Consider the following 56507-nt stretch of genomic DNA (forward strand, 5'->3'; position numbering starts at 1 on the left):
TGGTCCTGAACCTGGACAACTGCATTGGTTGCCACACCTGCTCGGTGACCTGCAAGAACGTCTGGACCAGCCGCCCCGGCGTCGAGTACGCCTGGTTCAACAACGTCGAAACCAAGCCCGGTATTGGTTATCCCAAGGAATGGGAAAACCAGGACAAGTGGAACGGTGGCTGGGTCCGCAAGGGCAACGGCAAGATCGAGCCGCGGCAAGGTGGCAAGCTCAGCCTGCTGATGAAGATCTTCGCCAACCCGAACCTGCCGCAGATCGACGACTACTACGAGCCTTTCACCTTCGACTACGATCACCTGCAATCGGCGCCGAAGTCCAAGGCACCGCCCACGGCCCGCCCACGCAGCCTGATCACCGGCAAGCGCATGGAGAAGATCGAGTGGGGCCCCAACTGGGAGGAAATCCTGGGTGGCGAGTTCAGCAAGCGCAGCAAGGACAAGAACTTCGACGATATCCAGAAGGATATCTACGGCCAGTTCGAAAACACCTTCATGATGTACTTGCCTCGCCTGTGCGAGCACTGCCTGAACCCCGCTTGCGTGGCATCGTGCCCATCGGGCTCGATCTACAAGCGCGAAGAAGACGGCATCGTGCTGATCGACCAGGACAAGTGCCGCGGCTGGCGCATGTGCGTTTCCGGCTGCCCTTACAAGAAGATCTATTACAACTGGCAGTCCGGCAAGGCCGAGAAGTGCATCTTCTGCTACCCGCGCATTGAAGCGGGCCAGCCGACGGTGTGCTCCGAGACCTGTGTGGGCCGCATCCGTTATCTGGGCGTGCTGCTGTATGACGCTGATCAGATCCAGGCTGCCGCCAGCGTGGAGCATGACCGCGATCTGTACCAGGCGCAGCTTGATCTGTTCCTGGACCCCAACGATCCCAAGGTGATCGAGCAGGCCCGCAAGGACGGCATCCCTGAAGCCTGGCTGGTGGCTGCCCGCAACAGCCCGGTCTACAAGATGGCCGTGGACTGGAAGGTCGCGCTGCCACTGCATCCCGAGTACCGCACGCTGCCCATGGTCTGGTACGTGCCGCCGCTGTCGCCCATTCAGGCTGCCGCCAATACCGGCAACCTGGGCATCAATGGCGAAATCCCGGATGTCAACCAGTTGCGCATCCCGGTCAAGTACCTGGCCAACCTGCTGACTGCCGGCGACACCATGCCCGTGACCCGCGCGCTGGAGCGCATGCTGGCCATGCGTGGCTATATGCGGGGCAAGCACGTGGACGGCGTCGAGAACAAGCGTGTGCTGGATCAGGTCGGCCTGGACAAGCACACGGTGGAAGACATGTACCACGTGATGGCGATTGCCAACTACGAAGACCGCTTCGTGATCCCGTCGGCACACCGCGAGTACGCGGAAAACACCTTTGACATGAAGGGCGGCTGCGGCTTCACCTTCGGCAACGGGTGTTCGGATGGCGCCACCGATGGCAGCCTGTTTGGCGCGAAGAAGAAGCGCACCATTCCCATCAAGTCGGAGATCTGAGCATGAGCGCCATCACCAAATGGAAGGCTGGCGTCACGCCGGTCTACAGCCTGCGGGCCCTGGCCCGTCTGCTGAGCTATCCGGATGCCGCGTTGCGTGACTCGGTGCCGGATCTGCAGCAAGTGCTCGTCGGCGAGGCAGCGGTCAATGATGGCCGTTTGCGCGGCCTGAGCATGCTGCTGGGGTCCCTGGTCGATCAGGACGTCATGGAAGTGGAAGAGGCCTATGTCGAGCTGTTCGACCGTGGTCGTGCCACTTCGCTGCATTTGTTCGAGCATGTGCACGGCGATTCCCGTGATCGCGGTCCGGCCATGATCGATCTGGTCAAGACTTACGAGCAGGCCGGCATGCTGCTGGACCCAGACAAGGTCGGCGGCGAGTTGCCTGACTATCTGCCCGTGGTGCTGGAGTTCATCTCCACCTTGCCGGCGGCGCAGATGCGCGACTTCATCGGTGAAATCGCCCACATTCTCAATGCCGTTCACACGGCGCTGATCAAGCGCAGGAGCTTGTATGCGCATGTGCTGGCGGCCGTCCTGGAGATCGGTCAGCAAGCGGTCGAGGCCGTGGCCCTGCCCGAGGAAGAGGACATGGACGCCAGCTGGGCAGAGCCCGAGGCCTTTGCAGGTTGCAGCTCCAAAGGCCAGCAAAGCCCGAACCAGCCCCAACCCATCCAGATCGTGCGCCGTAGCGCATCGACCACCCAACGAGGAGCATCAGCATGAGCCTCTCTCATCAATTTGTTTTTGGCATCTATCCCTATATCTGTGGCGCGCTCTTCCTGCTTGGTAGCCTGATCAGATTCGACCGCGACCAGTACACCTGGCGCAGCGAGTCCAGCCAGATGCTGGCCACCGGTACCCTGAGGGTAGGCTCCAACCTGTTCCACCTGGGCATCATCGGCCTGTTCTTTGGCCACTTCTTCGGCATGCTGACGCCGCCCGAGATCATCCACGCCCTGGGCGTGACGGCCTCTCAAAAGCAGATGCTGGCCGTGATCGCCGGCGGCACGCTGGGCGGCATCGGCCTGATCGGCTTGTTGCTGCTGATCCACCGCCGCCTGAGCAACGAGCGCGTGCGCGCCACCTCGCGTGGCCGTGACTTCCTCGTGCTGTTCTGGATTCTGGCGACACTGCTGCTGGGCTTGTCCACCGTGCCCTTGTCTCTTGAGCACAGCGATGGCGGCACCATGCTCAAGTTGATGTCCTGGGCCCAGCATCTGGTGACCTTCCGTGGCGATGCAGCGGGCTTTATCACCGATGTGTCCATGGTCTTCAAGGTGCACATGTTCATGGGCATGAGCCTGTTCGCCATCTTCCCCTTCACCCGTCTGGTGCATGCGTGGAGTGGTTTTGCCTCGGTGGGTTACCTGGTCCGCCCATGGCAGGTGGTGCGCAGCCGCAAGATCGGCCTGTAAGGAGACACGCATGCAAGTTGCTGAACTCACCATGCCCGCAGCACTGCGCGTGGGCGACGTGGTCCTGGCGGATGCGTCCGAGTTGCTGACCGATACCGATCGCCGCCAGCGCGCCAGCCTGGAGTTGCTGCGTCAGGCTTCGATCGAAGCCGGCTTGCTGGCCGAGGACGACCCGGCTCCGGAAGCGGGCGTCATCAGCGAAGCCGCTGCCGAAGCCATCGACCAGTACCTGCTGCAACAACTGCGCGTGCCTGAGCCTGATGAGGCGGCCTGCCGCCGTCACCACGCCGCGCACGCCGCGCAGTACGCCATCGGTGAGCGCGTTCAGGCCCGACACATTCTGTTTGCCGTGACGCCCGGCGTGGACGTGCAGGCCTTGCGCCTGCGCGCCGAGCAGGCCTTGCTGGAAGTGCGCGCCGATCCCAACCGCTTTGGCGAGACGGCCCGCCAGTTGTCCAACTGCCCCAGCAGCGCGCAAGGTGGCGATCTGGGTTGGCTCAACGCGCCCGATTGCGCGCCGGAGTTCGCCAAGGAGCTCTTCGGCCAGACTGAGGGCACGGCCAATGTCGGTGTCTTGCCCCGCCTGGTGCACAGCCGCTTTGGCCTGCATGTGGTGGAAGTGCTGGCGCGGGACCCAGGTCAAGCCCAAGCCTATGAGGCCGTGAGCGAAGCCGTGGCGCAATCCCTTCGTCAACAAGCCTGGATCACGGCCTTGCGCCAGACCATGCGCGTGCTGGCCTCGCGCTGGGAAGTGCAGGGTGTCGATCTGGACGCAGCGGACTCCCCACTGGTACAGTAAACGTCCATGGACGACCACTTATTGGAGCGCCTGCGGCGCTTCCATAACGACTACTTCCCGGACTACAAGGACAAGTTCCAGCGCTTGGTGGAACAAGGCCAGCACCCGACCATCCTGTTCGTCGGGTGCTCTGACTCCCGGCTCGTGCCCTATATGTTGACGGGCACCGGGCCCGGCGAGTTGTTCATCGTGCGCAATGTGGGGGCCCTGGTGCCGCCTTACAACGGCCTGCATGGCCTGCATGGCACGGCTGCCGCCATTGAGTACGCGGTGCTCAATCTGCATGTGAGCCACATCATCGTGTGCGGCCATTCTCATTGCGGTGCCATGAAGGCGCTGTATGAAGAGATCTCGCCCGAGGCCAAGAACCTGCAGGCCTGGCTAGACCTGGCCCGCGAGGCGGCCTTGCCGGTGCAGGTATCCGAAGAGGCTTTGCGCCGTACCGAGCAGCGCTCCGTCGTGCTGCAACTGGAGCGCCTGATGGACTACCCCATGGTGCGCCAGCGCGTCGAGCGGCGCCAGATCTCGCTGCACGGTTGGCACTACGTGATCGAAGAGGGCGAGGTCTACGTTTTTGACGTCAAGTCTGGCCGCTTTGTGCCAGCCTCGCACGCGGAGCACAGTGGAACGGGGCCGTACCATGATGTCGATCCAGACAATGGGTCCATCTTCAATGAGGTGGATGCCTCTTGGTACCCGGGGGGCAACTCCTGACAAATGGTTTTGTCAGGTCTTCCCACCCAGCCCCGCAGCGATGCCCTCGACGCGGGGCTTTTTGTTGCCCGAACGCACCGCATCGTCCGAAAGAACGATGCCAATTACCCCAGTAGATCTGTTGGGCATATTTGCGCCTCATCAAATCCATGCTTGGCGCGGGTGCTCAGAATGAATTCAGGTTCATGCGATCACGAGGAGCAACATGATGGGTTCGCGCAGACTGAATGTGGTGTCCTACCTGGGCAGTCAGCCCTTGTTCAAGGACATGTCCGCGCCAGAGTTGGCGCGCATTGCCGCGGCTTCCACCGTCAGGCGTTTGTCGCGGGGTGAGGAGTTGTTTCACGCCGGGCAGTCCTGCGAGGGGCTGTATCTGGTCATTGACGGCTTGATCAAGCTGTTTGCCAAGGTCCCCAGCGGGCACGAAAAGGTGATGGAGGTCATCGGGGCGGGGGGCTGTGTGTCGGAGTCGCTGATGTTCAGCGATGGGGCGCACAGCGTGAACGCCAGCGTGCTGTTCGATGTGCAGTTGCTGGTAGTGCCCAAGGATGTGCTGGTCCATGAGATCGAGCACAACGCGGGACTGGCCATGCGCATGCTCACGGGGCTGTCTCGGCGCATGAATGGCCTGGTCAAGGACATCGAGGCGGTGACCCTGCATTCCGGTGTCAAGCGGGTGGTGGACTACCTGCTGCATTCGCCCGTGGTGGGTGAGGCGCACAACACAGAGCAGGATGTGACCGTCTCGCTGCCGGCCAGCAAGGGCACGATTGCGTCCTTGTTGTCGGTCACGCCCGAGCACTTTTCGCGCATCCTGCATGACCTGCAGGCCAATGGCCTGATCTCGGTCGAGCGTCGGCACATCCACATCCTGGACGCGCAGCGCCTGGCCAGCTACGCCTGAGGCATCCGTCAGAAGAACGATACGGGGCTTGTGGCTGTGGTCAAAGCCCCGTTTCTTGAACCGCTTCAAGGAAAACAAGCTTTTCGAGCCCTAGTCTCAGGCTGTCCCTTGACAAGAAGGAGAATGGTATGACCCAGGGCAAGCAGGGCGGCTTCACCAAGCAGGCCGCCCGCAATATCTTTTATGGCGGCACCGTGTTCTTTGTGCTGCTGTTTGCGGCCATTATTTTTGACTCGGAGCGCAAGATACCGCAGCGCTCCAACGCGCAGAACATCACCGAGTCGGTCGTGCGTGGCAAACACATCTGGGAAACGCGCAACTGCATCGGCTGCCACACCTTGCTGGGCGAGGGTGCCTACTTCGCGCCGGAGTTGGGCAATGTCTACAAGCGCCGTGGCCCTGAATTCATCAAGGCCTGGATCAAGGGGCAGCCCACTGGCGCGCCCGGCCGCAGGCAAATGCCGCAGTTCGACCTCAATGACCAACAACTCGATGACATGGTTGAGTTCCTCAAGTGGACCAGCGAAATCAATACCGAGAAGTGGCCCCCCAACATCGAAGGTTGACCGACGCGGAGCAACATCATGATCAAGACACTCAAGTACCAATCGCAGTCGGTCGCGACCTATTACTTCGTGGCCGCCTTGCTGCTGTTCGTGGGGCAGATCGTTTTCGGTCTGGCCATGGGCCTGCAATACATCATCGGGGACTTCCTGTTCCCGGCCATTCCCTTCAACGTGGCCCGCATGGTCCACACCAACTTGCTGATCGTGTGGCTGCTGTTTGGCTTCATGGGCTCGGCCTATTACCTGGTGCCGGAAGAGGCTGAGACCGAGCTCTACAGCCCCAAGCTGGCGCTGGTCCTGTTCTGGGTCTTCCTGGTGGCCGGGGCGCTGACCGTCCTGGGTTACCTGATGGTGCCCTATGCCAAGCTGGCAGAACTGACGGGCAACGACCTGCTCAACACCATGGGGCGAGAGTTCCTGGAGCAGCCTTTGCCAACCAAGGTGGGCATCGTCGTGGTGGCCCTGGGCTTCTTGTTCAACATCACCATGACCTTGCTCAAAGGGCGCAAGACCAGCATCTCGCTGGTGCTGCACCTGGGGCTGTGGGGCCTGGCCATCATGTTCCTGTTCAGCTTCGTCAACCCGCACAACCTGGTGCGCGACAAGATGTACTGGTGGTTCGTGGTGCACTTGTGGGTGGAGGGTGTGTGGGAGTTGATCCTGGGCGCGCTGCTGGCCTTCGTGCTGATCAAGACCACCGGGGTGGACCGCGAAGTGATCGACAAGTGGCTGTATGTGATCATCGCTTTCGCGCTGATGACCGGCATCCTGGGTACAGGCCACCACTTCTACTTCATCGGTCTGCCTGGCTATTGGCAGTGGATTGGTTCGATCTTCTCGGCCATGGAGCCCATTCCCTTCTTCATGATGACGGTGTTCGCCTTCAACATGGTGCAGCGCCGTCGCCGTGAACACCCCAACCAGGCTGCTGTGCTTTGGGCGGTGGGCACCTCGGTGATGGGCTTCCTGGGGGCAGGGCTGTGGGGCTTCATCCACACGCTGTCGGCTGTGAACTTCTATACCCATGGCACGCAGATCACGGCGGCCCACGGCCACCTGGCCTTCTATGGCGCTTATGTGCTGGTGGTCATCACCATGATCAGCTACGCCATGCCGACGCTGCGTGGCCGCGTGGCCAACAGCGCCAGGGCCCAGAGTGTCGAGATGTGGTCCTTCTGGATCATGACCATCAGCATGGGTGTCATGGTGCTGGCGCTCACCGGTGCGGGTATCTTGCAGGTTTGGCTGCAACGCATGGCCGCCAACCCGGCATCCTTCATGGCCACCCAGGATCAGTTGAACTTCTTCTACTGGACCCGCCTGGGTGGTGGCGTGGGCTTCCTGCTGGGCCTGGTGACCTACCTGTTGAGCTTCTTCATCGGTGGTGAAGAGCCCGTGGTGGCGTCCGGTGGCGGCGATGCCCGCGCCGTGCCAGCTCAACGTGCCTGAACAGGCCAACCCGTCTGCTTTCAGAGATCAGCATGGACATGCTCAGTGCCAGGCAACTGGCGGGCGCACCCGGTGGTGTGCCCCACTACATCCCTCAGGCGCAGGAATGCGCGCTGTTCGAGCACGCCTGGCGCTGCCAGCTGCCTTTGCTGATCAAGGGGCCGACGGGTTGTGGCAAAACCCGTTTTGTTGAACACATGGCTGCCCGTCTGGGGCGGTCGCTTATTACCGTGTCCTGCCACGATGACCTGAGTGCGGCCGATCTCGTTGGCCGGCACCTCATCGGGCAGGGCAATACCGTCTGGCAGGATGGCCCTTTGGCGCGCGCTGTGCGCGAAGGTGCCATCTGCTATCTGGACGAAGTGGTCGAGGCCCGCAAGGACACGACCGTGGTCATGCACCCGCTGGCCGATGACCGGCGCGTGCTGCCCATTGAGCGGACGGGCGAGTTGCTGATCGCTCCGCCTGAATTCATGCTGGTGGTGTCCTACAACCCCGGCTACCAGAACCTGCTCAAGGCGCTCAAGCCCAGTACGCGTCAGCGCTTCGTGGCCTTGTCGTTCGGCTACCCGCAAAGCGCGGTCGAGCAGGACATCGTGCGCAGCGAATCGGGCGTCAATGCCGATGTGGCTGCCGGCCTGGTCAGGCTGGCGCAGGCCCTGCGGCGTGTGACGGACCATGATCTGGAAGAAACCGCGAGCACGCGTTTGCTGGTCATGGCCGCTCGCCTGATCTCCGCCGGCATGGACGTCGAGATGGCCTGCCGCGCAGCCGTGGTTGACGCGCTGACCGATGACACCGATACCGCGGCAGCCCTGATGGAGATTGTCCGTGGCGTCTTTGACAGCCCCTGAGCTGCAAAGCAGGCGGCTGCGTTGGCAGGTGGGCTTTTTTGCTTTTTTCCTGCTGGCCCCGGTGCTCAACCTGTTTCGGTTTGACCTGACACAGACCCAGTTGTGGGTGCTGGGCTTCAAGTGGTCACTGGGCATTGACGCACTGATGAGGGGTGAGATCTCGGCCACGCAAGCAGGGCTCAGCCTGCTGTGGCGCGGTCTCTTGCCCATCGTGCTGATCGTGGGGGCGTTTTTCACTGTGGCGTGGCGCTATGGGCGTCTGTACTGCGGCTGGTTGTGCCCGCACTTTTCTGCGGTGGAGTTGCTCAACAAGGCGCTGCACCGCGCGATCGGCAAGTTCAGCCTGTGGGACAAGCATGTGACCCGACGGCGCAACAGCGTGGGCGCGTTCATCCAGCCCCGCAAGGCCTGGTGGCCGGTGTTTCTCGCCCTCAGCCTGGCGCTGGGCTTCACCTGGGCGATCACCTTGCTGAGCTACCTCTTGCCGCCGCGGCAGATCTGGTCGCACCTGCTGCATGGTGGGTTGACACCGGGCGAGGCCCGCTTTCTGTGGATCGGCACCGCCGTCTTCACGGCCGAGTTCGTGTTGGCCCGGCACTTGTTCTGCCGGTTCGGCTGCGCGGTGGGCCTGTTCCAGAGCCTGGTCTGGATGGCCAACCCCAAAGGCATGGTGGTGTCCTTCCGGCGCGAACGGGCGCGCGAGTGCCGAAGCTGCGACGCGCCACTGGGCTCGGCCTGCGACAACGCCTGCCCCATGCGCCTGCACCCGCGCGACATCAAGCGCATGATGTTTTCATGCGTGCAGTGCGGCCAATGCCTGAGCCAGTGTGATCGCTCCCAAGGTGCTCAGGATCGCAGCCCGGTGCTGAATTGGGCCGTGGGGGTGGATGCCGTGCGCGAAACCTTGAGGCAGAAGAAGGCCGAACAGGCTGCACAGGTCAAACAGGCCACCAAGGAGGTGTGCTGATGGAAGAGTGGGTTGGCCAATGGTGGCACCGCATCGTCACGCGGCTGGCAGATCGCCAGTATCCGCAGGCGGCCGTGCGCCTGGAGGACATGAGCGGGCAACTGGCTGTGGTCTTTCGGGCCATGGGTGGCTTGCCGCAATGGCGCCTGGCATCGGCCGCTGAGCGGCGGCATGCCGGGCCGCGTGGCCTGATGCAGAAGCTCGCGGGCAATGGCGAGCGTTTTGCAACGCCCACGCTGGATGCCGAGACCCTGGCCCTGCCGCCGGTTCTGGCCATCTTCGAGCAGACTGAGCTCAATCGGGCGCTGTACCTGTGGCTGGCAGGGCAAGGCGCCATGCGTTTGCAGCTGGCGGCGTGTGAAGACCCCTGTGAAGAGCCCGCCAGAACGGGGTGGATCCAGGGCAATCTGCTGGCCACGTCGGCGCTGTTGGCCCAGTATCCTGGCTGGCGGGCGCGCTATCACCGCCTGGTCGAGCAGCACCTGGCGCAACGTCCCTACCCCGATGGCTTGAAGGGGCGCCAGGCCGTTTGCGAGCGTGCTGTGCAATCGGCGCTCAGGCAATCTATCGGGCTGTCTACCGGGCAGCCGCTTGTTGGTGAGGGCGCCAGCAACGCCCCTGTGGACGCCGACCCCGCCGTGCGCTCAGAGGAAGTCGCACCCGTCTGCCTGTGGGTGGATGTGTCGCTGGCTCAGGCGGCCATGCAGGCGCGCGCTCGCGAGGAGCAAGCCAGAGACGGCCAGGGCGAGCAAGCGCCCAAGCCCACCGACGGAGCCCGGCGGCGCGCCAAGCAGACGACCGAGTCGCATGAACGGCATGCCTTGATGATGTTCTTCCGCGCGGAGTCCTTGCTGTCGTGGACGGAGTTCGTGCGCGTCAACCGCCAGACCGATGACGACCCTGTCGAAGACGCCAAACAAATTGCCAATGACATGGACACCTTGTCCGTGGCGCCTGGTGGGCAGACGCTGGCCTCGCGTGTGCGTTTCGATCTGGACTTGCCCAGCGCCGCAGCGGATGACCAGGTGATCGCCCAAGGCATCTTGCTGCCTGAGTGGGACCACCGCAAGGCCAGCCTCCTGCCGGACCATTGCGCCGTGCAATTGCTCATGCCCACGGTGGTGGCGCCATGGCAAGTGCCTGCGAGCTTGCGCACAATGGCCTCGCGCATGCGCCGGCGCTTGGAGAGCCTGCGTGCCATGCCGCGTTGGCAGGGCGGGCACACCAGCGGCGAGCGGCTGGACATGGATGCCTGGGTGCGCTGGCAGGCCGAGTCTCGTTCAGATGGGGGCGACTTGGCCACCTTGAGCGAGCCTCGCGTGTTCGCCCGCCCACAGCGCAGCGAGCGCAGCCTGGCCACCTTGCTGCTGGCCGACCTGTCCTTGTCCACCGATGCGTGGGCGTCGCAGGATGCGCGTGTCATCGACGTGATCCGTGATGCGCTCTATGTGTTCGGGCAGGCCATGGAAGGGCTGGGCGACCCGTTCGAGATGCTGGGCTTCAGTTCCGTCAAGCGCCACAACGTGCGGGTGCATGCGCTCAAGCGTTTCAACGAGCCCTGGGGCCCGGCCACGCGTGACAGGGTGGGGGCCATCAAGCCTGGTTACTACACCCGCATGGGCGCAGCGGTTCGCTTCGCCACCAGGCAACTGTCCCTGAGGACCGAAAAGCAAAGGCTGCTGCTGCTGCTCACGGACGGCAAGCCCAATGACCTGGACCACTACGAAGGCCGCTTTGGCCTGGAGGACACCCGCCATGCCGTGCAGGCGGCGCGGGCGGCAGGGCTGCATCCGTTTTGCATCACCATCGATGAGCAGGCGGCCGACTACTTGCCGTATCTGTTTGGTCAGCAGGGCTATGCGCTGGTTCACAAGCCTCAAGACCTGATCGCGCGGCTCACGCAGATCGTGGGCCAGTTGTCCAGGTAAGCCGCGGGATCGTTCGGGTGATCCCCTGAACAAGGGGCAATGCGCTTGATCGTCTGAGGGAAATCACTGCGGGGTGCTTTAACGCTGTTCGTTAGCATTCCCCTGGAGGCGGCATGGTCATGGGTGACCGCCCTTTGCAGTACGACCACCGAAGAGAACCGGATGAAGACGTCCCTCGCTGAACACACCGCACAGGCCAGCGCACAAAGAGAAGCGCTTTACGACCAGATCGAAGCCGAGTTCCAGGCCATCAGGCAGCGCTACCGCGATCAACTCGGCCCGCAGGATGTGGCCTACATCAAGGGCTTGCGCCGCACCTCGCGGTGGTCGGAGTTAGTGGGGCGCGGCCTGCTGTGGGTCAGCCATGACCCCATCACCTTTGCCCTGGGCGTGGCCTTCACCTGGCTGCACCGCAATCTGGAGTCCATCGAGATCGGCCACAACGTGCTGCATGGTCAGTACGACTACTTCCCAGAGATCCCGCAGTTCCACTCGCACAACTTCAAATGGAAGGCCCCGGTGGATGAAGAGGGCTGGCGCCGGGAGCACAACGGGCAGCACCATGTGCACACCAATGTCTACGAGATGGACCCGGACCTCAATCACGGCATCCTGCGCATGAACGACAAGCAGCCCTGGAACAGCTACCACCGCTGGCAGTTGCCCATGTACCTGCTCATCGCCTACCCGATCGTGCTGTACGGCTTCAACCAGCAGAACCTGGGTTTTCGGCAGGACTACCGTGCGCGCAAGTTCCCGCTGGGCAATGAAGGTTATGCGCCGGTGTTCCCTGGTGGTGAAGCGGCCTCTCTCAAGCGTCGCCACTGGCTGTCGGTCGGGCGGGTGCTGTTCAAGGAGTACCTGCTGTTGCCGCTGCTGGCGCTGGCCACGGGCTACTCCTTCTTCAATGTGATGCTGGGCAACATGCTGGTGGATGGGCTGAACAACTACTGGGTCAGCCTGACCATCCAGGCCACCCACCTGACCGAGCCTTTGCAGCCTGACGATGCGCTGGCGCACAAGGGGCGCTGGTATCTGTCGCAACTGGACTCGACGGTGAACTTCAAGGGCAGCCGCCGCATGAGCATCCTGTGGGGGCACTTGAACTACCAGATCGAGCATCACCTCTTTCCGGACGTGCCCTCCCGTCACTACCCGGACATGGCCAGGGAGGTCAAACAGGTGTGCGCCAAGTACGGCCTGGCCTACAAGTGCAACCCAAGCTGGGGCGTGGCCATCCGCAACTACCTGGGCGCCATGTGGCGCTACTCGTTCCCGCCCAAGGCGGCCGTGGCGGACAGGCAGGCCGCCTGATCGATGTCGGTGCGTGCCCACTTGCTGCGTGGCAGGAGGTATTCACGCAACTTGCGGTCTGATCGGCGGATGTGCAGGGACAACCAGTCGCGCAGCAGCGATGAGAGCTGGGCCGCCGTCGCGATGCTGCCCATCTCGTAGCGGCTTTGCAATGCCGCCAGATCGGCCATGAACTGGCGGTGAAGCTGCTGGTGGCCGGCCAGATGCGGGAAGTGCACGCAGGCCATGACCTGCTCCTCTCGCTGGAAGTGCTCCTGGGTGTAGGCCGTCAGGGCCTGGAGCAGGCGGCCAACGACCTCCTGGCCGCAGCCCTGGCTGGTGGCCGTGTGCAAGGTGTTGACCAATTCGATCAGATGCCGGTGATCCTGGTCGATCAGACCTTGGTCGATCACGAGGTCATCGGCCCATTCGAAATACGCCATGTCGGCTCCTCATGCTGCTTTAAGCAGTCGGGCATCTTCCAGTTTGAAGACGTTCACGGACTCAACCAGCGATCTGGCCTGATGTTCCAGAGACTGGGCCGCTGCTGCAGCCTGCTCGACCAAGGCGGCATTGCCTTGCGTGACCTGGTCCATCTGTCCCATGGCCTGGCTGATCTGGCTGATGCCGGCGGACTGATCCTGAGCGGCCTCGGTGAGGTCACCCATGATGTCGGCCACGCGGCGCACGCTGACCACGATCTCGTCCATGGTGCTGCCGGCCTGCTCGACCAGGCGGCAACCTTGCTGCACATTGCCCACCGATGTCTCGATCAGGGACTTGATCTCTTTGGCGGCCTCTGCCGAGCGGCCCGCCAGGCTGCGGACCTCGGAAGCCACCACGGCGAAGCCGCGCCCTTGTTCGCCGGCCCGTGCGGCCTCGACCGCGGCGTTGAGCGCCAGGATGTTGGTCTGGAAGGCAATGCCATCGATCAGTCCAATGATGTCGGCGATCTTGCTGGACGAGTCGTTGATGGCCTCCATGGTGTGCACCACCTGTGAGACGACCCCTCCGCCCTTGAGCGCCACATCGGCCGCCGACGAGGCAATCTGGTTGGCGTAGCGCCCGCTTTCCATGTTCTGCTGCACGGTGGCGGTGAGTTGCTCCAGCGAGGCGGCAATCTCCTGCAGCGAGCTGGCTTGCTCTTCTGTGCGTTGGGAGAGGTCCAGGTTGCCGCTGGCGATCTCGCTGGTGGCCGTGGAGATGGTGTCAGAGCCCTGGCGCACATGGCTGACGATCTGGGTGAGGCTGCCATTCATGTCCTGCAGGGCGCGCAGCAAGCGGGCCAGCTCATCGTGCCCCTGCACGTCGACCTGCGAGCTCAGGTCGCCTGCAGCCACGCGCTGTGCGAGGTCAACGGCCTGGTTCAAGGGCCGCGTGATGGAGCGCGAGATCATGCGGGCCGCCACGATGCCGGTCAGCACGCCCAAGACGGCCAGCGTGTACATCAGGGTCTGCGCCTTTTGGATGCGGGCCTGGGCCTCGGCATTGCCATCGGTGACGATCTGTTTTTGCAGTTCGCTCAGCGCGGCGATGGGGGCCTGCAAGTCATCAATGGCCGCCAGCGTTTCGGAGTTCATCACCGCGGTGGCCTGATCGCGCTGGCCATCGGCCACCAGCTTGCGGACCTTCGTGAACGAAGCCACGAAGTGCTGGCGCTTGCCTTTGATGTCTGCGAGCAGGGCGCGGCCCTTGGGCAGGTAGACCAGGTGGTCCAGGGTGGCCATGGCCTCGTCGATCAGGCGCTTGTTCTGGTCAATCGACTGGTTGATCTTGCTGATCTGGCCGGCATCGTTCGTGATGAGCAAGGCCATGGTCAGCCTCGCGTTGGTACGCGTGGTGGCATTGATCAAGTTGGCAGCTTCCGCTTTGCGCCAGTCCTGCTCGATGATGCGTTCGTTGATGCGGCTGATGCCGTTGAACTGATGTGCGGCAATCAAGGTTGCCAGGGCCAGCATGGCCAGCAGAAGGCCAAAACCAAGGGCAAGTCGCTGCCCGATGCTCAAAGAAACGCGTTTCACTTGTGTGCCTCGTTGGGTCATGTTCTGCGGGGCGAGCCCCTGATGCGCGCCGTGTCGGTGCGCCATGGCAGGCATGATCGGTGCGATGGCTGACCCCAATGAGGGTAGGGGCAGGGCGTACGTCACACTTGAGGCGAGGCCTGGCCTTGAACTTGATCTGCCTCAACTTGCCGTTCGCCCGCGCAACGGCATGGGCCGCTGCCGCCGCAGCCACCACCCGTTGAGGCGTGGTTCGCTTGTGCATGCAAGTCGTTCATCGATTGGGCCTGTGCTTTCACCTGCTGGAGCAGGGCCTCGGCCTGCGCCTTGTCGAAGTCGGCGTGGTAGGCCTTGTTCACCCCTTGCTGACCCAACTGCAGGTGCGCCGTGGCCTTGACCTGGTGCTGTGCCAGCGAGGCTTTCACGCAGCTCAGCGCACAGCCGTCAATCGCCAGGATCGGCCGGCCCTGCTGCACGGCGTCTTGCAGCTTGCGCACCAGGCTGGGCACACGGCCACCGACACCGGCAATGCAGGACATCTCGGCATCGCCCTCTCTGTCCAGCCTGACCGCCAGATGGTTGGCCAACTGGGCCGCGCTGGAGCAGCCGGAGCAGGCGTAGACCAGGGCGAGGTGCGCGGTGTCTCGGGGCATGTGGAACTCCTTCAGGGATGGCGTTGGCGCCAGGACCACGCGGCGCTGACCACGGTCAAGGCAAAGGCCGCGATGGCCACGGCATTGAGCGTGCTGCCCAGGGCCAGCCAGGTTGCATTGTTGTGGCCGGCCAGAAGACGCCAAAGGACAGAGGCATGCAGCAGCGCCAGAGGCAGGTAAAAACGTGCATCGAAGTGCAGCTTGATGCGAGCCACGGCAGGCAGGATGACCGGTGCGTGCCCCATCACCATGCTCACGATGAAGCCCAGGCCGAGTGCGTGCAGGGCCGCGTCGCGTGTGGCCAGCCCCATGCTCATCCCCACCCAGCACAAGCCGGATACGCCCAGCCAGACGTAGCCAAGCAGCAGGCAGGCTGCCATATAGCGGCTCAGCCCCTCCGCCTTGATCGTGTGGCGGGCGATGTCAAAGCTGATCAACCAGCCTGACAGTGCCACCAACCCAAGGCCCCACAACAGCAAGGCAGCCTGGTCCTGCCATTCGGCCAGGACGATGCCGGCCAGCAGCAGTGCCAGGCACACACCCAGCAAAGGGCGTGACCATGAGCGCACTCGCATCAGCCGGGTCATCTCCAGCCGTTCGGCCGCGATGGTCAGCACCAGAAAGCCCAGCCACGCCAGCAGCGTGCCGTTGGCCAGGCCATGGTGGGCGAAGCGCACATTGCCCAGCAGCCAGATCAGGGCCGACACCAGCAGCAAGCAGGTGTGGAGCGCTGTCTGGCGGCCGACGATGAACACATTGACCAGCACGAACACCACGCTGGCCAACACCATCATCAGCACGCCCAGTGACGCCAGCCCCGACATCAGGCAGACACCGCCCAGCGCCGACGCCAGTGGCGCCAGGAAGGCCCACGGCGCATGCAGCGCCACGGCGCGTTCAATGCCGATGACTGTGCCCAGAAAGCCACAGACCATCAAGGCGGCGTGCAGGCTGGCCGCTGGCAGCACCCAGTTTGCTGGCAGCCACCCGATGACGGGCACGCCGGCCCGCATCAAACCGCCGGCTATGCCGGTGAGCAGGCTGAAAGCCACCAGCGCGATCATGGCGGGGCGAGCCCAGGTCAACATGGAACTGCTGCGCATCGACCCCTCACCAGTGCATGATGCGTCGTGCGTTGGCGCTCATGCGCTCGGGCGTCCAGGGGGGCTCCCACACCAGCTCCACCTCGATGGCCGTCTCCATGGGCAGGATCTGCTCCAGCTCGGCTTGCACCTCGTCGATCAGCATGTCGGTCACGGGGCACGCGGCCGAGGTCATGGTCATGCGCACATGCACCTTCGCCTGGCTCACGTCCACGCCATAGATCAGCCCGACATCCACGATGGACAGGGACACCTCGGGGTCGACCACATGGCGCAGGGCCTTGGTGATGGACTCGCGCCAGATGTCCTCGCCGGTGAATGGGATGTTGCTGCTGTCAGTCATGAAGAAATCCGTTGTGCGCGCGGAGCAGTCATGTTAAAAAATAAAAAAGCCCTTTGGTCGAGTTAGTCAGGGCAGTTGCGGTGTGTCAAGTGGTTTTTCCTGGGCGTCATTCGACGGGTCTACTCCTTTCGGACTAGGGCGCCACAAGCCCGTATCGGTCGACTGGTGGACTTTGCGCTAACGCAAATCCACGGAGGCTGCGTGTTTCCAGAATTCCCGCCAATCGTTGATCAAGCAGGAGTCCATTACATGCATCCCACGAGTCTGGACATCCCCAGTTATCTGTCTGTCTTGCCTTTGTTCCACGAGATGCGCCCTGCGGAGTTGGGGCGCATTGCCGAGTCGGCCGTGCTCAGGCGTTGCGAGCGCGGCGACGAAATCTTCCGCGTCGGTGAGGTCTGCGACGGCTTTCATGTGGTGATGGGCGGGCAGGTCAAGCTGTATGCCTTGTCACCCAGCGGTCATGAAAAAGTCATAGAGATCATCAGCCCGGGCAACTCTTTTGCCGAAGCGCTGATGTTCACGGGCAAGCCCTACATCGTGAACGCCCAGTCCTTGTGCGACAGCCTGATCCTGACGGTCAAGAAGCAGGCCGTGATGGACGAGATCGCGCACGATACGCGGTTTGCCTTGCGCATGCTGGCCGGTATCTCCAGGCGCCTGCATGGCCTGGTGCAGGATGTCGAGTCGGCCGCCTTGCACTCGGGCATCCAGCGGGTGATTGGCTACCTGCTGCGCGACCAATGCCTGGAAGACGTGGTGCCCGGGCAGACCACGACCGTGTCCTTGCCCGTCAGCAAGGCGACGATCGCTTCGCTGCTGTCATTGACCCCCGAGTATTTCTCGCGCGTGTTGCGCGAGCTGGAAGACGGTGGCTTCATCACCATTGACCGCCGTGACATCCGCATCCTGGATGTGCAGGGCTTGTCGCGCTATCACCTGCAGTAAACAAAGGCAGCACATGAACACCCCAAGACGGCCGGATCTGGTTTGCCCGGCCGGCTCCCTGCGTGCATTGCAAATGGCGGTGGACGCCGGCGCCGATGCGGTCTACATGGGCCTGAAAGATGCCACCAATGCCCGCAACTTCGCGGGCTTGAACTTCGACCTGAACCAGGCCAGGCAAGGCGTGCGTTATGCCCGCGACCGAGGCCGGCAGGTGCTGATGGCGCTGAACACCTACGCGCAGGCCGACAACCCCCAAAGCTGGTTCGATGCGGTGGACATGGCTGCCGACATGGGCGTGCATGCCGTGATCCTGGCGGACCCGGCGGTGATGGCCTACAGCCAGCGGCGCCACCCCGCCTTGCGCCTGCACCTGTCCGTGCAGGCCTCGGCCACCAACTACGAAGCCATCGGCTTTTACCGCGAACGCTATGGCATCCAGAGGGCGGTGTTGCCGCGCGTGCTGACCATGTCGCAAGTGGCCCATGTCATTCGCCACACCGATGTCGAGATCGAGGTCTTCGGCTTTGGCAGCCTGTGCGTGATGGTGGAGGGGCGTTGTGCGCTGTCGTCCTACGCCACGGGGCAGGCACCCAATACGGCCGGTGTGTGCTCGCCGCCATCGGCCGTGAGGTGGGATGCGGAAGGTGACAAGGTCAATGCCCGGCTGGGCGGCATCCTGATCGACCAGTTCGCAGCCGATGAGCCGCGTGGCTACCCCACGCTGTGCAAGGGCCGCTTTGATGTCGATGGCGATGTGGACTACGCGCTGGAGGAGCCCACCAGCCTCAACACGCTGGCCATCCTGCCCGAGCTGGTGAAGGCGGGCGTGTCAGCCATCAAGATCGAAGGCCGCCAGCGCAGTGCGGCTTATGTCGAGCAGGTGACCCGCACCTGGCGGCAGGCCATTGACGCCTGCATGGCCCAGCCTGATCGTTTCAGCGTGCAACCCGCCTGGACCAGCGCCTTGGGGCGCCTGGCCGAAGGGCAGCAACACACCTTGGGCGCCTATTCCCGCCCCTGGCAATAAGGGGCTTGCCCCGATAAGGACAGCGATGTTCGATTTGAGCGTGGGGCCGGTGCAGTACTACTGGCCCAGGCAGACCCTGACCGATTTCTATGCAGATGTGGCGGACTCACCCGCCCGCACGGTGTGCCTGGGTGAGGTCGTGTGCTCACGCCGACATGAACTCAAGCCCGAAGACTGGCTGGACCTGGCGCGGGATCTCAAGCAGGCCGGCAAGGAGGTCGTCATCGGCACACAAGCCTTGCTGGAAACCGAGGCCGAGTTGCGCAGCCTGCGCCGCTGGGTGGAGCAAGGCGACTTCATGCTGGAGGCCAACGATGCTGCCGCCGTGCGCATGCTGGCCGGGCACACGCCCTGGGTCATCGGGCTGCATGTGAACATCTACAGCGCGCCCGCCCTGGCCGAGTACCTGTCCCTGGGCGCAACGCGCTGGGTGCCCCCGGTGGAGCTGTCGCTGCCCGCCGTGGGCCAGGTCAACGCGGGTGGGGCCTCGGTGCAGACGGAGGTGTTTGCATTCGGGCGCATGCCGCTGGCCTTGTCGGCGCGTTGCTTCACGGCGCGGCACCACCACCTGCAAAAGGACGCCTGCGCCTTCCGTTGCCTGGAGGACCCGGATGGCCTGACGCTGCGCACCCGCGAGGGGCAGTCCTTCCTGGCGCTCAATGGCATCCAGACGCAATCGGGCTCGGTGCATTGCCTCTTGGGGCACAAGCAGGCCTTGCTGGCCGCGGGTGTCGGGCGTTTGCGCCTGTCGCCCACATCGCAGGATTTTGGCGAGGTCTTGCGGCAGTTCGATGCCGTGATGAACCACGATGCATCGGCCGACGAGGCCATTGCCAGCCTGCAAGCCTTGCGCCTGCCTGGGCCTTTGTCGAATGGTTTTGCCCAGCCTCGGCGCGCGGGCATGGATTGGGTCACCTCATGAAGCACACCCCTTTGCCCGTTCCCGCCTGGCTGCGCAGCATGGTGAGCCAGTTGCCCGTGTGGCCCCCGTCCATGGTGGCGGCGCAGGCCCTCAACCGCTTGTGGTGGCCCATGGTCGATGGCGAAACACGCCAGGCCTTGTCTGGCCGTGTGGTGGTTCTGCAAGTGGATGACCTGGGCTTGAGCTTTCGCCTGATTGCGCAGCCGCAGGGGCTGGCGCCCGCGCCGGGTGGCCAACCTGCGACCTTGACGTTGCGGGCGAGTGCGCCGGTCTACTGGCGTTTGCTTCAAGGGCAGGACGACCCTGACACCTTGTTCTTCGACCGGCTCATGGTCATGGAAGGGGACACCGAGTTCGGCTTGCTGCTGAAGAACACGCTGGATGCCGTGGGGCCACCCCGCTGGCCGTTCGGGCGTACCACGACGGCTCCAGCCGGGGCAGCCCATGCCCGACGCTAAGCCGGCCTGGCACTTCTCGACCTTGCTGGCGGCACCGCATCGCCTGAGCTTTTTCACGGCGGCCTGCGTGATGGCGGCTGCGGCCTTGTGGTGGTGGGCAGAGATCATGGCCCGCGCGGGTGCATGGCCATCCCCGGCCACGGCGTTGCCCCCCACCTTCGTGCATGCCGTGGTGATGAGCCTGGGCTTCCTGCCCTTGTTTTTCTCGGGCTTTTTGTTCACGGCTGGCCCGAAGTGGCTGCAGATGCCCGATGTGCCGGCCCGGGCCATCTTGCCTGCGGTGGCGACCACAGGTGCGGGCTGGGTGCTGGTGCTGTGTGGGTCGCATTTGCACCATCTTCTGTCGGCCTTGGGCGCCTTGCTGGCCACTTGTGGCTGGGCCATGCTGGCCGGGCGCTTCATCGGGCTGCTGCGGCGCAGCCGGGCACGTGACAAGCTGCATGCCAGCCTGATTGCCGTGGCCAATGCCTTGGGCGTGCTGGCCATGTTGTTCGCCACCGCTGGGCTTGCCTTGCGCAACTACGGGCTCATCCACCTGGCCGCGCAGTTGGGCCTGTGGCTGTTCATCGTGCCGGTGTACGTGAGCGTGGCCCACCGCATGATCCCGTTTTTCACGGCCTCGGCCTTGCCCATCCTGGATGCCTGGCGTCCCAACTGGCTGTTGTGGACCTTGTTGAGCTTCGTGGGGCTGCAAGGGCTGTGGGTGGTGACCGATGCCTTGGGTTGGCAGGGCGTGATCCTGTCGAGCTTGCGGGCCTTCAGCTCCGTGGCTGGTGGGCTGCTGGTGTTGGGCCTGGCGGTGCGCTGGGGCCTGGTGCAAAGCCTGCGCATCCGCTTGCTGGCCATGTTGCACATCGGCTTCGTCTGGCTGGGCCTGACCCTGTGCCTGGACGCGGTCGCGCAGCTCATGGGTGACGGGCTGTGGAACCTCTTGCCCCTGCACGCCTTGACCATGGGTTTTCTGGGCAGCATCTTGCTGGCCATGGCCACGCGGGTCAGTTGTGGCCACAGCGGCCGCACGCTCACGGCAGACAATCTGGCCTGGGGCCTGTTCTGGGGCTTGCAGGTGGCCGTGGTCTTGCGCCTGTCGGCCATCGTGTGGCCCGCGCAATCCGGCTGGTTGCTGCTGGGGGGCGCCACGGCCTGGCTGGCCGTGATGGGCGGCTGGGCTTTGCGCTATGGGCGTTGGTATGGCCTGCCCAGGGTGGATGGCAGGCCAGGCTGATCCAGGTGGGAATCAGTTCAGGTTGACCGCATCGCCATCGCGGTTGAAGGGAATGAAGCTGCCCAGCTGGCCAGCCTTGATGGCTTCGACCATGCCTTGCAGATGGGGCTCGACGTCCTTGCTGCTGGGGGCCTTGGGGCCGATGCCCGCCGCGCCAGCCACAAACACGATCACCCATTGCGGGCTGAACTGGGCCGCTTCCTGAACCAGCGCGGCAAAGCTGCCGATCTCTTCAGGCGTCTTGTCGACACAGGTGGTGGGGGCCAGCTCGCCGCCGTGGCCAGCCGCAAAGGCCGCGCGTTGCTCGGGCGAGGCGTTGTCCGGCAGGGTGGCCTCGGCAAACACCAGCAGCAAGCGCTGGGCGTCGGGTTGCTGGCGGGCGGCCTGGAGCAAGTCGTCAAAGGTGGAGATCTGCATGGTTTGAAAGCCAGGTAAGAGGCGGCCAGTCTATCGAAGTTCGAGCGCCAATCCGGCGTCGCGCAGGCGTTGCATCAGCTGCGCGCTGGGTGGTGCCCATGTGGCGGTCAGATCGGCGTGCTGGGTGTGGGCGGGGCGGAATTGCTGGATCACCCAATGCTGGATGCCCAGGTGCGCGAGCGAGTCTGCCAGTGCCACGAGCTGGTCGTCACTGTGCAGATCGGGGTGGTAGGTGGTGCGGATCTCCAGGCCCAGGTTCTGGCGCTTGACGGCCTGCAGCGCCGATTGCAGGCTGCGCCACGCGGGCAGGCCGCTGCGCGGCATGTCGGTGACGGCCTCGTAGTCGGCGAAGTTGGCCTTGATGTCAAAGCCGACCCAGTCCAGCAGGGGCAGGACTTTTTCCAGCTTGTCCGGGTAGATGCCGGCCGTGTGCAGCCCGGCTTTGAAGCCCATGCTGCGCACGGTCTCGATGGCGTCCACCAGTTCGGGGTCCAGGGTGGGCTCGCCACCGCTGAACACCACCCCGTCGAGCAGGCCTTTGCGGCGAGCCAGTGTGCCCACCACGTGCTGCCAGCCCGCAGGCATGCCGCCTTCGCGGCCTTGCAGATCGACGTTGTGGCAATAGTGGCAGCGCCAGGGGCAGCCCTGCACAAACACCACGGCGGCCAGGTTGCCTGGCCAGTCCGAGGTGCTCAGGGGGGTGAAGCCACCAACCTTCAGCATGGCTTGCAAGTCTCCTTGAAGTAGATCCGTTCGGCGAACTCGCCCTTCTTGCCGGTGTTGAAGGACGATACCGGGCGGTGGTAGCCCATCACACGGGTCCAGATCTCGCAGCGTTGGCGTTCGCTGTCAGCGAGAACGGGGTGGCCGCTTTGGGGTTGGCGAATGGTCATCATGGCGGTTTGCTCCTGGTCGAGTGGGGAAAGTGGTCAGTAAAGTGCTCAGTGACGTGTTCAGTGATGCGGGCAACAGGCATCTGCTGGCTGCGGCTCGGTGCGCTTGCGGGCGAGGGCTTCCTCGTCGCACTTGGGGCAGAACTCATGTTCGCCCGACAGGTAGCCGTGTACAGGGCAGATCGAGAACGTCGGGGTGATCGTGATGTAGGGCAGCCTGAAGCGCGTCAGGGCACGTTTGACCAGTTCCTTGCAGGCGTGAGCCGATGACACGCGCTCACCCAGGTACAGATGCAAAACAGTACCACCCGTGTACTTGGCCTGCAAGGGCTCCTGGCGCTCCAGTGCTTCAAATGGGTCGTCGCAGAAGCCCACGGGCAACTGGGACGAGTTGGTGTAATAAGGCATGTCCTTGGGGCCGGCCTGCAGGATGTCGCCAAAGCGCTTGAGGTCTTCCTTGGCGAAGCGGTAGGTGGTGCCTTCCGCCGGGGTGGCCTCCAGGTTATAGAGGTGGCCGGTCTCTTCCTGGATGTCCGTGATGCGGGCGCGGATGTGGTCCAGAAAGCGCAGGGCAAAGGCCTCACCCCAGGGTGTGGTGATGTCTTCCAGGTCACCCGTGAAGTTGCGGATCATCTCGTTGATGCCGTTCACACCCAGCGTGGAGAAGTGGTTGCGCAGGGTGCCCAGGTAGCGCTTGGTGTAGGGGAACAGACCGTTGTCCATGTGCTGCTGGATGACCTTGCGCTTGATCTCCAGGCTGTTCTTGCCCAGCTCGATGAGCTCGTCGGTGCGGGCCAGCAAGGCGGCTTCGTCGTCCCTGTACAGGTAGCCCAGGCGCGCGCAGTTGATGGTCACCACGCCCAGCGAGCCGGTTTGCTCGGCCGAGCCGAACAGGCCGTTGCCGCGTTTGAGCAGCTCACGCAGGTCCAGCTGCAGGCGGCAGCACATGGATCGGATCATGTTGGGCTGCAGGTCCGAGTTCAGGAAGTTCTGGAAGTAGGGCAAGCCGTACTTGGCCGTCATCTCGAACAGGCGCTCGGTATTGGGGTGATCCCAGTCGAAGTCCTTGGTGATGTTGTAGGTGGGGATGGGGAAGGTGAAGGCGCGGCCTTTGGCGTCGCCGCGCATCATCACGTCGATGTAGGCTTGGTTGATCAGGTCCATCTCCACTTGCAGGTCACCGTAGGCGAAGGGCATTTCCTGGCCGGCGACGACGGGCACCTGTTCTTTGAGGTCCTCAGGGCAGGTCCAGTCGAAGGTCAGGTTGGTGAAGGGCGTTTGCGTGCCCCAGCGCGAGGGCACGTTGAGGTTGTAGACCAGCTCCTGGATGCACTGGCGCACCTGCTCGTAGCTGAGGCTGTCCTTGCGCACGTAGGGCGCCAGGTAGGTGTCGAACGAGCTGAAGGCCTGGGCGCCGGCCCATTCGTTCTGCAAGGTGCCCAGGAAGTTGACGATCTGGCCAACCGCGCTGGACAGGTGCTTGGGCGGGCCGGCTTCGACCTTGCCGGGCACCCCGTTGAGGCCCTCGTGCAGCAGGGTGCGCAACGACCAGCCGGCGCAGTAGCCCGAGAGCATGTCCAGATCGTGGATGTGGATGTCGGCCTCGCGGTGGGCATGGCCGATCTCGGCGGGGTAGACGTGGGCCAGCCAGTAGTTGGCGATCACCTTGCCCGAGACATTGAGGATGAGGCCGCCCAGCGAATAGCCCTGGTTGGCATTGGCGTTGACGCGCCAGTCTTGCTGCGAGAGGTACTCGTTGACCGAGCGCTCGACGTCCACAGCGCAGGCCTTGTCGCGGCGCAGGGTGCTGCGTTGTTCGCGGTAGACGATGTAGGCGCGGGCGGTGTGGAAGTGGCCCGCCTCGATCAGGGTGCGTTCGACCTGGTCCTGGATCTGCTCGACGGTGGGCACGCGGCGTTGCAGGGCCTGGCGGACCATGCGGGCCAGCTCGACCGCGCGCGTGGCGTCGAATTCGCCGGTGGCCTGGCCGGCGCTTTCAATGGCGCGGGCGATCTTGTCGAGGTGGAAGCTGGCCGTGGCGCCATTGCGTTTGATCACGGCGACCGCGCAGGTCTCCGTCGAAGAGATGGGGGTGTCTGACATGCGGGCTCCTACTAGATGTAGTGTTTGATTTGTCTTCAAAACGCTACGGGTAGTGTTCCGATCTTGAATGGCCTGACGGTTGACCCTGGTCAATCCGCCCGCAGGATTTCGCGCGCCTTAAACATTCATTTAGAATGAATGTTATTGAAATTGAACCACCTCAAGGATTTGCATGTTGACCCAGACCCATCGCGAACTTGTCAAAGGCACGGCGGCCCTGCTCAAAGAGCAAGGCGTGGCATTGACGCGTCATTTCTATGCCCGCATGTTCGAGCACAACCCCGAGCTCAAGGCCATCTTCAACCAAGGCCACCAGCATGAGGGCAGCCAGCAGCAGGCCCTGGCCATGGCCGTGGCCGCCTACGCACAGCACATTGACAACCCCGGCGTGCTGATGCCCGTGCTGGAGTTGATCGCCAACAAGCATGTGAGCCTGGGCATCCGTGCGGAGCACTACGCCATCGTGGGGCGCCACTTGCTGGCATCCATCCGCGAGGTGCTGGGTGCGCTGGCGACGGACGATTTGATCGAAGCCTGGGGCGCGGCTTATGGCCAGTTGGCCGATGTGCTGATCGGCATCGAAGCCAAGCTGTATGCGCAGGCCGCGCAGGTGCAGGGCGGCTGGAGCGGCTGGCGCAATTTCCGTGTCGAGCGCAAACAGGTCGAGAGCGAGGAGATCACATCCTTCTACCTGGTGCCTGCCGATGGCGGCGAGGTGCCGGGCTATCGGCCTGGGCAGTATGTGTCGGTGAAGTTGTTCGTGCCGGCGCTGGGCTACAGCCAGCCACGCCAGTACAGCTTGTCTGCGGCGCCGGGCGGGCAGGCCTTGCGTATCTCGGTCAAACGCGAAAGCGGGGACGAGGCCGCTGCGCGCCCACAAGGCATGGTGTCCAACCTGCTGCATGCGAGCGTGAAGGAGGGCGACGTGATCGAGGTGGCGCCGCCAATGGGTGACTTCGTGCTGCACCAGGACCGCGAGAGCTCGGTCGTGCTGATCAGTGCCGGCGTGGGCCTCACGCCCATGGTGTCGATGCTGGAGGAACTGGTCAAAAGCGCACCCAAGCGCGAAGTGCGCTTCATCCACGCTTGCCGACATGGTGGTGTGCACGCCTTCCGCGAGCATGTGGCCAAGGTGGCGGCGTCCAACCCGCGGGTCAAGACCAGGGTGCATTACGAGTTCCCGCGTGAAGAGGACCAGGCCCATCCACACGAGGTGGGCCGCATCGAGCTGTCACGCCTGCAGGACGTGTTGCCCAGCGGCGAGGCGGACTTTTATGTGTGTGGCCCCAAGCCCTTCATGCAGGCGCAGATGGCCGCCCTGAAGGCTTTGAAGGTGCCCGCTGAGCGCATCCACGCCGAGGTGTTTGGCACAGGCGGCGTTTGACGGGGGCGGGATGTGATGGAGAAGGGCACCTCAGTGCGAGGTGCCTTCCGAGCGGGTGATCTTGTTGAACACGTTGTACTTGCCCACGGGCTTGCTCATGGGCAGGCGCTTGACCTCTTTCAAGGTTGCGGCGTCGTACACGATCAGCGCGCCGTTCATTTCCCACAGGCTGGCCAGGGCATAGCGGCCATCGCGTGTGAACTCGATGTGCGCCAGGGTCTGGCCTTCGGGGGCCTTGACCTGGGCCACGGGCTCCAGCGTGGTCTTGTCGATCACGGTGAGGATGTGTTTGGCCGATGGTGACATCATCGAGTCCGTCCACAGGTAGCGAGATTGCTCGTGGCTGCGCATAAAGAAGCCCGGGCCCGGTGTGGGGATCTGCTTGATGACCTGCCAGGTCTTCATGTCGATGACGCTGATCAGGCCTTGTTGCAGATTGGGTGTGGCCAGCATGGTTTGGCCCTTGTACTGGAAGCTGATGCCCGAGCCCAGGTGAGGCATGCCGGGCAGGGGCAAGGTGGCCACGCGCTGGCGGGCATCCAGGTTGATGACCTGGGCACTGGGTGGCTCGTCTGCGGGGCTGGAGGCGGCTGACGCGCCTGAGGCAGGGCCCGAAGCGCTGCTGGCCGCCGCAGTGGGCTTGATCGCAGCCGGGCGGCCCGCGCCGATCACGTGCTTGTAAGGCGGATCAAAGAAGAAGTCGTCCAGCGGCTGGCTCAAGGGTGTGCGGCGCACGCCCAGGTGGCCATTCTTGGCGATGGCCTCGCCCATGCGGAAGTCGTGCACATAGCCATCGTGGATGGGCTCGGCCTTGGGGTTGTACGAGATCTCCCACAACTCGGGCAGGTCCTTGAGCGCGACGATGAAGCTCTGGCGGGGTGCGGCGTCGTACACGGCGGACACGCGCGAGGTCTGCTTGCCGTCCAGGCTGGTGGCGGGGTAGATGCGCACGAGCTGGAGTTCGGCATCTAACAGCACGACGTTGCCGGGCAGGTAGTTGCCGGCCAGCACCCAGCGGCCGTCGCCAGAGACGGCCACATTGCGCATGTTCAGGCCGGCACGCACCTCGGCCACCACCTGCAGGGTGTAGAGGTCGTACTTGGTGATCCAGCCATCACGCGAGCCAAAGTACACGAAGCGGCCGTCGGGTGAGAACTTGGGGCCGCCGTGCAAGGCATAGCGGCTGGCAAAGCGGTGGATGACTTCGAGCTTGTCGCCATCCACGATGGAGACGTGGTGGTCGCCACCTTCTACCACCACGAAGAGGTTGAGCGGGTCGGCCTGCCAGATTGGTTTGGCTTGGGGCTTGGCCTGGGCTTTCAGTGCGGGTGTGGTCTCGGTGCGCGAGGCGCGGATGTCTTCGTCGCGCCAGGTGGGCGCAGGCTGAACCGGGGTGTAGATCCAGCCGGCCAGCTGGGCGATCTGCTCTTCGCTCAAGGTGCTGCCAAAAGCCGGCATCTGGGTGGCAGGGCGGCCCTGGCCGATGACCTTGATGGTCTCGGCCTTGCGCAGGCGCGCCAGGCTTTCTGGCAGGAGGGCGGGGCCCATGCCGCCGGTGCGTTGCTCGCCATGGCAGCTAGCGCAATGCTGCTTGAACAGGTGGGGAGCGGGTGCAGGAGCGGGGGCTGGTGTGGGCTCGGCGGCCCGGCTCATGTCCCAGCCCATCAGGAGCATGGCGGCGGCCAGCAGCACGCGCCAGATGACGTCGGTGTTCATGCGCGAGCGGCTTTCAGGTTTCGGACGTGATGGGGATGGGCACGCGGCGGCCTTTGGGATCTCTTGCGCCTTTAGGGCTGCTGAACGGCGTCACGGCCACGCGGGTGACCGTCGCGTTGGCTTGCAGGCCGATCTCCTGGTCATCAAGGTAGCAGCCCGGGTCTTCAGCCCAGGGGTTGCCGGTGACCTGCTCGGCGCGCACACGGGTGTTGCCACCGCACAGGTCCAGGTGGACGCAGCTGGCACAGCGGCCTTGAACCGGGCGAGGCTGGGTTTTCAGGCCGGCCATCAAGGGCTCGCTGGCATCGGACCAGATTTCGGAGAAGGGGCGCTGGCGCACATTGCCCAGGCTGTGGTGCCACCACATGGTGTCTGGGTGCACGTCGCCCAGGTTGTCGATGTTGGCAATGTGCAGGCCCGAGGCATTGCCACCCCAGGCGCGCAGGCGCTCGCGCAGGGCCGGTGCCCACTGGGGCATGTGCTGGCGCAGCCAGGCCAGCATATAGGGCGCATCGGCATCGTTGTTGCCGGTCACGTATTCCTCGTCGCGGCCCTCCAGGGCGGCCTTCCAGGCGGTGGCGAACAGCAGGTCCAGCGCGTCGCGGGTGGCGCTGAAGTGGGCGTCCTTGGCGCGGTGGATGTTGCCGCGCCCGGCGTAGTTCAGGTGCGAGAAGTAGAACTTGGCAATGCCTTCGTCGCGCATGAGTTGCAGCAGCGCGGGCAGGTCATGGGCGTTCATGGCCGTCATCGTGAAGCGCAGGCCGAGCTTGACGTCGCGGGCCTTGAGCAGGCGCAAGGCGTTCAGCGAGGCGTCAAAGGCGCCCTCCAGCCGGCGGAATTTGTCGTGCGTCTCGCGCAGGCCGTCCAGGCTGATGCCCACGTACTCGAAGCCGGCCTGGGCAATGCGCTGGGCCATGGGCTCGTCGATCAGCGTGCCGTTGGTGGACAGGGCGACATAAAAGCCCTTCTCACGTGCGCGCGCGGCGATCTCGAACAGGTCGGGCCTGAGCAAGGGCTCCCCACCGGACAGGATCAGCACGGGCACGCGGTAGCCGCGCAGGTCGTCCATGACCGAGAAAACCTCGTCGGTGCTCAACTCACCGGGGTAGTCGTGGTCGGCAGACAGGGCATAGCAGTGCTTGCAGGTGAGGTTGCAGCGGCGGGTCAGGTTCCAGATGACGACGGGCCCGGGGGGCGTGTGGCCGTGGCGCGCCAACGGGTAGCTGCCTTGTTGTTCAGCCTGAACCACTTCACGCAGGTATTGGGAGATGCGAAACATGAGGGGCTCCTGGTAGGGGCTCAGGCGGCTTGCAGACGCAGGCCGGTCTTTTTCAGGATGGCCGTGCTGTAGAGAATGTCGAAACCCTTGCAGGCATCGGCCAGCAGGCAATGGATGCGACCGGCTTCGCGCTCGACTTCCGCGCGGCTGTGGCCATGCACCATGGCAAACAGGTTGTAGGGCCACTCGGGCAGGGCGCGGGGGCGGCGGTAGCAGTGCGACACGGTGGGCAGGGCGCCGATCTTGGCACCGAGCTCGTCCACCAGAGCGTCGTCCACATCCCACACGGTCATGCCGTTGGCGGTGTAACCCAGCTTGTAGTGGTTGGGCACGGCCCCGATGCGGCGAATCAGGCCTTCATCGAGCATGCCGGCCAGGCGCTCGCGCACGATGGCCTCGGGTACGCCCAATTGCGCCGCGACCTGGGCATAGGGGCGGGGCACGAGCGGCAGGCCACCTTGCGTGGCCGTGATGAGGCGGCGGTCAAAATCAGTGAGTGACATGGGGCACCCCTTGGCTGGTCTGGCCCGCGCGTTCGCGCTTGGCCAAGGCGGCCTGGGCGCTCAGGCGCAGTTCCACGAAGAACTCGCGCTCTTTGGGGAAGGCGAACACACGCAGGCCGGTTTGGGCTTCGATTTGTTGGCAGGTCTGCCTGACCTGATCGGGTGTTTCGCCGGCGATCACGAACCACATATTGAGCTGGTGCGTGCGCCGGTAGTTGTGGGCCACGGCGGGCAGGGCGTTGACCTGCTCGGCTACGCGGTCGAAGTCGGCTTCGGGCACGGCCATGGCGGCCAGCAGGAACTGGCCACCCGCGCGCTCGATCTGGAACAGCGGCCCAAAGCGGGTGAGCAAGCCGGTGTCGAGCAGGCGCTGCAGGCGATGCAGCACTTCGTCCTCCGTCAAGCCCAGGTCGGTGCCAACGTCGGCATACGGGCGCTCGGTCAGAGGCAGGCCGCCATGCAGCCGGTCGATCAACTGGGCATCGACATGGTCCAGCCATGCGCTGGGCAGGCCGTCGAGTCGGGATGGGTCAAGCGGCTTGTTCATGGGCGGCCTCGCTGGGTGCCGTGTTGGCAAGGGCTCGGAAGTAGCGGCCACCGGTCTGTTTGAAACGGGTGCCGCTGAACAAGGTCTTGCATGGGTACTCGCCCAACCCTGCCTGGCTGATCGCGTGTGCGATGAGGTCGTTCACGGCGGCGCGATCTTGCCCGTGCACCATGAAGTAGAGGTTGTAGGACCAGTCGCGGTGGCGTTCGCGCCGGTAGCACAGGGTGACGCCGGGTTGCGCGGCCAGCCGGGCACCTGCGGCATCGACCAGCTCGTTGGGTACGTCCAGCACGGTCATGGCATTGGCGCTGATGCCCAGATCGTGGTGGCGCACGACCACGCCAAAGCGGCGCAGCGTGCCTTGCGCCAGCCAGCGGGTCAGGGTCTGGCGGATGCGTTCGGTGGAACAGCCCAGGGCCTCGGCCCAGGCATCGTAGGGCCGCGACATGATGGGCAGGCCTTCTTCCACCAGCGCAGCCAGGCGCTCGTCCGCCACGGCCACGGGGGTGCCGCGCTGGCGCTGTGCAGGATGGGCTTCGCCAGGGTGGGGTGACTGCCGAGTCTGGCGCAGGTCGAAGCCCAGGTCGATGCGGTAGGGCCGCACCATGGGCAGGCGCAGTGCCTTGAGCCCGGTGGTGTCTTCCAGGTGGTTGACCTGGGCGTGCACGGTGTCGCGGTCGCGGCCGGTGATGACGAACCACAGGTTGTAGTCGTGCTCGCGCTCGTAGTTGTGGTTGACGCCCTCAATGGCGTTGACCCGCTCGGCCACACGGGCGAGCTGGGCCTCGGGCACCGAGAGGGCGCACAACATGGCCGCGCCACCGACACCGGCGCCCCAGATGCCGCCAATGCGGCTGACGCTGCCTTCCTTGAGCAGGCGGCGGTAGGTGGCCAGGACTGTGGTTTCGTCGCTGCCGCAGCGCAGGGCCACGCCGGCAAACGGGGTCTCGGACAGGGGGAAGTCGCGCTGCCAGTCGTTGAGCAGCAACTGATCCAGAGCGGGACGGTCGGACAGGTTCATGTCAAAACCCCATGCGTGCTGCGCGGCTGGTGAAGAAGATGCCGCTGGGTGAAGGCAGGCTCAGCGTGCTGAGTGTCTGCAAGGTCTGTGTGTCGATGACGGACACCAGGTTGGCGTCGCGCGAGGAGATCCACACGGCCTCGCCGCGTGGCGTGAACTCCATGTGCAGCACGGCCTTGCCAGGCTCCAGGGTCTGCACGATCTGGCGCGATTGCGTGTCGATGACCTGGACGCGGTGGTAGTCGGGCACGGCAAAGTTGACCCAGATCTGGCGGCCATCGGGGCGGGCCATCACGAACACGGGCTGGCCCGCCACGGGGATACGGCCCACTTCCTGCCAGGTATCGGTGTCCACGATCAAGACCTCGTGGCGACCGATGGCGGGCAACCAGACTTGCCGCCCGGCCACAGCCCAGCCCCGCAGGTGGGGCATCTTGTAGACAGGCAAGGGCTGCTGGCCACGGCCATAACCTTGCAGGATGCGGCGTGCCTGGGGCTGGGGTGCCCACAGGTCGATGAGGGCGAGCCCATCTTCGCCAAACAGGCCGGCGATGTAGTAGCGCCCATTCGGTGTCACCAGCGCATCGTAAGGCTGGTGACCGACTTGCTTGAACTTCTGCACGGCCGGTTTTTGAGGCGTGCTGAGGTCGGCGATCCAGATCTGATCGGCATCGAACAGCGAGAAGATGAAGCGGTGGCCGGGCAGATCGGCCAGGCCCACCACGCGGGACAGCTTGCCGGCGTCATATTCGGCGGGAATGTCGGCCACCAGGGCCAGGGTCTGGGCATCAAACACCTTGACGCCACCGGGCTCGTAGTTCTGTGCGGCTACCAGGCGGCCGTCTTGCGAAATCGCCCCGCCGATGCTGTTGCCGGCTTGCTGGGTGCGGGCTTCGATCTGACGGGTGAGGATGTTGAGCTTGGTGAGCGCGCCATCGCGGCCGAACACATAGGCATGGGCGCCATCGCGCGAGAACACGACCGAGGCGTGGGACAGATCACCCAGGCCCGGGATGTCACCCAACACGGTTTGCGTGCTGGTATTGACCACAGCCACAGTGCCATTGGCCCGCTCGATCACGACGCCCAGATCACCCGTTCCGATGGGGGCTGGCGTGCTGGCACAAGCCGCCAGGATGAGTGACAGGCTCAAGGTGAAGAGCAGGCTCAGGGGCAGGCGCAGGGCGTTGGTCAAGGCTGTTTCACCTCAGGAAAGCCGCGCAGGAGTTGCAGGGCAATCCAGCGGGCGTCTTGTTCATTGAGCATGCCCTGCCAGCCGGGCATCGGGGTGCCAGTGCGGCCTTGCAGGATCGTCGCGACCAGCGCAGGTACGGGGCGCTCGGCCAGGGCCTCGGGTGTCAGTGCAGGACCAAGGCCGCCTTTGAGGCGCATGCCATGGCAAGAGCCGCAGTCTTGCCTGACGATGTGGATGAGGGCCTGTTGCCTTGCTGGCGGTGGGTCGCGGTCAGTCGCTTGAGACCACGCGCCACCAGCCAGCAGGCACAGCGCCCCCACGGTGGCTTGTCGACATGCGGCCGCCCATCCTGGTCTGAATGAGGCATGGCTGGCGGGCCGCATGATGGTTGCCGCTTACTGCGTTTTCAGGATCTGATCCACGGCGCCCTTGAGGTCGGCGTCGTTGATCTTCTCAGGCGCGTTAGGCGGCATGGGGATGGGGCCCCACACGCCAGAGCCACCCTTGCGTACCTTTTCGATCAGCTTGGTGGACGCTTCCTTGTCGCCTTTGTACTTGGCAGCGATTTCTTTGAACGATGGGCCAACGATTTTCTTGTCCTTGCCGTGGCAGGCCATGCAGCCCGCCTTGGTCATGGCTTCGTCGGGTGCGGCCATGCTGCTGCCAGCGGCCAGAGCCAGGGCGCTCAGAATCAGAATGGGTTTGATCATGATGTGCTTCTTTCTGAGGTGATCAATAGACGTCGTTCTGGGTGTTGAACACGTTGAAGTGACCGGTCGGGGTGATCAGACGCGGGTCCTTGATGACGGCCTTGAGCTTGAGGGTCTTGTCGTCCACCACGACGATGGCGGACTGCTTGTCCTTGGCCGACCACACGGAAAACCACACTTCATCGCCAGCCTTGTTGTACTCAGGCTGAACCACGCGCATGGCGCCGCCGTCCTTGATGCCTGTCCATTCAGCGATCGGCAGGACCGTGAAGCCCTTGGCCAGGTTCTTGATGTTGTACACGGCCACGCTGCGCGAGATGGCTGGATCGGGGTTCAGCGGGTTGTCCACATACAAGTGCGTGGACTTCGGGTGGCTCTTGATGAAGAGCGAACCGCCGCCCTGGCTCTTGATGGTCTCGACCACCTTGAAGGCCTGAGCCTTGTGGTGAACCGGATCGGTGCCGATCAGCGAGATGGTGTCGTCACCCAGGTGGCCGGTAGACCACACGGGGCCAAACTTCGAGTGGATGAAGTTGGCGCCACGACCAGGATGAGGGATCTTGCCCACGTCGATCAACGCAGCCAGCTTGCCTTCCTTGAGGTCCACCGCAGCAATTTTGTTGCTCTGGTTGGCCGCCACCATGAAGTAGCGCTTGGACGAATCGAGGCCGCCGTCGTGCAGGAATCGGGCGGTGCCGATTTCGGTGGTCTTCAGCGCGTTGATGTCGGAGTAGTCCACCAGCAAGGTCTTGCCGGTTTCCTTCACGTTGACCACGAACTCAGGCTTGAAGTGCGATGCCACGATCGAGGCCACGCGGGGCTCGGGGTGGTACTCCTGCGTGTCCACGGTCATGCCGCGGGTGGCCACGATCTTGAGCGGCTCCAGTGTGTCGCCCTTCATGATGGTGTACTGCGGCGGCCAGTAGCTGCCGGCGATCGCCAGCTTGTCTTCATAGCCCTTGTACTTGGAGGTGTCGACCGAGCGGGCCTCCAGGCCCACGCGGATTTCGGCCACGTTGTCGGGCTTTTCCATCCACAGATCGATCATGTTGATCTTGGCGTCACGGCCGATCACGAACAGGTAGCGCCCCGAGGCTGACAGGCGCGAGATGTGCACCGCATAGCCGGTCTTGACGATGTTGATGATCTGCTTGGTGTCACCATCGATCAGGGCCACTTCGCCGCTGTCGCGCAGCGTGGTCGAGAAGATGTTGGCAATGTTGTACTTGTTCAGTTTCTTGGTGGGGCGCTTTTCAGGCGGGACAATGACCTTCCAGGTCGCCTTCATCTGCTCCATGCCGAACTCGGGCGGTGTCGGAGGGTCTTGCTGGATGTAGCGGGCCATCAGGTCCACATCGGCTTCGCTCATTTCGCCCGAGGTCATCCAGTTGGGCATGCCGGCCGGCGAGCCGTAGGCAATGAAGACCTTGAGGTAGTCAGTGCCCTTGGTGAGGGTGATGTCCGGTGTCAGCGGCTTGCCGGTGGCGCCCTTGCGCAGCACGCCGTGGCAACCTGCACAGCGTTCGAAATAGATCTTGCGGGCCTTGTCGAACTCCGCCTGTGTCATGGGCGGGGCTTTAGGGTTGGCGCTCTGGTACATGGGCTCGTTGGCGAGCGGCGATGTACCTGCCTGGTAGTTGATTTCAGGCTGCGAGGGGTTTTTGACATCTACAGCCTGGGCCCCGAATGCCAGTGCCACCGTCAGGGCGGCAGCCAGTCTGGCCATGCGCGGAGTGTTCATCTTGGTTTCTCCAGTATCGATGGGGCCGGCGGACAACCTGGCCCGGTGCTGTGCCGTTGGGGGTGCCAGTGGGGCGGCACGTGCTCGGGGTGGCGACATACCCTCAGAAAGAGCAAGGGCATGTTCGATCCGGAAAACAGGGCTGTCCTTGAAGCAGTTCAAGAAATTCAGGGCCCTCCACGCGTTGACGCAAAGGGGCGACGGTTGACTCTGGGTGGCTTGCGTTGGCGCAAGAGCAGGCTGGCGAAAGCGAGTTGGTGACGAATGTCACGCACGAGCGTGCAAATGCCATGAAGGTAGGCTGACGCGCTTTGTCTCCCAAGGTCACAATTTGCGGATGCGAGTTCCCGAGCGGATCTGGTCCGCCATGCTATTTCTGTCGTCCTCTGCCACGTTGGACACACGCAGCCGCGTCTCCACCCCGGACATTGAGGCGGAGATCCTGCTCGCGCAGGAGCGGGCTTCGCATGAGTTGTTGCCGGTCGCCAGCGTCGGCACGATCATCGCGGCCGTGGCGGTGTATGCCGTCTTGCGCCAGCGGGTTCCGGTGGATGCCCTGTTGTTTTGGCTGACCCTGCGGTGCGTGGTCAGCGTGGTGCGCCTGGTTCACTCCACGCTGTGGCTGCAGGGTGTGATCAAGCCTGGCAAATCAGGCATGCTCCTTTTTGCGTTCATGGCCATGCTCGATGGCCTGGTATGGAGTGCGCTGGGCTGGTATTTCACGCCGCTGTCCAGCCTCGAAGTGGCGGTGATCTCGATCGGCATGCTGATTGGTGTGGCGAGCATCGGCGCGATGATGCTGCAGGTCAACTTGCCCGCTGCGGTGCTTTTCGTGCTGACGGTGCTGGTGCCCAATGCCCTGTATTCGCTTGGCCGCGGTGATGACCTGGGTACGTTCTGCTTTGGCTGCGTGATGGGGCTGGCCCTGCTGCTCATGGTGGAGGCGCGTCGCTCCAATCGCCGCATCGTCGAGATGTTGCGCCTGCGATTCGAAAGCGAGCAGGTCAGCCAGGCCAAAACTCAGGCGCTGCAACAGGCCAAGCTCCTGTCTGAAACCAAGAGCCGCTTTGTGGCCACCATGAGCCACGAAATGCGCACACCCTTGCACGGCATCATCGGGCTGTTGCGCCAGATGCGGCGCGATGCCAGCGAGCCACTGGCCATCAAGCGCCTGAACCTGCTGGAGGGCTCGGGCGAGCACCTGCTCAACGTCATCAACGATGTCCTGGATTTTTCCAAGATCGAGGCTGGCGGCCTGCCCATCCATGCGCAAGCGTTCGACCTGCATGCCTTGTTGTCGGAACTTGCCGAGACCTCTCGGGTGAGTTGCGAAGAAAAAGGCTTGAGCCTGAATGTGCAACTGGACATCGCCGAAGGTGAGTGCGTGAATGGGGACCCTACCCGGGTGCGCCAGATCCTGCACAACCTGCTGGGCAATGCCATCAAGTTCACGCAGCAAGGTGAGGTGCGCCTGCACGTGTGGCGGGATGTGCGCACGCACCGCATGGTGTTCGAGGTGGCGGACACCGGCATCGGCATTGCGGCGCAGGAGCTGTCCCGTGTGTTCGATGCCTTCCATCAGGCCGAGGGCACCTACAAGCGCCGCTTTGGTGGCACCGGCCTGGGCCTGACCATCTCCAAAGACTTGTGCGTGGCCATGGGTGGCGACCTGACTTGCCGCAGCGAGCCGGGCCGTGGTTCGGTCTTCACCTTTGACTTGCCTTTGCCGGGCCTGGCCGGGCAGGCGGCGCCTGTCGGCGTGGGCGATGCACAAGCGATCGCGTTGCCGCCTGAGCAGCCTGCAGATGGGCACCCATGGCAAAGCGGCTCGACCACACCCCATGTGCTGCTGGTGGAAGACAACCCCGTCAATGCCTTGGTGGCCGAAGCGGAGTTGCTCCGTCTGGGCGTGCAGGTGACGGTGGTGGACACCGGGCATCAGGCGCTGGACTGGCTGGAGCAACAGCAGCCGGATTTGGTGCTGATGGACTGCGAGATGCCCGTGATGGACGGCATCGAAACCACACGCCGCATCCGGGAGCGTGAACGCCAGAAGGGCCAATCAGGCCTGCGCATCGTCGCCTTGACGGCCAATGGCCCTGAGGCCTTCGCAGAGCGTTGCAAGCCAGTGGGCATGAATGACCACCTGAGCAAGCCCTTCCGGCCGGAAGACCTGGCCCGTATCCTGGCCAGGCACTTGCGGCGCCCTGTGACGGCTGTTTGTGCTTGATGGCCTTCAGTGCGAGGTCTTCAAGGCGTAGTCTGCCGGCTTGCCCTTCAGCCCCTTGGCCACCAGGTAGCTGAAGTAGCGGCTGCCCGCGCGGACCTCCATGGCGCGCCAACCCGGTATGCGGTAGCGCACGGCGGTGGCGCGGTGCAGGCCCGTGACCACACTCAGCACCAGGGACCACACGGGGTGATGAGGAATGTGCAACTGGTCGGCCAAGGTGCGGCCTAACAGGCGACGTGATACCGCCTCCAGCGCGCCTTGAGGCAGGAAGAAGGGCGATTGCCAGGCCAGGCCCTGGTGCACGGCTGCGACCAGGGTGCGGCTGTTGTCGTCAGGTTTGATCAGGTCTCGCTGGAAGCGGGTGTACAACTGGCCTTCCGCTTCCAGGCTGTCGGGCAGCAGGCTCGGGTCCACGCCTTGCAGGTGGTTGCCCCAGCGCCAGAGCAACTGGTAGCCGCGTGCCTCTTCCTCGCTGATGACCACGCCCAGGCTGCGCATGCTGTTGACCAGCAGGCTGCTGAAGCCCAGGGCGGTCAGGCCCAGTTGCAGCTGGTTGATGGGGCTGCCGAGCTCGGCGCTGGGCCACTGCGCGCGGGCCAGCACATGGTGGCGCACCATGGCGTGCAGCAGGCGGACACGGATGATGGCCTGGTGCCCTGGCGCGCCCACCTTCAGGCCGCCAGGTTGCATCACCGCATGGACCATGGTCGAGGTTTCAAACAGGCGACGGACCACGTCCTGGCGCAGCCGGCCGGTGTGCAGCAACACCTTGGCCGAGCCTGGTGGTGTGTAGGTGACCAGCAGGCTGCCCAGCACGAAGGACGCGATGGACAGGGGCGCGCAGCGCAGGAACAGTTCCTGGCCTGCCTGCATGGCGTCCACATCGGCCCAGGACGGCACGTGGTTGACGCTGTCCATGAACTGCCGGTAGATGCCGCCTTCCTGCTCCGCCAGACGGTTCACTTGGCTGAGCAGGTCGCCATCGCGGCGCCCACCTGTCATCAAGGCGTTGATCACGGCGTCGGCCAGCGTGTCGCCACGTTGGGATAACTGCTGGTATGCCTCGGGTGTGGGAAGCGGCACGATGTCACCTTTGTTGTTCATTGCGATGGGCTGAGCTTAGCGAGCGGCCTGCGGGCTTGTCTTGACCGGGCTGACAAGGCGTTTTGACATCGCAAAGCAATGTGGGGAGATGGGTATCACCGTGCTGACTGCTGCAGGCTTTTATCTGCGTTACCTGCTTGACGCGCTGGCTGGCTTGGGGGTGGATGTGTCTGCCGAGCTGCCCGCGCTGGGTGTGGACCAGGCCGCGCTGGCCAACCCATCCTGCCGCGTGTCGCTGGATGTGGTCGACCAGATACTGAGCAAGGCCGCGCAGGCCGATGCAGCGCGCCTGGCGGATATGGCCGCGCAGGCGCCGTCAGGGCAGGGCCCTGGGCTGCCGCTTGGCTTGAGGCTGGGTGCGGCCGTGACGCCCGTGGCGCTGGATGTATTGGCTTATGCCAGCATGAGCAGTGGCACCTTGGGCGACGCGATCGCGCTCTTGTGCCAATTCGAGCCCTACCGGCTGGGCTTTGCGCAATGCGGGCTCAAGCAGGAGGGGGCTGAATCGGTGGTTGAACTGCAGGTTTCGGGCGCCTGGGCGAGCTTGCCTTTGCAGGTCGAAACGGCCTTTGCCGGTTGGGTGGAGTTTGGCCGCTGGATCACCGGCAATGTGTCGCACCCGGTGTGCATCGAGTTCGCACACCAGGCCCGCGCGCCGGTGGCGGTGTACGAGGCCTTCTTTCATTGCCCCGTGTTCTTCGAGCGGCAGCGCCATGCGGTGCATGTTCACGCGGCGCTGTTGAGCAGGCCGCTGGCCGCGTCCAACCCCCATGTCAGCCACCTGATGCGCGAAGAGTTGCAGCGCCGTGTGGACCGCTATGCCAAAGGCGAGCAGTTCATGGTGCGGCTGGTGCAGGCCATTGAAGCCTGCCTGGCCGATGGCACGCCTTCGCTCGATCAGGTGGCGCAGGCGATGTCCCTGGCGCCACGCCAGTTGCGTGCGCAGGCCGCAGAGGCCGGCACCACCCTGGTCAACGAGGTGGATGCCGTGCGCCAGCGCCTGGCGCGCCAGTACCTCACGGCCAGCATGCCCTTGGCCGAGGTCAGCCAGCGGCTGGGCTATTCGGAGCAAAGCGCCTTCAGCCGCGCTTGCGTGCGCTGGTTTGGTGTCAGCCCAGGCAAGTGGCGCCCGGATCAGGCCGCCAGCACCATCACGTGCTGCCCGGCAGACACGGCCCCGCCTTCGCGGCAACGCACTTGAATCACCTTGCCGCTGGAAGGAGCGAGCACCGGGAACTCCATCTTCATGGATTCCACAACCGCCAGGGTCTGGCCTTCGCTGACCTGCTCGCCCTCGGTGACCAGCACCTTCCACACGCTGCCCGGCACCGGGCTGCCCACGGCATGGGCGCCTTCGGGCACGGCATCGGCATCCGCGGCCGGTGCGTGATCGGGCTCGCTGAGGCTGCCATCCTGGCCTGAGGCCTTCCAGCGTTCACGCTCGGCGTCAAAGGCGGCCTGCTGTGTCTGCTTGAAGGCGGCGATGCTGTCAGCCTGTTGCGCCAGGAAGCCCTGGTACTGCTTGAGGCTGAACTGGCCTTCTTCGATCTTGAGCTTGAGCCGGCCTGCGGGGAAGTCCCGCCGCATCTGGGCCAGCTCGGCTTCGCTGACGGGGTAGAAGCGGATCTGATCGAAGAAGCGCAGCAACCAGGGCTTGCCCTGCTCGAAGTCCATGGCACCGCAGCCGGCGTCACGCCAGCGGTTCCACATCTGCACGGTGCGGCCCACGAACTGGTAGCCGCCTGGGCCCTCCATGCCATAGACGCACATGTAGGCACCGCCAATACCCACGGCGTTCTCGGGCGTCCAGGTGCGGGCCGGGTTGTACTTGGTGGTGACCAGGCGGTGGCGCGGGTCCAGCGGGGTGGCCACGGGTGCGCCCAGGTAGACATCACCCAGGCCCATCACGAGGTAGCCGGCGTCAAAGACGATGCGCTTGACGTCTTCGATGCTGCCCAGGCCGTTGATGCGGCGGATGAACTCGATGTTGCTGGGGCACCAGGGCGCATCCGGGCGCACCGACTGCATGTACTTCTCGATGGCCAGCCGGGTGGCGCTGTCATCCCAGGACAGGGGCAGCCAGACGGTGCGGGTGGGCACGACCAGGTCATCGGTGCCGGCCAGACTGGCCTCGGCTTCGTTGAGCGCGGCCAGCAGCCGGGCGCGGGGCAGGGCGCCGGGCTCGAAGTGGATCTGCAGCGAGCGGATGCCCGGCGTCATGTCCACGATGCCGGTGAGTTGCCCTTGGTCGCGCAGGGCTTGCAAGGCCGTCATCACGGCATGCACGCGAAAACGCAGCGTGAGGTCCAGGTGCAGCGGGCCGTATTCGACCAGGATGTAGCGGTCGCCGGCCTGGCGGATGACGCGGGCGGGGCGGGCTTCGGGCTCATGGACGTCTGCGGGGCGTTCTTCAACGATGGGTGACAGGCGTGTGGCCACCTCGCTGGCGGGTACGCCTTGGGGCAAGGTGGGGCAGCCCGGCAGTGCCTGGGGCTTGCGCGTGCTGGGACTCGTGCTGGCGCTTGTTGTGGCGTTTGTTGTGGCGCTGGTGCTTGGGCCTGCGCTTGGTCTTTCATCCGAGCTTGTGCCCACAGCGTTGATGAGCGCATCCTGCGCCGCTTGCATGGCGATAGCCTGCTCCAGCGTCAGCGCGTGAAAGCGCACGGTGTCACAGGCCTTGAGTTGGCCCAGCTTCCAGCGCTCGGCCCCCACGACCACCGCCGGGCACACGAAGCCGCCCAGGCTCGGGCCATCGGGCCCCAGGATCACGGGCATGTCGCCGGTGAAGTCGATGGCACCGATCGCGTAGGCGTTGTCGTGGATGTTCGAGGGGTGCAGGCCGGCCTCGCCGCCGTCGGTGCGGGCCCATTGTGGTTTGGGACCGATCAGGCGCACGCCGGTGCGGCTGCTGTTGTAGTGCACCTGGTAGTCGGTTGAAAAGAAGATGTCGATGTCAGGCGGGGTGAAGAAGTCGGGCGCGCCGTGCGGGCCGTACATCACGCCGATGTCCCAGTGGCGGGTCAGGGTGGGGGCCAGATCCTGGGGCAGGGCATGGTCCGGATGAGGTGTGGGTGAGCACACCGCGGCAAACGAGGGCGCGCCTTCGGGCGTGGCGTCGGCATGCAGCATGTCGCCTGTGCGCAAGGCACGGCCTGCATGGCCACCAAACTGACCCAAGGTGAAGGTGCTGCGGCTGCCCAGGTAGAGCGGCACATCCAGCCCGCCTTGCACGGCCAGGTAGGTGCGTGCACCGCCTTCGGCCAGCGGGGCCGTGCCCAGTTTCAACGTGCTGCCCGCCTTGACCGCCAGGGCGCGGTTGTAGGCGTGGTCACAGGGCAGGCGCACGCCGTCGAGCGTGACGGGCATGGGTGCACCGGCCAGCGCGATCACCATATCGGCATGAAAGCGCAGGGCAGGGCCGCCCACCGTGCATTCCAATGCAGCCGCACCCTCCCCATTGCCGATCAGCTTGTTGGCCAGGCGCAGGTGCAGGTCATCCATGGGGCCGCAAGGCGGCACGCCCACGTTCCAGTAGCCGATGCGGCCGGGCCAGTCCTGCACGGTGGTCTGCACGCCGCCGTCCAGCACCTCGATGGCGCGGGGTTGCCACTGGAAATCACCCAGCGTGAGGGTGACCACCTGGCCTTGCGCGAACACGGGCGAGGCCGTCACGGCACGCAGGTAGCGCAGGTTGGTTTCGATGCCCGACAGGCGGGTTGCGGCCAGCGCGTCTTGCAGCTTGCGCACGGCCTGCTCACGCGTGTCGGCGGTGACGATGAGCTTGGCGAGCATGGGGTCGTAGAAGGCCGGCACATCGGTGCCACGCTCCACCCAGCCATCCACACGGGCATCGTCAGGGAAGCGCACTTCGGTCAGCACGCCCGCGCTGGGCTGGAATTGGCGAGCCGGGTCTTCGGCGTACAGGCGCACCTGGATGGAGGCGCCTTTGGGCTCAGGCGCTTGCAAGGCCCACTGGTCACCGCGCGCCAGCTTCACCATCCACTCGACCAGGTCGATGCCGGTGACCTGTTCGGTCACGCCATGCTCGACCTGCAGGCGGGTGTTGACCTCCAGGAAATAGAAGGCGCCCGTGTCGGCATCCAGCACGTACTCCACCGTGCCGGCCGAGCGGTAGGACACCGCCTGGCCCAGGCGCACGGCCGCATCCAGCAAGGCCTCGCGCGTGGCGGCTGACAGGCCAGGCGCCGGGGTTTCTTCGATCACCTTCTGGTTGCGGCGTTGTGCCGAGCAGTCGCGCTCGCCCAGGGCCACGACCTGGCCGCGGCCATCGCCAAACAACTGCACTTCAATGTGGCGCGCGCGTTCAACGAACTTTTCCAGGAACAGCCCGGCATCCTTGAAGTTGGCACTGGCCAGCCGCGCCACTGCTTCATAAGCCGCGGCCAGCTCGGCTTCATTGCGCACCAGGCGCATGCCGATGCCACCACCACCCGCCGTGCTTTTGAGCATCACCGGGTAGCCAATGCGGCTGGCTTGCTGGCGGGCATCCGCCGCGTCTCGCAACAGGTCGCTGCCGGGGAGCAAGGGCACCTGATGCTGCTGAGCCAGCTCGCGTGCCGTGTGCTTGAGGCCAAAGGCGCGCATCTGATCAGGCGTCGGGCCAATGAATGCGATGCCGGCGTCTTCGCAGGCCTGCGCAAAGCCCGGGTTCTCTGACAGAAAGCCATAGCCGGGGTGGATGGCGCCTGCACCGGTGGCCTTGGCTGCGGCCAGGATGCGGTCCACGTCCAGATAGCTTTGCGCTGCCGGGGCCGGCCCGATGCACACGCTGGCATCGGCCATGGCCACATGGCGCGCGTCGGCATCAGCTTCGGAGTAGACGGCGACCGAGCGCAAGCCCATCTTGCGCAGGGTGCGAATGACGCGGCATGCGATGGCGCCGCGGTTGGCGATGAGGACGGTGTCAAAGCCCTGGTTGGAAAAGGTGGTGTCAGTCATGCGTGTTCAGCCCCAGACCAGGAATTGCGCGGGGGTGGGGTTGTAGGCGTTGCATGGGTTGTTGAGCTGCGGGCAGTTGGACACCAGCATCAGGATGTCCATCTCGGCGCGCAGCTCCACGTACTTGCCTGGGCCCGACACCCCATCGGCAAAGGTGAGCTGGCCGTCTTCGGTGACCGGCACGTTCATGAAGAAGTTGACGTTGGGCACCAGGTCGCGTTTGCCCAGGCCGATGTCGGCGTGCTGCAGGGCGATGAGGTAGTTGTCGCGGCAGCTGTGCATGAACTTCTTTTGCAAGGCATAGCGCACGGTGTTGCTCTCGGCTGCGCAGGCCCCGCCCAAGGTGTCGTGGCGCCCGCAGGTGTCGGCCACGATGGTCAGCATGGGGTTGCCTTCGCTGGACATCAGTACCGAACCCGTGGTGAGGTAGATGCCGCCTTGCGCCAGCATGGTGTCGGTGGCGCTGTAGTGCTCGGCGGCATCGTTGGCGTTGTAGAAGATCACGTCGACGGCCTGGTTGCCTTCCAGGTCCACGATGCGCAGGGTCTGGCCCTGGGCAATGCGCAGCAGGTAGGGCTCGCCGGATGGCAGCACGTGGTTGATGAGGGCTTGCGCCGGGTCGAGGGCACTTTCGTGGATGCGCACGGCCGTGGCTGCGGTGGTGTTCATGGTGGGCGCTCCAGTTCAGAGGTAGCTCATGTCGGCGTTGTGCAGGGCGCGTGCGCACTCGGGGCGGAAGGCCCTGTTGAAGTCGTCGGGCAAGGCGGGGCCGGACTTCCAGGCCGCCAGGCCCACCTTGCCCGGTGCGTACTCGGCACTGGGGTCCAGCGGGTGGGGGGCGGTCGAGAACGCGATCAGCGTGTCCATGTCGAAACGCAGCTCGACCATGGCACCGGGTGCAGCGTGCCGGGTGGCAAACCGGAAGCGCCCCTCCGCATCCACCGAGACCTTGCTGAAGAAGTTGACCGGGGCGATCAGGTCGCGCCGGCTCAGGCCGTATTTGCCGATCTCGATCAGCAGGCCATCCTTGCCGCTGCGGTACATGGCATTGCGGTGCGTGTGGAAGCTGCGCTCGCCATATTGGGCGTGCAGGCGCTGGGCATCCAGCAGCGCACCCATGGGGTCATGCCAGCCCAGGCTGTCTTCCGTGATGCTGGCCAGGGCGCGGCCCATGTCGCTCATCAACACGTGGCCGCGTGTGTAGTGGGCCGTGTGCTGTGCCTTGAGCGAGTCAGGCATGTTGTAGCGCTCCAGCTTTTCGCGGGCGTGGTAGAGCACCATGCTGAGGTTGGCGCCGGCATCCAGCGCCACCATGCGCAGGCGGCTGCCGCGCGGCATCACGTAGGACCAGTGGCCACCGCCGGGCACGATCTCTGACCACATCACGCGCGCTGCAGGCAGCTCAGGCGCAAAGCGTTGCCAATGCGGCAGTGCATCAACGGCCTGGCTGGAGGCTTGGCTGGCTGAGGGGGCGAAGGGGAGGTCGGTGGCGTCCTGGGCACCTGGGGAGCCATGATCGCGGCGGCCGCAACCATGGCTCCAGGCACTGTTGTCACCCAGTTCATCACCGGATGACGGACTACGCTGTTCGTCGGCTCGCATGGGACACCCTCCAAGGCAGGTTGAAAGCACGTGAGAGGACACTTCATGCGCTGAAGCGAACCTCCCGGGCTTTTGTCCCGCCGTGGAGCCAGTGTCGGTATACGGCCGACTCGGGCCGGCAGCTCTCGGACCAGACATCCCGCTGAACGCGAGACCGGAACCCTAGCCACCTTTTCGAAGCAACGACCATGGGCCGTTCCTCTCTGTGCCTTTGAATACGCAAGAGTGATGCCAGCCCGCTGCATGCGATTTGGGGCTGATTTGAGGCCAATTTGAGGTCGATTGGATGCCCCCGGTGGCGTCAACATGCCTTGTCTGCCTGATCCTGGTGCCTGGTCGTGGTGCGACCCGGTGTTTGGTGTTTTCCGGGGCTCGGATCTGGTGCGTTCCCCCGGGATGAGGGGGCCGATATGCAGCCCGCAGGCCTTTTTGTGCAGTGCACCCAAGGGCGTTTACGGTGTTGCGGCGGCGACGAGCTGTTGATACTGAAGCAGTCGCCTGGGGTTGTTGTTTAGTCCTTGTTGGGTGACCCACAACATGTCTGCCGATCAAGCTCACGCCAAAACATTGTCAGAACAGGTTCGCATCACGCGGACCCGGCTGCTTTTTTCCCACATCCCCCTTGGCACGACCATCGCCGTCGGGCTGGGGTGCCTGATCACCCTCCTGGTGGCCTATCTGGTCGATGGGGTGATCAGCCAGCAGGCCTGGATCTGGTTGGGCGGCCTGGTGGTCTTGTCGTCCTCGCACATCTACCGAAGCCTTCGGTATTTCCGGTCCCGAGACCGCCGCAACCCCATCTGGTTGAAGCGGGTCAAGTTGTTCATCCTGGTGCTCAGCACCTGGTGGGGCGGCCTGCTGTGGGCCATGCCCATCCAGGGCCACGTTGACGTGCAGGCCACGCTGGTGGGCGTGCTCATCGGGCTGGCGGCCTGCGGCGCCTTCATGCTGACCGTGGATCGCAACAGCGCACGTTGCTGGCTGGTGCCCATGTTGACGTCGGTGGCCTTGTACTGCGCTGTCCAGGCTTCCGTGCTGGGCTTGTTCGGCTTCATCACCGTGACCGGCTTCATCGGCATCCTGTGGCTGGAAACCGGGCGTGCGCACCGCCGCATGGACGAATTGCTGTTCTTGCGCTTTACCAATGACCGCGTCACCTCGTCCCAGGCGGCGGCCCTGCGCGAGGCGGAAGAGCTGAACCAAGCCAAGGGGCAATTCCTGGCCACCATGAGCCACGAGATGCGCACCCCGCTGCATGGCATCCTGGGGCTGTCGCGCCTGATTCGGGCCGAGTTGCAAAGCCAGCAAGCGCACGAGCGCATGAACCTGCTGGAGGCCTCGGGGCAGCATCTGCTGGGCGTGATCAATGACGTGCTGGACTACTCGCGCCTGCAGGCTGGGCGCATGGAGCTGTCACCGGCGGCGGTTCGCCTGCCCGAGCTGGTTCGCGAGGTGACGGCCCTGGCGGCGGTCAACGGCCTGGACAAAGGGCTGGACGTGACCATGGCCTGCGACCTGCCCGAGCACTACTTCGTCGAGGTGGATGGTGGGCGCCTCAAGCAGATTCTCTACAACCTGCTGGGCAATGCCGTGAAGTTCACCGAGCGCGGGCAGGTGACCATGCGCGTGCGTGAGATCGCCGATGCGCAGACCGGCAAGCCGCAGGTGTGCCTGGAGGTGGAGGACACCGGCATCGGCATTCCGCCTCATGAGCTGAGTCGCGTGTTCGATGCCTTCCACCAGGTGGACGGCCGCTATGAGCGCAAGACGGCAGGCAGTGGCCTGGGGCTGAGCATCGCCCGCCAGTTGTGCCTGGCCATGGGCGGTGACCTGGCTTGCGACAGCGAGGTTGGCAAGGGCTCCGTCTTCCGTTGTGTTCTGCCCTTGAAGCGTGTATCAGCACCCGCTGTGGCCCAGGCTGCCCCTGCGGCCGTGGAGGCGCGCCAGGCCACCAGCGCAGCCCCACGTCATGTGCAGCCGGTGGAGGCGGCAACCGCGAGCGATCCCATGCACACCTCACCCCAGGCCGCCACCGTGCTGCTGGTGGAAGACAACCCCGTGAACGCCATCGTCGCCCGCACGGAGCTGGAGCAGATGGGCTTGCAGGTGGCACATGCCGAAAACGGCCAGTTGGCGCTGGACTGGCTGGCCGAGCACGAGGCGGATCTCGTGCTCATGGACTGCCACATGCCCGAGATGAACGGCTTTGATGCCACCCGTCACATCCGTGCCATCGAGTCCCAACGCGGCGATGTGCCGGTGCCCATCGTGGCACTGACGGCCAGCACGCACCAGGAAGTCCAGCAAGCCTGCCTGCAGGCCGGCATGAACGATTGCCTGTCCAAGCCCTTCCTGCGTGGCGAACTGCTGCGCATCGTCAAGCGCCATGTGAGTGACCGCAGCCGGCGCGCCCGCCGAAGCAAGCTGGGCACGGGCCTGGTGGGTGCGACCTGACGCCAAGGGGCTCAGGCGCTACGCCGCAACGCTCAGCGCGTCAGCGGCCTGGTGCGCTCCAGCAACCAGGCCAGGGCTTCGCCCTCCAGCAAGGGCATCAGGCGGCGGTGCACCTCGGCGTGGTAGGCATTGAGCCAGGCCAGTTCGTCGTCACGCATCAGGCTCAGGTCGATGCAGCGCGTGTCGATCGGGCACAGCGTGAGGGTCTCGAAGGCCAGGTACTCGCCATGCTCCGGCGAACCCACAGGCGCATCGGGCACCTGCGGCACCAGGGGCACATTGAGCACCAGGTTCTCGATGCGGATGCCCCATTGCCGGGGGCGATACAGCGCGGGCTCGATGGAGGTGATCATGCCGGGCTGCATGGCCATATTGGCATCCGGCACAGCCTTGGAGATGGACTGCGGCCCCTCGTGCACATTGAGGAAATAGCCCACGCCATGGCCCGTGCCGTGGCCGAAGTCCATGCCGTGCTCCCACATGGGCGCACGGGCCACCGCATCCAGCATGGGGCCCAGGGTGCCGCGCGGGAAGCGCATGCGCGACAAGCCCATCGTGCCTTTGAGCACCAGGGTGTAGTCGCGTTTTTGCGCAGCGCTGGGTGTGCCAATGGCCCAGGTGCGCGTGATGTCGGTCGTGCCGCCCAGGTATTGCGCGCCAGAGTCGATCAGGAGCAGGCCTTCGGCACACAGGCCTTGCGGCGTGCTGATCTGGGCGTGCGATTCGGGTGTGGCGCGGTAGTGGGGCTGGGCGCCATTGGCATTGAAGCCGGCAATCGTGGGGAAGCTCAGCGACACATAGCCTGGCTGCCTGGCGCGCTCGGCACTCAGGCGCTCGTCAATGGTCAGCTCGCTGATGTGTTCGTGGCCCAGCGCCTGCTCCAGCCAGGCGTAGAACCGGCACATGGCAGCGCCATCGCGCGCCATGGCTTCGCGAATGAAGGCCGCCTCTGCATGGGTCTTGCGTGACTTGGCCAGCGTGCTCGGGTTGATCGCCTCGATCACCTTGACGCCCTCAGGCACGGCTTCACGCAAGCCCCAGGTGATGCGCTTGGGGTCGATCAAGAGGCTGGCGTCTTTCGGCAGCGCCTGGATGGCGGGCAAGGCCTGTGCATACGGTTGGACCAGCACCCCGTCTGCCGACAGGCGCGCCTGCAAGGCTGCATCGATCTTGCCTTCACCGACAAACAGGTCGACCTTGTCATGGCTGATCAGCGCGTGGCCCAGGAAGACGGGGTTGTAGTCCACGTCTGCACCGCGCAGGTTCAGCAGCCAGGCCAGGTCGTCGAGCGTGGCGATCCAGTGGTGCGTGGCGCCTTTGTCCTTCATGGCCTGGCGCAGCGCTGCCAGCTTCTCTGATCGAGGTGTGGCGGCATACGGCAAGGCATGCTCATACACCGGTGCGGTGGGCAGGCCCGGGCGATCAGGCCAGATGCCATCCAGCACGTCGTCCCTGGTGTGCAACTGCCACTGGCGGGCCTTCAAGGCATCGGCCAGCATCTGTGCCTGGGCCAGGCCCATGACCGTGCCATCCACGGCCAGGGTGAGGGCTTGCCCCCCCCCCGGATTCAAGTCAGGCTGCTCAACAAGCCACTGCACATAGGCCGGCACGGCCGGGCCATCCAGCTTGACCAGGTCCACGCCACTGCCGGCCAATTCGGTCTCGGCCTGCTCCCAGTAGCGGCTGTCCGTGAACACGGCGGCACGGGTGGGCGACACCAACAGCGTGCCGGACGAGCCTGTGAAGCCGCTGAACCACACGCGGCCCTGCCAGCGCTCTGGCAGGTACTCGGACAGATGGGGGTCACTGCTGGGGATCAGTGCGGCTTGCCAGCCTTGTTGGGCCAGGCGGGCGCGCAGGGCCTGCAGTCGTGCGGCGATGGGGCTGGGTGCGGGAGCATTCACGGGGTGGGGCCGCGCCGGGGTGCGCGCATGTAAAACACAGGCCCCCATGTTGCCACGAGCCGCCCGGCCATGGGCTGGCCGGGGAGAAGCGGTGGCAGGTGTCTGACACCTGGCCACCAGGCCAGCGCGCCTGTTCAGCGCGCCGGTGAAGGCTGTGCGCCGGCGGGGCCAGGTGCGCCAGATGGTGCCGACGTGACCACTGGCGTGGCTGCAGTCACGCTGACCGGCGGCACGGGCGGCGGTGCCACACGCACCAGCATCGCGTTGGGCTCCAGCGCGTGTGGGTCGGGGAACACGCGTGCATGGCGCTGCGAGGTGAAATAGGCCCAGGCCCAGTCCATCATCACCACGGTGCGGTTGCGGAAGCCAATCAGGAAGTACACGTGCACGAACAGCCAGAACAGCCAGGCCGAGAAGCCACTGAACTTGATCTGCTTGTTGATAAAGGGGATGTCCAGCATGGCCACGGCAGCGCGCTTGCCGATGGTGGCCATCGAGCCGTAATCGAAGTAGCGGAAGGACTGAGGCTCCAGCCCCTTCATGCGCCGCATGATGTTGAACGCCGCCTTGCGGCCCATCTGCTTGGCGCCCGGACTCACGCCGGGAACAGGCGTCGGGTGCTTGGGATCCAGGTAGCTCTTGGCCGAGGCCAGGTCGCCCACCACATAGATATTGCTGTGCCCGGGGATCGTCAGGTCAGGCTGCACGATGACGCGGCCGGCGCGATCGAGCTGGCAACCCGTGCTCTTGGCCAGGGCGCGGCCCAGCGGCGAGGCCGCCACACCCGCTGCCCAGACCACCGTGCGGCTGGGCAGGAAGTGCGAGGTGGCCTTGGTGCTGCCGTCGGCCTGGGTTTCGTGGATGTCGTAGTGGATGCCGAAGGCCGTGATGTTGGTGACCTTGGCGCCAGTCAGCACCTCGGCGCCCAGCATCTCCAGCTGCTCCTTGGCGCGCTTGGACAGGTCTTCCGTGAAGGTGCCCAGCACACGGGGCGCGCCTTCCAGCAAGATGATGCGGGCCATGCGCGAATCAATGCGGCGGAACTCGGTGCTCAGCGTCTGCTGGGCGATCTCGGCCATGGTGCCGGCCATTTCCACGCCAGTCGGGCCTGCGCCCACCACGGCAAAGGTCAGCCAGGGTTCGCGCTTGGCAGGGTCGGTTTCCCGTTCGGCCTGCTCGAAGGCCGTGAGCACGCGGCGGCGGATGGTGAAGGCATCCCCCAGCGTCTTGAGGCCCGGGGCGTATTTCGCCCAGTCGTCGCGGCCAAAGTAGCTGTGGGTCGCGCCAGCGGCCAGAATCAGGTGGTCATAATGGATGTGTTCGCCGCCATCCAGCACGATGCAGTCCGATGCCGTGTCGATGGAGGTGACCTCGCCCATCAGCACCGTCAGGTTGCCGCGCGCAATCTGCTTGCGCAGGATGTGCCGAATCGGGCCGGCGATCGCCGGTGCCGGCAAACCTGCTGTGGCCACCTGGTAGAGCAGGGGCTGGAACAGATGGTGGTTCGTCCGGTCGATGACCACGATCTCGACGTCGGCGCTGGACAATGCCTTGGCCGCCTCCAGGCCGCCAAAACCACAGCCGATGATCACGACACGGGGTTTTTGCTGCGCAGTGGTTGATCCGGTACCAGAAAACGACGAGGTAGATAGGGTCATGCGCGACAAGAGGGAAGGTGGGACGAACAGGCGCCGGGCAGCTTCCGCCCCAGCGTCCTAAAGAACTAGGTATTTATACCAGTAACCCACTGTTCCATGTGGCTTTGCACCTCACTGGTGCGCCCCTTGATTGCGGGGAAATTGCATCAAATCGCCCCTTGGCGCAGCGCTTGGCCGTCCTCGGCATCCGAGGTGATGGGCGCTTTCGACATGACGAAACCGGCCTTGCCCGCATGCTTGGCGGCGTACATCGCGGCGTCAGCGCGCTGGCACAAGGCCTCGCCCGTCTCGCCGGACTGCATGATGGCCGCGCCAATGCTGGGGCTGACCACCACGGCATCGCCGTCCATGTCATGGGGCACCGACAGGCGCTCGACGATGCGCTGGCAAATGCGCACCATTTCACCCGGGTTGCCCGCGCCCTCCAGGATCACGGTGAACTCGTCGCCCGCCAGGCGGCACACACAATCGGTCAGCCTCACACAGGTCAGCAGGCGTTTGGCCACCTCGGCCAGCAGCTTGTCGCCGGCCGCATGGCCGTAGCGGTCGTTGACGCCCTTGAACCCGTCCAGGTCCACGTACAGCACTCCCAGCGTCTGCGGATTGCGGCGTGCACGGGCCAGGGCCTGGCCAAGGCGCTCGCCAAAGGCGCGGCGGTTGGGCAGGCCGGTCAGGCTGTCGTGGCGCGCTTGCTCGGCCAACTCGCGCTGGTGCGCCTTGAGCACCGAGATGTCACTGAACACCCGGATGTGCTGGGTGATCTTCTGCAGGTCATTGCGCAGGGTGCTCACGCTCAACCAGGTGTCAAGCTGGCGCCCGTCCTGGCAGACCTGATGGCTTTCGCCTGACCAGCGCTGGCTGCCACGCAGTGCTTGTGCCACACCCGGCAGATGCGACTCGCGCAGCGGGGGCATGCCCAGCAACTCGGCGCTGCGCCCGATGACTTCGGCCGGTGTCATGCCCGTCAAATTGAGGAAGGCCGGGTTGACCATCACGATGCGGTCCACGGCGTCGCTCACCACGATCGCATCACCGGTCTCGTCGATCACGCGCGAGGCCAGCTTGAGCTGCTCCGCGGCCTCTCGCTGAGCGGTCACGTCGTGGGCAATGGACAGGATGTGGTCGACTTCACCGTCCACGCCATACACCGGCGCCTTGATCAGGTCCACGATGCGTTCGCCCAGGGGTGTGCGGTACACCAGATTGGGAAAATGGTGGATGCGCGGGTCACGCAGCACCGCCAGATCCTGCTCGTCGCCGCGGCGGGTGATCTCTGGCGGCAACAGCCCGTTGGCCTTGCGGCCCAGCACCTTGTCGGCCGGCAACTGCATGATCTCGGCGGAGGCCTTGTTCCACACCACATATTCACCGGCGCTGCTTGGGCGGGTGCTGCGCGCAAAGACGGCCATGGGCAGGCAGTCCACCAGGGTGCGGTAGAACGCCTCCCGCTCGCGGGCCACGTTCATGGCCTGGTGCGCCTCGGTGGTGTCGCGCGACACCAGGGCCACACCGCCATCGATCGGGATGATCTGGTGATGCAGCCAGCGCGTTGCCCGTTGATCGCCCGGGCGCACATAGGCGTGCTCTTCGATCTGGGGGAGCCCTGACTCGATGGCCGCGTTCACGCGGTGCAGGAAGCCATGCTGCAGCTGCGATGGCAGCACATCCACCAGCATCTGGCCCTGAAGTGGCGCCGCATCGGCACTCAACAAGGCATGGGCTTGCTGATTGGACTGGGCAATCTGGTAACCCATGAAGCGGCCAAGCGGGTCCCGTCTGGGTTGCAGCATCACGATGCCGACCTCGCAGCCTGTCGCCACGGCCTGCCAGAGCCTTTCGGTCTGCAAGGTTTTCTGCAGCGACTTGTGCATGCGCCTGTGGCTGAGCCACATGGTCAGGCCCGCCGCGCTGGCGATCAGTGCACCCGGCCATTGGGCAGAAGAATGTGGCGAGGACGACAACGCAATACCGAGGGCCAGGCCGGCGGTGGACAGCAACTGGGCTGCGACCGAGGGGCGACGGTGAGTGGTGGGCGTCCCCATGATCATCGAATGGATGAGTGAAGACATGGACACCCCGACTGCAAATAAATAACAGCTTCCCGGTTTTCGGACGATCTGTGCGCAGCTTGAGGGGGTGTTTTCCGATACGTGGGATGCCCAGCCTGCGTTAAGCTGCCCGCACTGCATCAACGACACCGTGTGTTGAGAGGGCTGCCGGCGCACTGGGTGGCCACATCATCCGTTCCATGCCGACCATTTCCGAGCACGACGCACTACCTGCAGGCACCCGACTTGGCGAGTTCGAGATCCAGAAAATCCTGGGTATCGGCGGCTTTGGCATGGTCTATCTGGCGATGGACCACGCCTTGCAGCGCCTGGTGGCCATCAAGGAATACATGCCCGCCGCACTGGCCGGGCGTGGGCCTGACAACGACGTCATCGTGCGTTCGGCCTCCGGCGCCGAGACCTTCAACCTGGGCTTGCGCTCGTTCATCAACGAAGCGCGCCTGCTGGCCCGCTTCGATCACCCCTCGCTGGTGAAGGTCTACCGCTTCTGGGAAGCGCACGGCACGGCCTATATGGTGATGCCGTACTACCAGGGCCAGACGCTGCTGCAGGTGCGCCGCGCCATGAGCGGCCCGCCCGACGAGGCCTGGTTGCGCCGCCTCATCATGCCTTTGCTGGGGGCTCTGGAGTGCCTGCACAAGGAAAACGTCTTCCACCGCGACATCGCGCCCGACAACATCCTCTTGCTGGACGACGAGAGCGGCCCGGCCAAGGGGCGTCCGGTCTTGCTGGATCTGGGCGCCGCCCGCAAAGTCATTGGCGACCATTCGCAGACGCTGACGGCCATCGTCAAGCCCAGTTTCGCGCCCATCGAGCAGTACGCTGAAACGGTCCAGATCCGCCAGGGCCCCTGGACGGACCTGTACGCGCTGGCAGCGGTGGTGCATTTCTGCATCACGGGCCGCCCACCCATGCCGGCGACCGCGCGCTCGGTGCATGACGATCTGCCCACCTTGAGGCAAATGAGCTCGGGTCTGGCCAGCGGTTTCGACTGCCACCTCAGCGAGTCTTTTGCCAACGCCATTGACCAGGCGCTGGCTGTTCGCCCACAGGATCGCCCGGAATCCATCGCAGCCTGGCGTGAAGCCTTGTCTGGCATCGTCAGCGCACCGGCGGATGCCCGCGCGCAACAGCATCCGCACAGCCACCCTCAAACGGTGCTCGTGCGCCAGGAGGGCCATGAAACCTCGCCCGGGCACAAAGCCATCGAGGCGCAGGCCTATATGACGACGATCCCGGCCGCAGGCAAGCTGCATGCGCCGCCAAGCTGGCCACCTGCACCGCAAGGCGGTGACCCCTTGCCTGTCACCATGCCCCTGTCGCCGGCGCTACACCGTGATGAGGCGCATCGGGCTGTGGCTGCCGGCTCCCCTGGTGGTGTGCGTCATGGCTTGAAATGGGCTTTTGCGGCGCTCGTGCTGCTGGGCGTGATCGCCGTCTGGTGGTTGCAGCGCACAAGCCATCAGGCCCGACCACAAGCGGTGTCAGCGCAGGCCACCCAACGTGTGGGCACTCAAAAAGCAGCGTTGACACCCGAGTCAAGAAAGGCCGATCGGCAAGATGCGGGCTCGCGCACGGATGCCCGCAAGCCGTCGGGCGACGCGGTTGCGGCCGGCGCCAGCGAAGCCAGGACGCGTCGCCAGGCCCCTCAGGAGGCCGTTGCTTTGCGCAAGGACGATGACCGGGATGTGGATGCGGGTGATGCTTTGAGCCCCCGCAAGGCTTGCGCGGGCAAGTCATTCATCATGCTGGCCATCTGCATGAAGCGCCACTGCGCCAGGCCTGATTACACGGCTCACCCCGAGTGCGAGCGCATGCGGCAGCAGGAAGCGGCTCAGCGCACCAACTACTGATACCAGCTCAGGCGGCAGCCCGGCCGTCGTTCTGGCGCAAGGCCAGCCAGGTTTGTTGCAGTAGGCGCGCATCGGCACTGGCCCGGTGGCGCACCAGGCCCGTGCTCAAGGCCACACGGCGCTTCACGTCATGCCAGCGTGCGGCATCGCTGTCAGTCAGCAGGCTGCGCAGGCTTTCGAGCTTGAAGCTGGGGCTGCGGTCGGCGGCTTCGTAAAGGCGGTTGAGCCAGGTGTAGTCGTGCGCCCAGGCATCCGTGTAGACCACCATGCCATGCAGGCGCTCATTGAGCACGTCAACGATTTCCAGCGGGCTGCGGCCGCGTTGCTGCAACTGATCGCGCGTGATGTTGTGAACGGCCGCGGCATTGGGGTCCCAGTGCTGCCAGTCATCCAATGGTTTGACCAGGCTGCACCATGCCTGACCACAGGGTTGTACAAACCCGACCTCGATGGGATAGCTGCCCAGGCCAAAGCCTGACGCTTCTATGTCCAATATGGCGGGTGGGGAAACGGCCGAAGCCTGGCTGTTCGAGACCGACATCTGTTGCCCTGATTTCTGACGTGGTGCATTTCGCCAGTGAGTGTCGCACTTCGTCAAGGGCACTGGTCTTCGGGTTTGAACGGGCTTCGTTCGCCTAATTCCGTTTTGTATTGATCGATGCCCAGCGTTTCCCGCATCAGGAAATCTGCCACCGCATGGCGCAGCCCCTCGTGTTCAAGCCAGTGCACCGACCAGGTGGGGGCCGGCAGCAAGCCGCGTGTCAGCTTGTGCTCCCCCTGCGCGCCACCTTCAAAGCGGCGCATGCCGTTGGTGATGCACCACGCCAGTGGTTGGTAATAGCAGGCTTCAAAGTGCAGGCAGGACACTTCGGCCAAGGCGCCCCAGTAGCGTCCGTAGGCCACTTTCTGGACAGGGTCGATGGCCAGCAAGGCCGCGGCGATGCGCTGGCCGTTCTGGCTGGCCACGAACAACACCCAGCAATCGGGCAGCGCGCCAGCCACTTGTTGCCAGAAACGGTCGCTCAGGTAGGGCTGTTGGCCGCGCTCGTGATAGGTCTGCGCATAGCAGCGTGCAAAGAAGTCCCAATCGGCCTGCTGGATCTGCGGCCCTTGCAGCACCTCGAAGCTCACGCCTGCATCGCGCACCTTGCGGCGCTCCTGCTGGATCTTCTTGCGCTTGTCCCGCTGCAGGCTGGCCAGGAAGTCGTCGAAATCGGCAAAGGGTTCGGGCTTGCGGTTCTGCCAGTGAAACTGCACACCCTGGCGCACCAGCCAACCTTGCTCGCGTGCCAACAAGGCCTCCGCCTCCGACAGGAACAGCACATGCGCAGAAGACAGGCCCTGGTCCTTGCAACGTTCAGCCAGCGTGTGCAACAACCTTTGGCGCACGGCCAGCTGTTGTGCTGCAGGCAGGGCTGGGTGGGTCAGCAGGCGTTGCCCCGGGATGGGCGAGAAGGGCACGGCGCTCAGCAGCTTGGGGTAGTAGCGCTGGCCCTGGTGGGCGAGCGCCCGGTCATGGGCGTCGGCCCAGGCCCAGTCGAACACGTATTCACCATAAGAGTGGCGCTTGAGGAACAGCGGGCAAGCGCCCACGATGCGTCCGTGCTCGTCCTGCAGGGTCAGAAACAGGGGCGCCCAGCCGGTTTCACCGCAGGCGCTGCCGCTGTCAACCATGGCCTTGAGTAGGGCCATGCGCAGAAATGGCGTGCCGCCATCGAGCGGTGACACCAGTTCATCCCACGCGCCAGCAGGGATCTGAGCGAGGTCCTCATGCCAATGCACCGTCAGGCCCGGTACCATGCTGGCTTGCGCGCCTGCCTCACCTTGCGCACCCACTGAATCGAATCTGTCCATGAACGCTGTGTCGTCTGTTGCCACGCCCTCCCAATCGCTGGAAGTGGCCTTGCTGCAATTCAATCCCGTCGTGGGTGACCTCAAGGGCAATGCCCAGGCCATCATCGACGCCAGCCGCCTAGCCTACGCGAATGGCGCCCGTCTGGTGGTGACGCCGGAAATGGCCTTGTGCGGTTATCCCCCTGAGGACCTGCTGCTGCGCCCGGCTTTCATGGCGGCCTGCGACGATGCCGTCAACCAGA

General features: G+C 64.6%; 50 protein-coding genes and 1 riboswitch (1 of these 51 running past the window's edge). Of the genes, 23 read left to right on the plus strand and 27 right to left on the minus strand.

Features of this window, described 5'->3' with window-relative positions:
- The 12 genes from narH to HY836_RS00060 form a co-directional block, all read left to right on the plus strand.
- Positions 1–1499: nitrate reductase subunit beta (narH, locus tag HY836_RS00005; RefSeq protein WP_290672065.1), on the plus strand; the 1499-nt coding region annotated here is incomplete at its 5' end.
- Positions 1500–1501: 2 nt separating this feature from the next.
- Positions 1502–2224, plus strand: coding sequence for a nitrate reductase molybdenum cofactor assembly chaperone (gene narJ / locus HY836_RS00010; protein ID WP_290672069.1), 723 nt, complete (start codon positions 1502–1504; stop codon positions 2222–2224).
- Positions 2221–2916 carry a respiratory nitrate reductase subunit gamma gene (gene narI / locus HY836_RS00015; RefSeq protein ID WP_290672071.1) on the plus strand — a complete coding sequence of 232 codons (696 nt, stop codon included), beginning with the start codon at positions 2221–2223 and terminating at the stop codon, positions 2914–2916. Before narJ ends, narI begins: the two co-directional genes overlap by 4 nt.
- A gap of 10 nt (positions 2917–2926) precedes the next feature.
- Positions 2927–3715: a peptidylprolyl isomerase gene (locus HY836_RS00020; protein ID WP_290672073.1), complete on the plus strand. Its 789-nt coding sequence runs from the start codon at positions 2927–2929 to the stop codon at positions 3713–3715.
- 6 nt (positions 3716–3721) lie between these two features.
- A complete protein-coding gene (locus HY836_RS00025; protein WP_290672076.1) occupies positions 3722–4429 on the plus strand; it encodes a carbonic anhydrase in 708 nt (235 codons plus the stop codon).
- Positions 4430–4637: 208 nt separating this feature from the next.
- Positions 4638–5333, plus strand: a complete 696-nt coding sequence (locus HY836_RS00030) for a Crp/Fnr family transcriptional regulator (RefSeq protein WP_290672078.1) — start codon at positions 4638–4640, stop codon at positions 5331–5333.
- A gap of 128 nt (positions 5334–5461) precedes the next feature.
- On the plus strand, positions 5462–5899 hold the full coding sequence (locus HY836_RS00035) for a c-type cytochrome (protein WP_290672080.1): 438 nt from the start codon (positions 5462–5464) through the stop codon (positions 5897–5899).
- An 18-nt stretch (positions 5900–5917) separates the two neighbouring features.
- Entirely contained in the window at positions 5918–7348 is a 1431-nt protein-coding gene (locus tag HY836_RS00040; protein ID WP_290672082.1) for a cbb3-type cytochrome c oxidase subunit I, read from the plus strand.
- A gap of 32 nt (positions 7349–7380) precedes the next feature.
- Entirely contained in the window at positions 7381–8202 is an 822-nt protein-coding gene (locus tag HY836_RS00045) for a CbbQ/NirQ/NorQ/GpvN family protein (protein ID WP_290672084.1), read from the plus strand.
- Entirely contained in the window at positions 8180–9169 is a 990-nt protein-coding gene (locus HY836_RS00050; protein ID WP_290672086.1) for a 4Fe-4S binding protein, read from the plus strand. The genes HY836_RS00045 and HY836_RS00050 overlap by 23 nt, the downstream gene beginning before the upstream one ends.
- Positions 9169–11097, plus strand: a complete 1929-nt coding sequence (locus HY836_RS00055; protein ID WP_290672088.1) for a VWA domain-containing protein — start codon at positions 9169–9171, stop codon at positions 11095–11097. Before HY836_RS00050 ends, HY836_RS00055 begins: the two co-directional genes overlap by 1 nt.
- Before the next feature lie 162 nt (positions 11098–11259).
- Positions 11260–12411 carry an acyl-CoA desaturase gene (locus HY836_RS00060; protein WP_290672090.1) on the plus strand — a complete coding sequence of 384 codons (1152 nt, stop codon included), beginning with the start codon at positions 11260–11262 and terminating at the stop codon, positions 12409–12411.
- Here HY836_RS00060 and HY836_RS00065 read toward each other — a convergent pair.
- The 5 genes from HY836_RS00065 to HY836_RS00085 form a co-directional block, all read right to left on the minus strand.
- Complete coding sequence (locus tag HY836_RS00065; RefSeq protein ID WP_290672092.1) at positions 12363–12833, minus strand: bacteriohemerythrin; 471 nt, start codon at positions 12831–12833, stop codon at positions 12363–12365. The two genes, HY836_RS00060 and HY836_RS00065, sit on opposite strands and share 49 nt — an antisense overlap.
- A gap of 9 nt (positions 12834–12842) precedes the next feature.
- A complete protein-coding gene (locus HY836_RS00070) occupies positions 12843–14411 on the minus strand; it encodes a methyl-accepting chemotaxis protein (protein ID WP_290672095.1) in 1569 nt (522 codons plus the stop codon).
- 122 nt (positions 14412–14533) lie between these two features.
- Positions 14534–15043, minus strand: a complete 510-nt coding sequence (locus HY836_RS00075) for a putative zinc-binding protein (RefSeq protein ID WP_290672097.1) — start codon at positions 15041–15043, stop codon at positions 14534–14536.
- A gap of 11 nt (positions 15044–15054) precedes the next feature.
- Positions 15055–16146: a hypothetical protein gene (locus tag HY836_RS00080; RefSeq protein WP_290672100.1), complete on the minus strand. Its 1092-nt coding sequence runs from the start codon at positions 16144–16146 to the stop codon at positions 15055–15057.
- Positions 16147–16153: 7 nt separating this feature from the next.
- Positions 16154–16489, minus strand: a complete 336-nt coding sequence (locus HY836_RS00085; RefSeq protein ID WP_290672102.1) for a metal-sulfur cluster assembly factor — start codon at positions 16487–16489, stop codon at positions 16154–16156.
- Positions 16490–16738: 249 nt separating this feature from the next.
- Between HY836_RS00085 and HY836_RS00090 the strand changes: the two genes are divergently transcribed.
- Genes HY836_RS00090 through HY836_RS00110 form a run of 5 tightly spaced genes read left to right on the plus strand, consistent with a single transcriptional unit; the run spans position 16739 to position 21069 of the window.
- Positions 16739–17437, plus strand: coding sequence for a Crp/Fnr family transcriptional regulator (locus tag HY836_RS00090; RefSeq protein ID WP_290672104.1), 699 nt, complete (start codon positions 16739–16741; stop codon positions 17435–17437).
- A 13-nt stretch (positions 17438–17450) separates the two neighbouring features.
- A complete protein-coding gene (locus HY836_RS00095; RefSeq protein ID WP_290672106.1) occupies positions 17451–18464 on the plus strand; it encodes a peptidase U32 family protein in 1014 nt (337 codons plus the stop codon).
- A 25-nt stretch (positions 18465–18489) separates the two neighbouring features.
- On the plus strand, positions 18490–19386 hold the full coding sequence (locus HY836_RS00100; protein ID WP_290672108.1) for a U32 family peptidase: 897 nt from the start codon (positions 18490–18492) through the stop codon (positions 19384–19386).
- Complete coding sequence (locus HY836_RS00105) at positions 19383–19844, plus strand: SCP2 sterol-binding domain-containing protein (protein ID WP_290672110.1); 462 nt, start codon at positions 19383–19385, stop codon at positions 19842–19844. Before HY836_RS00100 ends, HY836_RS00105 begins: the two co-directional genes overlap by 4 nt.
- Positions 19831–21069 (plus strand): NnrS family protein, encoded by a 1239-nt coding sequence (locus HY836_RS00110; protein ID WP_290672112.1) that lies wholly within the window; start codon positions 19831–19833, stop codon positions 21067–21069. Before HY836_RS00105 ends, HY836_RS00110 begins: the two co-directional genes overlap by 14 nt.
- A 12-nt stretch (positions 21070–21081) precedes the next feature.
- Here HY836_RS00110 and HY836_RS00115 read toward each other — a convergent pair whose 3' ends face one another.
- Genes HY836_RS00115 through HY836_RS00130 form a run of 4 tightly spaced genes read right to left on the minus strand, consistent with a single transcriptional unit; the run spans position 21082 to position 24482 of the window.
- Positions 21082–21486 carry a ribonucleotide reductase subunit alpha gene (locus HY836_RS00115; RefSeq protein ID WP_290672114.1) on the minus strand — a complete coding sequence of 135 codons (405 nt, stop codon included), beginning with the start codon at positions 21484–21486 and terminating at the stop codon, positions 21082–21084.
- A gap of 30 nt (positions 21487–21516) precedes the next feature.
- Entirely contained in the window at positions 21517–22209 is a 693-nt protein-coding gene (locus HY836_RS00120; RefSeq protein ID WP_290672116.1) for an anaerobic ribonucleoside-triphosphate reductase activating protein, read from the minus strand.
- Positions 22203–22382 (minus strand): anaerobic ribonucleoside-triphosphate reductase, encoded by a 180-nt coding sequence (nrdD, locus tag HY836_RS00125; protein WP_290672118.1) that lies wholly within the window; start codon positions 22380–22382, stop codon positions 22203–22205. The genes HY836_RS00120 and nrdD overlap by 7 nt, the downstream gene beginning before the upstream one ends.
- A 57-nt stretch (positions 22383–22439) precedes the next feature.
- Positions 22440–24482, minus strand: coding sequence for a ribonucleoside triphosphate reductase (locus HY836_RS00130; RefSeq protein ID WP_290672120.1), 2043 nt, complete (start codon positions 24480–24482; stop codon positions 22440–22442).
- 172 nt (positions 24483–24654) lie between these two features.
- On the opposite strand from HY836_RS00130, the gene hmpA reads away from it, so the two are divergent.
- Positions 24655–25866, plus strand: a complete 1212-nt coding sequence (gene hmpA, locus HY836_RS00135; RefSeq protein WP_290672122.1) for an NO-inducible flavohemoprotein — start codon at positions 24655–24657, stop codon at positions 25864–25866.
- A 30-nt stretch (positions 25867–25896) separates the two neighbouring features.
- On the opposite strand, the gene HY836_RS00140 is transcribed toward hmpA, so the two are convergent.
- From HY836_RS00140 to HY836_RS00180, 9 genes are all read right to left on the minus strand, one after another.
- Positions 25897–27519 carry a nitrite reductase gene (locus tag HY836_RS00140; RefSeq protein WP_290672831.1) on the minus strand — a complete coding sequence of 541 codons (1623 nt, stop codon included), beginning with the start codon at positions 27517–27519 and terminating at the stop codon, positions 25897–25899.
- A 76-nt stretch (positions 27520–27595) separates the two neighbouring features.
- Positions 27596–28861, minus strand: a complete 1266-nt coding sequence (gene nirJ / locus HY836_RS00145; RefSeq protein ID WP_290672124.1) for a heme d1 biosynthesis radical SAM protein NirJ — start codon at positions 28859–28861, stop codon at positions 27596–27598.
- A 20-nt stretch (positions 28862–28881) separates the two neighbouring features.
- The gene (locus HY836_RS00150; protein ID WP_290672126.1) at positions 28882–29364 is read right to left on the minus strand and encodes an Lrp/AsnC family transcriptional regulator; all 483 of its coding nucleotides are present in this window, start codon (positions 29362–29364) and stop codon (positions 28882–28884) included.
- Positions 29351–29911 (minus strand): Lrp/AsnC family transcriptional regulator, encoded by a 561-nt coding sequence (locus tag HY836_RS00155; protein ID WP_290672128.1) that lies wholly within the window; start codon positions 29909–29911, stop codon positions 29351–29353. The genes HY836_RS00150 and HY836_RS00155 overlap by 14 nt, the downstream gene beginning before the upstream one ends.
- On the minus strand, positions 29895–30932 hold the full coding sequence (locus HY836_RS00160; RefSeq protein ID WP_290672130.1) for an Lrp/AsnC family transcriptional regulator: 1038 nt from the start codon (positions 30930–30932) through the stop codon (positions 29895–29897). Before HY836_RS00160 ends, HY836_RS00155 begins: the two co-directional genes overlap by 17 nt.
- A 1-nt stretch (position 30933) precedes the next feature.
- Positions 30934–32085, minus strand: coding sequence for a cytochrome D1 domain-containing protein (locus tag HY836_RS00165; protein WP_290672834.1), 1152 nt, complete (start codon positions 32083–32085; stop codon positions 30934–30936).
- Positions 32086–32123: 38 nt separating this feature from the next.
- Positions 32124–32510, minus strand: coding sequence for a cytochrome c (locus tag HY836_RS00170; RefSeq protein WP_290672132.1), 387 nt, complete (start codon positions 32508–32510; stop codon positions 32124–32126).
- A gap of 12 nt (positions 32511–32522) precedes the next feature.
- Positions 32523–32837 (minus strand): c-type cytochrome, encoded by a 315-nt coding sequence (locus tag HY836_RS00175; RefSeq protein WP_290672134.1) that lies wholly within the window; start codon positions 32835–32837, stop codon positions 32523–32525.
- Between the two features lie 22 nt (positions 32838–32859).
- Positions 32860–34578, minus strand: coding sequence for a nitrite reductase (locus tag HY836_RS00180; protein ID WP_290672136.1), 1719 nt, complete (start codon positions 34576–34578; stop codon positions 32860–32862).
- A gap of 367 nt (positions 34579–34945) precedes the next feature.
- Between HY836_RS00180 and HY836_RS00185 the strand changes: the two genes are divergently transcribed.
- On the plus strand, positions 34946–36808 hold the full coding sequence (locus tag HY836_RS00185) for an ATP-binding protein (RefSeq protein ID WP_290672138.1): 1863 nt from the start codon (positions 34946–34948) through the stop codon (positions 36806–36808).
- A 6-nt stretch (positions 36809–36814) separates the two neighbouring features.
- On the opposite strand, the gene HY836_RS00190 is transcribed toward HY836_RS00185, so the two are convergent.
- Positions 36815–37912, minus strand: coding sequence for an oxygenase MpaB family protein (locus tag HY836_RS00190; protein ID WP_290672140.1), 1098 nt, complete (start codon positions 37910–37912; stop codon positions 36815–36817).
- 88 nt (positions 37913–38000) lie between these two features.
- Between HY836_RS00190 and HY836_RS00195 the strand changes: the two genes are divergently transcribed.
- Positions 38001–39113, plus strand: coding sequence for an AraC family transcriptional regulator (locus HY836_RS00195; RefSeq protein ID WP_290672142.1), 1113 nt, complete (start codon positions 38001–38003; stop codon positions 39111–39113).
- Here HY836_RS00195 and HY836_RS00200 read toward each other — a convergent pair.
- The 3 genes from HY836_RS00200 to HY836_RS00210 are packed head-to-tail and all read right to left on the minus strand — an operon-like array spanning position 39047 to position 44473.
- The gene (locus HY836_RS00200; RefSeq protein ID WP_290672144.1) at positions 39047–42871 is read right to left on the minus strand and encodes a 5-oxoprolinase/urea amidolyase family protein; all 3825 of its coding nucleotides are present in this window, start codon (positions 42869–42871) and stop codon (positions 39047–39049) included. The two genes, HY836_RS00195 and HY836_RS00200, sit on opposite strands and share 67 nt — an antisense overlap.
- Before the next feature lie 6 nt (positions 42872–42877).
- Complete coding sequence (locus tag HY836_RS00205; RefSeq protein WP_290672837.1) at positions 42878–43516, minus strand: urea amidolyase associated protein UAAP2; 639 nt, start codon at positions 43514–43516, stop codon at positions 42878–42880.
- 39 nt (positions 43517–43555) lie between these two features.
- Complete coding sequence (locus HY836_RS00210; protein ID WP_290672146.1) at positions 43556–44473, minus strand: urea amidolyase associated protein UAAP1; 918 nt, start codon at positions 44471–44473, stop codon at positions 43556–43558.
- A gap of 59 nt (positions 44474–44532) precedes the next feature.
- A riboswitch (guanidine-I (ykkC/yxkD leader) is annotated at positions 44533–44650 on the minus strand.
- Positions 44651–45010: 360 nt separating this feature from the next.
- On the opposite strand from HY836_RS00210, the gene HY836_RS00215 reads away from it, so the two are divergent.
- Complete coding sequence (locus HY836_RS00215; protein WP_290672148.1) at positions 45011–46927, plus strand: ATP-binding protein; 1917 nt, start codon at positions 45011–45013, stop codon at positions 46925–46927.
- A 32-nt stretch (positions 46928–46959) separates the two neighbouring features.
- Here HY836_RS00215 and HY836_RS00220 read toward each other — a convergent pair whose 3' ends face one another.
- The 3 genes from HY836_RS00220 to HY836_RS00230 all read right to left on the minus strand — a co-directional run bounded on the left by HY836_RS00220 (position 46960) and on the right by HY836_RS00230 (position 52558).
- Complete coding sequence (locus HY836_RS00220) at positions 46960–48831, minus strand: aminopeptidase P family protein (protein WP_290672150.1); 1872 nt, start codon at positions 48829–48831, stop codon at positions 46960–46962.
- Between the two features lie 134 nt (positions 48832–48965).
- On the minus strand, positions 48966–50489 hold the full coding sequence (locus HY836_RS00225) for an NAD(P)/FAD-dependent oxidoreductase (protein ID WP_290672152.1): 1524 nt from the start codon (positions 50487–50489) through the stop codon (positions 48966–48968).
- Positions 50490–50635: 146 nt separating this feature from the next.
- On the minus strand, positions 50636–52558 hold the full coding sequence (locus HY836_RS00230; RefSeq protein ID WP_290672154.1) for a bifunctional diguanylate cyclase/phosphodiesterase: 1923 nt from the start codon (positions 52556–52558) through the stop codon (positions 50636–50638).
- Positions 52559–52737: 179 nt separating this feature from the next.
- On the opposite strand from HY836_RS00230, the gene HY836_RS00235 reads away from it, so the two are divergent.
- Positions 52738–54411: a serine/threonine-protein kinase gene (locus HY836_RS00235; protein WP_290672156.1), complete on the plus strand. Its 1674-nt coding sequence runs from the start codon at positions 52738–52740 to the stop codon at positions 54409–54411.
- A 7-nt stretch (positions 54412–54418) separates the two neighbouring features.
- On the opposite strand, the gene HY836_RS00240 is transcribed toward HY836_RS00235, so the two are convergent.
- Positions 54419–54952 carry a hypothetical protein gene (locus HY836_RS00240; RefSeq protein ID WP_290672158.1) on the minus strand — a complete coding sequence of 178 codons (534 nt, stop codon included), beginning with the start codon at positions 54950–54952 and terminating at the stop codon, positions 54419–54421.
- Positions 54953–55005: 53 nt separating this feature from the next.
- Positions 55006–56265, minus strand: coding sequence for a GNAT family N-acetyltransferase (locus HY836_RS00245; protein WP_290672160.1), 1260 nt, complete (start codon positions 56263–56265; stop codon positions 55006–55008).
- Here HY836_RS00245 and HY836_RS00250 point away from each other — a divergent pair.
- Positions 56264–56507, plus strand: partial view of an NAD+ synthase gene (locus tag HY836_RS00250; RefSeq protein WP_290672162.1) — the beginning only. 1466 nt of this gene lie beyond the right edge of the window; only the first 244 of its 1710 coding nucleotides appear in the window; the start codon lies at positions 56264–56266; the stop codon falls past the right edge of the window. The genes HY836_RS00245 and HY836_RS00250 overlap by 2 nt on opposite strands.

The sequence above is a fragment of the Aquabacterium sp. genome, assembly GCF_016234775.1.
Taxonomy (GTDB): Bacteria; Pseudomonadota; Gammaproteobacteria; order Burkholderiales; family Burkholderiaceae_C; genus Aquabacterium.

Excerpts from the sequence above, each read along its gene's own strand:
- HY836_RS00065 (WP_290672092.1), bottom strand. The coding sequence starts at position 12,833 with ATGGCGTATTTCGAATGGGCCGATGACCTCGTGATCGACCAAGGTCTG.
- HY836_RS00230 (WP_290672154.1), bottom strand. The coding sequence starts at position 52,558 with ATGTCTTCACTCATCCATTCGATGATCATGGGGACGCCCACCACTCAC.
- HY836_RS00020 (WP_290672073.1), top strand. The coding sequence starts at position 2,927 with ATGCAAGTTGCTGAACTCACCATGCCCGCAGCACTGCGCGTGGGCGAC.
- HY836_RS00150 (WP_290672126.1), bottom strand. The coding sequence starts at position 29,364 with ATGTCACTCACTGATTTTGACCGCCGCCTCATCACGGCCACGCAAGGT.
- HY836_RS00040 (WP_290672082.1), top strand. The coding sequence starts at position 5,918 with ATGATCAAGACACTCAAGTACCAATCGCAGTCGGTCGCGACCTATTAC.
- HY836_RS00045 (WP_290672084.1), top strand. The coding sequence starts at position 7,381 with ATGGACATGCTCAGTGCCAGGCAACTGGCGGGCGCACCCGGTGGTGTG.
- HY836_RS00075 (WP_290672097.1), bottom strand. The coding sequence starts at position 15,043 with ATGCCCCGAGACACCGCGCACCTCGCCCTGGTCTACGCCTGCTCCGGC.
- HY836_RS00195 (WP_290672142.1), top strand. The coding sequence starts at position 38,001 with ATGGGTATCACCGTGCTGACTGCTGCAGGCTTTTATCTGCGTTACCTG.
- HY836_RS00225 (WP_290672152.1), bottom strand. The coding sequence starts at position 50,489 with ATGACCCTATCTACCTCGTCGTTTTCTGGTACCGGATCAACCACTGCG.
- hmpA (WP_290672122.1), top strand. The coding sequence starts at position 24,655 with ATGTTGACCCAGACCCATCGCGAACTTGTCAAAGGCACGGCGGCCCTG.
- HY836_RS00215 (WP_290672148.1), top strand. The coding sequence starts at position 45,011 with ATGTCTGCCGATCAAGCTCACGCCAAAACATTGTCAGAACAGGTTCGC.
- HY836_RS00175 (WP_290672134.1), bottom strand. The coding sequence starts at position 32,837 with ATGATCAAACCCATTCTGATTCTGAGCGCCCTGGCTCTGGCCGCTGGC.
- HY836_RS00155 (WP_290672128.1), bottom strand. The coding sequence starts at position 29,911 with ATGAACAAGCCGCTTGACCCATCCCGACTCGACGGCCTGCCCAGCGCA.
- HY836_RS00210 (WP_290672146.1), bottom strand. The coding sequence starts at position 44,473 with ATGCGAGCCGACGAACAGCGTAGTCCGTCATCCGGTGATGAACTGGGT.
- HY836_RS00090 (WP_290672104.1), top strand. The coding sequence starts at position 16,739 with ATGCATCCCACGAGTCTGGACATCCCCAGTTATCTGTCTGTCTTGCCT.
- HY836_RS00170 (WP_290672132.1), bottom strand. The coding sequence starts at position 32,510 with ATGCGGCCCGCCAGCCATGCCTCATTCAGACCAGGATGGGCGGCCGCA.
- HY836_RS00185 (WP_290672138.1), top strand. The coding sequence starts at position 34,946 with ATGCTATTTCTGTCGTCCTCTGCCACGTTGGACACACGCAGCCGCGTC.
- HY836_RS00095 (WP_290672106.1), top strand. The coding sequence starts at position 17,451 with ATGAACACCCCAAGACGGCCGGATCTGGTTTGCCCGGCCGGCTCCCTG.
- narI (WP_290672071.1), top strand. The coding sequence starts at position 2,221 with ATGAGCCTCTCTCATCAATTTGTTTTTGGCATCTATCCCTATATCTGT.
- HY836_RS00025 (WP_290672076.1), top strand. The coding sequence starts at position 3,722 with ATGGACGACCACTTATTGGAGCGCCTGCGGCGCTTCCATAACGACTAC.
- HY836_RS00190 (WP_290672140.1), bottom strand. The coding sequence starts at position 37,912 with ATGAACAACAAAGGTGACATCGTGCCGCTTCCCACACCCGAGGCATAC.
- HY836_RS00160 (WP_290672130.1), bottom strand. The coding sequence starts at position 30,932 with ATGAACCTGTCCGACCGTCCCGCTCTGGATCAGTTGCTGCTCAACGAC.
- nrdD (WP_290672118.1), bottom strand. The coding sequence starts at position 22,382 with ATGATGACCATTCGCCAACCCCAAAGCGGCCACCCCGTTCTCGCTGAC.
- HY836_RS00140 (WP_290672831.1), bottom strand. The coding sequence starts at position 27,519 with ATGAGCCGGGCCGCCGAGCCCACACCAGCCCCCGCTCCTGCACCCGCT.
- narJ (WP_290672069.1), top strand. The coding sequence starts at position 1,502 with ATGAGCGCCATCACCAAATGGAAGGCTGGCGTCACGCCGGTCTACAGC.
- HY836_RS00115 (WP_290672114.1), bottom strand. The coding sequence starts at position 21,486 with ATGCAGATCTCCACCTTTGACGACTTGCTCCAGGCCGCCCGCCAGCAA.
- HY836_RS00030 (WP_290672078.1), top strand. The coding sequence starts at position 4,638 with ATGGGTTCGCGCAGACTGAATGTGGTGTCCTACCTGGGCAGTCAGCCC.
- HY836_RS00080 (WP_290672100.1), bottom strand. The coding sequence starts at position 16,146 with ATGCGCAGCAGTTCCATGTTGACCTGGGCTCGCCCCGCCATGATCGCG.
- HY836_RS00105 (WP_290672110.1), top strand. The coding sequence starts at position 19,383 with ATGAAGCACACCCCTTTGCCCGTTCCCGCCTGGCTGCGCAGCATGGTG.
- HY836_RS00200 (WP_290672144.1), bottom strand. The coding sequence starts at position 42,871 with ATGACTGACACCACCTTTTCCAACCAGGGCTTTGACACCGTCCTCATC.
- HY836_RS00180 (WP_290672136.1), bottom strand. The coding sequence starts at position 34,578 with ATGAACACTCCGCGCATGGCCAGACTGGCTGCCGCCCTGACGGTGGCA.
- HY836_RS00235 (WP_290672156.1), top strand. The coding sequence starts at position 52,738 with ATGCCGACCATTTCCGAGCACGACGCACTACCTGCAGGCACCCGACTT.
- HY836_RS00100 (WP_290672108.1), top strand. The coding sequence starts at position 18,490 with ATGTTCGATTTGAGCGTGGGGCCGGTGCAGTACTACTGGCCCAGGCAG.
- HY836_RS00060 (WP_290672090.1), top strand. The coding sequence starts at position 11,260 with ATGAAGACGTCCCTCGCTGAACACACCGCACAGGCCAGCGCACAAAGA.
- HY836_RS00035 (WP_290672080.1), top strand. The coding sequence starts at position 5,462 with ATGACCCAGGGCAAGCAGGGCGGCTTCACCAAGCAGGCCGCCCGCAAT.
- HY836_RS00110 (WP_290672112.1), top strand. The coding sequence starts at position 19,831 with ATGCCCGACGCTAAGCCGGCCTGGCACTTCTCGACCTTGCTGGCGGCA.
- nirJ (WP_290672124.1), bottom strand. The coding sequence starts at position 28,861 with ATGTTTCGCATCTCCCAATACCTGCGTGAAGTGGTTCAGGCTGAACAA.
- HY836_RS00120 (WP_290672116.1), bottom strand. The coding sequence starts at position 22,209 with ATGCTGAAGGTTGGTGGCTTCACCCCCCTGAGCACCTCGGACTGGCCA.
- HY836_RS00085 (WP_290672102.1), bottom strand. The coding sequence starts at position 16,489 with ATGACTGACAGCAGCAACATCCCATTCACCGGCGAGGACATCTGGCGC.
- HY836_RS00245 (WP_290672160.1), bottom strand. The coding sequence starts at position 56,265 with ATGGACAGATTCGATTCAGTGGGTGCGCAAGGTGAGGCAGGCGCGCAA.
- HY836_RS00240 (WP_290672158.1), bottom strand. The coding sequence starts at position 54,952 with ATGTCGGTCTCGAACAGCCAGGCTTCGGCCGTTTCCCCACCCGCCATA.
- HY836_RS00055 (WP_290672088.1), top strand. The coding sequence starts at position 9,169 with ATGGAAGAGTGGGTTGGCCAATGGTGGCACCGCATCGTCACGCGGCTG.
- HY836_RS00130 (WP_290672120.1), bottom strand. The coding sequence starts at position 24,482 with ATGTCAGACACCCCCATCTCTTCGACGGAGACCTGCGCGGTCGCCGTG.